The sequence below is a fragment of the Flavobacterium chryseum genome, from assembly GCF_004362015.1.
GTDB lineage: Bacteria > Bacteroidota > Bacteroidia > Flavobacteriales > Flavobacteriaceae > Flavobacterium.
On record NZ_SNWW01000007.1, the window covers coordinates 1 to 57,671 of the forward strand.

A 57,671-nucleotide genomic window follows, 5' to 3' on the forward strand; every position below is an offset into this window, starting at 1 on the left:
GACTTGGCTGCAGGAAGAGGAGTAATTTTAGATTTTAGATTTTAGATTTTAGATTTTAGATTTTAGATTTTAGATTTTAGATTTTAGATTTTAGAAAAATTCGCTTCGCTCATTTTGGAATTTAAAAATTGGAATTTAAATTGACTTTTCGGTAAAAACAATTAGATAGACAAATAAAAAAATAATATATGAACTTAGAAAGTCCAAAAGTTACTGTTCAGAAATCAGCTCAAGATTTATTTGATTTATTGAGTGATGTAAAGAATTTTGAAAAATTAATGCCGGATAACATCGCTAAATTTGAAGTAATAGGCGAAGATGCTTTTATTTTTGGATTGAAAGGCATGCCGGAAATCAAACTAAAAATGAAAGAAAAAGTAGCACCAAGCAAAATTGTTTTGGGAGCTGCAAGTGATAAACTTCCGTTTACACTAGTTTCGAACATCGAAAGTGTTTCTGACGCATCAAGTGATGTTCAGTTGTTATTTGAAGGAGAATTTAACGCGATGATGGCAATGATGATCAAAGGGCCAATCAGCAAATTCATTGAAACTTTGGCTAACAATATGACAAAACTTTAATTAATTATTAATGGTGAATTGTTAATTATTAATTCTCGAATTATATAAAATTATAAGGTCCGATTAAATCGGGCCTTTTTTATTTGATGCAGATTTTACAGATTTGAGTAGATTCTGTAGACTTATTACTAGCAAAGGCGTTAAGAAAATTAAACTTTGCTACTATGCGAGATTATTTTTAAAAACCTCAGAACCTTAGCAACTCAGTACCTCAGAACCTTACTCAATAAAGCATTTGAACTTCCTTAATATCAAATTCATTAACCGAATCATCTTCAAGCAAAATTTGTATTTTACCGATTGGTGAAACGCCTTGAATAATGCCCATAAAGTTTTGACCAGAACTTTGATTTTTGAATGGCATTGGAACTCCTTTTCGGAATAATGAATTAAAATATTCCTGCCAAAAAATAGCAGAATTGGTTTCCCATAATTCGATTTTCTGTTTGATTTTATCGATAATTAATACCGGTAAGATATTCTTATCAAAATCGCTTCCTGCAATTACTGCCAACGATGAGGCATTGGGTAAATGTTCAAAATTTGTTTGATTGACATTTAGTCCGATTCCAACTACTGACACGATTCTGCCATCACTTTTTAATGTATTTTCGATAAGTATGCCACCGACTTTTTTATTGTATGACATAATGTCGTTAGGCCATTTTATACATAAATTAGGAATATCTAATGTTTTTAATGTTTCAATAACGGCCAGAGAAGTTATTATACTTAAATTGAAAACCTCTTCATTACTAAAGAGAAAATCCTTTACCAAGGCACTCATAATTAAGTTTTTACCTGATTCAGACTCCCATTTAGCCCCCATTTGCCCCTTGCCTTTTGTCTGATTTTCAGCTGTTACCACAGTAAAATTATCAAGCTCGTCTTTACTCGCTAAAGCCTTGAGAAAGTCGTTTGTAGAATCTATGGCATCGAGTTTGATTAGTTTCATTCAAATAATTTATTATACTTAATTTAATATTTTGTTAAGGTTCAAAATTAATCACAAAAATTGGTAACTTTACAAAATCATATAAAATAATTCATGGCGAAAAAGACTATTAACAATGATGTTCTATTGGCGAACATAATAAAAGGAATTGAAGAAGTAAAGGGAAATGATATCGATATTCTTGATTTAAGAGATATAGACACGGCTGTTTGTGACTATTTCGTAATTTGCAACGGAAGTTCTAATACTCAGGTTAACGCCATTGTAAACTCAATTCAAAAAACAGTATCCAAAGATTTAAAAGATAAACCGTGGCATGTAGAAGGAACCGATAACGCGGAATGGGTTCTTATGGATTATGTGCACATTGTTGTACACGTTTTCCAGAAACATATTCGCGAATACTATAATATCGAAAGCCTTTGGGGTGACGCCAAAATAACTACAATCGAAAACAAATACTAAAGAAAATTTTTTCTAATGGCTAAAGATAATAATCCAAATCCGAGTAAATTTAAAATAAGTCCTTGGTTAATATATACAGCAATACTTTTAGTTTTTTTATTTATAAGTTTTGCAACCGGAGGATCAAACTTAAGCGAACCTGCTCAATTAACTTCTTCTAAATTCAACGTTTTATTAGAAAAAGGACAAATTGAAAAAGTTATCGTTTACAATAAAGCTGAAGCTGAAGTATATTTAACTGCTGCTGCTCTTAAAGATAAAGCAAATGAAAAAGTATCGAAAGATATTTTTAAAAATGAAAATAAAGGACCACACTATACTTTAGAAATTGGTAATGATCAGATTTTTCAAACTAAACTGGAAAAAGCAGTTGGTGAAGGAAAACTGAAAGATTTTAACTTTCTTCAAAAAAATAACTGGAGCGATATTTTAATTAGTCTGCTTCCAATCATCATCATTATCGGTGTATGGATTTTCATTATGCGTAAAATGTCAGGCGGCGCTGGTGGCGGTGGCGGACAAATTTTCAATATTGGAAAATCTAAAGCTAAACTGTTTGATGAAAAAACAGATATTAAAACTACGTTTAAAGATGTTGCCGGTTTAGAAGGTGCAAAAGAAGAAATACAAGAAATTGTAGAATTCCTTAAAAATCCTGAAAAATACACCAATCTGGGAGGTAAAATTCCTAAAGGAGCACTTCTCGTAGGACCTCCGGGAACTGGTAAAACATTGCTTGCAAAAGCTGTTGCCGGTGAAGCTCAGGTTCCGTTCTTTTCATTATCAGGTTCTGATTTTGTTGAGATGTTTGTAGGTGTTGGTGCTTCACGTGTACGTGATTTGTTTAAACAAGCCAAAGAAAAATCTCCTGCTATTATCTTCATCGATGAAATTGATGCTGTTGGTAGAGCAAGAGGAAAAAGCAATATGTCAGGCGGAAATGACGAAAGAGAAAATACTCTGAACCAATTATTGACAGAAATGGATGGTTTTGGTACAAACTCAAACGTAATTGTTCTAGCTGCAACCAATAGAGCTGATGTTCTTGATAAAGCTTTAATGCGTGCCGGTCGTTTTGACAGACAAATTTTTGTTGACTTACCAGACATTCGTGAAAGAGCAGAAATCTTTAAAGTACACTTAGCTCCTATTAAAAAAGTTGAAGGTCTTGATTTAGATTTCCTTGCAAAACAAACTCCAGGTTTCTCGGGTGCTGATATTGCTAATGTTTGTAACGAAGCTGCTTTAATTGCTGCACGTAACAATAAAACTGCTGTTGACAGACAGGATTTCCTTGACGCCGTTGACAGAATTATTGGTGGTCTGGAAAAGAAAAACAAAATTATTACTCCAGAAGAAAAAAGAGCAATTGCAATACACGAAGCAGGACACGCAACTGTAAGCTGGATGTTAGAGCATGCTGCACCACTTATTAAAGTAACAATTGTTCCTCGTGGGCAAAGTTTAGGAGCTGCATGGTATTTACCAGAAGAAAGACAAATCGTAAGAACAGATCAAATGTTAGACGAAATGTGTGCTACTATGGGTGGAAGAGCTGCTGAAAAAGTAACTTTTGACAGAATTTCTACAGGAGCATTAAGCGATTTAGAAAAAGTAACACGCCAGGCTCGTGCGATGGTAACGATTTATGGTTTGAATGATAAAATCGGAAATGTTACTTATTATGATTCAAGCGGACAAAGTGAATACAACTTTTCTAAACCATATTCTGACGAGACTGCAAAAGTTATTGATAAAGAAATTTCAGAATTAATTGAAGGTCAATACCAAAGAGCTATTCAAATTTTAGAAGAAAACAAAGATAAGCTGGATCAGCTTGCTAATATCCTAATTGAAAAAGAAGTTATTTTTAAAGATGACTTAGAAGCAATTTTCGGAAAACGTACTTTTGACAAAAATTTGGAAGAAGTGGTTTCGTAAATTATTCAATAAATACGTAATATTTTTTAAAATCTTAATTCAAAACAGGCTTTTGAATTAAGATTTTTTTATCTTTGAACGTTTTCAATTAACATGTAAAGTATTTCATATAAAAAATGAATTTTTTCAAAAAAATATTTGGTTCAAGCGATTCTGCTTCTGATGAAGAAAACGAAAGTGTATACGCCGGTACTTCAACTCAGGATAGTCATTTATCCATAGATGAACGATTCATTTTTAATTTTAAAAAAAATGGCGGTAAATTTTTGTATTGTGAAAACAAACAAGAAGTAGCTGAACAGTTTGAAAATATATTAGAAGAAAACGATTGGTTCGAAAATGAAGTTTTATGTTATGAACCAGGACTTTTTCACTTATTAGAGGAGAACAAATTAATTTATATTTCACCAAGAAACCCTAAATTTTTATTGGCTACTTGCGAAAATCTTATTGCAGATGAAGGATCTATTTTATTTTCATCAAAACAGATTCGACAAGATAAACCAAACGAGTTGCCTGCAAACATTGTTATAATTGCTACAACAAGCCAAATGCAGCCCATGAAAAGCGATGGCCTAAGTGCTATAAAACGCAAGTACGAAAGAGATATTCCTTCTAATATTACTACAATAAAATATTTCGAAAAAGCAAAAGAAGAAGATTTTACACAATACGGAAGTGTTGCAAAGAACTTATATTTATTGCTTTTAGAGGACCTTTAAGATGAACGAAACACTCAAGAGAACCATTTCTGGTGCTGTTTATATTGCTTTACTAATAACTTCGATTTTGTTTTCTACAGAAAGCTTCATTATTCTTTTTGGTATTTTTCTCCTTATAGCTACTTATGAATTCTGTAACCTAGTTGCTATCAATAAAGTTTTTGCAATTCTTTTTGTTTCTCTTTTTTATACAACAGTTTCTTTGATTAGTTTTTATCAAACTGAAACGGAAGCATTTATTAGTAGTCTTCTAAAAGAAAACATTTTAATTACAGTTGATACAGATAAATTATTCTCTGTATTACTAATAATCACTTTACTTGTCTCTGTAAAATGCATTGTCTTTTTATTTGATGATACACAAAGTATAAGCAAAGTATCCAAATACATCTATCTTATTGGATATGTAATGCTGCCTTTTCTTTTTATCACAAAAATTTCTTTTGGCATTGCAGCTTATAATCCTAAAATTATTATAGGATTATTTATTCTTATCTGGACCAATGATACTTTTGCTTATCTGGTTGGAAAATCAATAGGAAAACATAAATTATTCGAACGAATTTCACCTAAAAAAACCATAGAAGGTTTTCTTGGCGGAGTTGTATTTGCTGCTCTTGCAGGCTTTTTAATTTCTAAATTCTATATTCGTCCAAATCCTGAATTTAGTGAACAATCTATTTTAATATGGATGATAATCGCACTAATCGTTAGCATTTTTGGAACGATTGGAGACTTGATTGAATCTAAATTTAAAAGAGTTGCAGGCGTAAAAGACAGCGGCTCGATAATGCCCGGGCACGGAGGTGTTCTAGATCGATTAGATAGTGTTATATTTGTAGCACCAGTTATATATTTATTTTATCAAATTTTATATTATGTTTCATAAAGAGGGAGGCCCATCCATTTTATTAGGTACTGTTTTTGCTGTTGCTGTACTTTTAATTGCTGACAAATTCATTGATATCACTTGGCTAAGAATGCTTGTGCAAATTGCCGGTGTAGTGATTTTGATTATTATTTTGCAATTTTTCAGAAATCCGAAAAGAATCGCAATAAGAGAAAGCAACCACATTCTTGCTCCTGTAGATGGGAAAGTTGTGGTTATTGAAGAAGTATATGAAGGTGAATTTTTTAAAGATAAACGTTTACAGGTTTCTATCTTTATGTCACCAATAAACGTTCACGTAACACGTTATGCTATGGACGGTATTATAAAATTCAGTAAATATCATCCGGGGAAATTTTTGGTTGCATGGCATCCAAAAGCAAGTGAGGAAAATGAAAGAACTACGGTTGTTATTGAAAATGAAACTTTTGGACAAATCTTATACAGACAAATCGCTGGTGCTTTAGCACGTAGAATTGTAAATTATGCTCAGGAAGGTATGCAGGTTGTACAAGGAACTGATGCTGGTTTTATAAAATTTGGTTCAAGAGTAGATTTATTTTTACCTTTAGGCACGCCTATTAATGTAGAATTAAACCAAAAAGCAATTGGAGGTAAAACTATTATTGCTACAAAAGCTTAAATGACTGTAAAAGATTTAGATACTCGCTTTTTAGAAGCCGTAGAAACTGCTTTAAAAATGACTCAGGCTTCGCTGCCACAAGATGTGCAGTTAAGACTTTATGCGAATTACAAACAGGCAACTTTTGGAACCGCTGTATACAATCAATCTGAAAATTTTGATTTGCGTGATGCTTTTAAAACAAATGCATGGATGCAGATTAGTCATATTTCGGTTGATGAAGCAAAAGAAAATTACATTGCCATAATTAATTCTCTAACATTAAAATAATTTATATTATGAAGAAAAATATCTTTCGATTGACAATTTTGGCTTCATTCTTAGTTTTGTTTTCTTGTAATGATAATAATAAGCTAACTGAAGTTGTCGAGGTTCCTTTACCTACAAAAGAAGAAAAAATAACTATTGGTTCTCCTGATGATGTAAAAGCAGAGGCCGGATCATTTGGTATTACAAAATTGCCTTTTGCTTATGATGGCCTGGCACCCGAAATTCGTTCTCTTACTTTAGAAACGCATTATTCTAAACATTATGTATCGTATACTAATAACCTGAATAAAGAAATTGTATCTACTGAATATGAGAATATGCCTATTGAAGATATTTTAAAAAAAATGGATCTCAATAATGCTAAACTTCGTCAAAATGCAGGAGGATATTACAATCATACTTTATATTTCAATATTCTAACGCCAAAAAAAGAACAAACTCCTAAAGACACTTTAGCAGGTGCTATAGATAAAGAATTTGGTTCTTTTAGCAATCTTACCACTCAGTTTAAAGGTCAGGCTACAAAACAATTCGGTTCTGGCTGGGTTTGGCTTGTGGTGGATAAACTTGGAAAACTGCAAGTTACTACAACAGACAATCAAGATAATCCGTTAATGAAAAATGCTTTGATTCCCGGAACTCCAATTTTAGGAATTGATTTATGGGAACATGCCTATTATCTCGACTATCAAAACAGAAAAGGAAGTTATATTGATGCTTTTTATCAGCATATAAATTGGGATAAAGTAAACGAGAACTACGTCGAAGCATTAAAGAAAGTTAAAAAAGTATAAAAACAAAAAGCTGATACAAATTAAGTATCAGCTTTTTTGTTTTGAAATATAAATTGTTGCCGACTCCGTTCGACTGTGATTATTATTTAAGTTCGTAAATAAAAGATTCTGACGGCATTATTTTTACTTTTGCTATTCCTTGTCCGTTTTGTACATTTAATTGAACTGCGTTCTTCAAATAGAGTTGATCTGTTAATTGATAATTTCCATCTTTTAAATTCCATTTTGAAATAATGTCAGAAGGAATTTTCAAATCAAATTCACTTATTTTTTCAGAAGAAAAATTCGCAACAATTATCAGTTTTTGATTTTGCGACCATCGCACGTAAGAATAAATCGAGTCATCGTAACCAGCATTATTTTGACGATTCGCAGATTGAATTTCCTGAAAACTCCCCATTAAGGCTGAACTGTTAATTGAGAAATTCAATAAGCGTTTGTAAAAATCACGTAAACTTTTCTCTGATTCTGAAAGCTTTCCGCCGTCAAATTTTCCATCGTTCATCCAACGCTGATGATTTGGAACTCCAATATAATCAAAGATAGAAGTTCTGGATCGGGTTCCGAAACCTGCATTTTCATTTCCTGCCTCTCCTACTTCCTGGCCAAAATAAACCATTGTTGGCGATGTGCTTATTGTTGTTGAAACTACCATTAAAGGCTTACCTCGTTCAGGAGTTCCGGCAAATTCAGGGCTTGCCAAACGCTGTTCGTCATGATTGTCTAAAAAATGCAGCATATGATGTTCGATATCTGCCATTCCTTTTTGAATATCTGATAATCCATCCGGAGAAGATTTTCCACGGATAACATCTTTCAGTTTATCGTACGTTTCTACTTTATCATATAAATAATCCATTTTTCCTAAACGAATGTAATTTCGATATTCATTTGGATTATAAACTTCAGCCAATAAAAAAGCATTGGGATTTTTCATTTTAATTGCCGAATTCATATAACTCCAAAATTCATACGGAACCATTTCAGCCATATCATATCGGAAACCATCAACACCCTTCGCTGTCCAGTATAAAGCAATAGATTTAAATTTTTTCCAGGAATCAGGAACGTCTTTATCCTGCCAGAAAGCAAAATGTTCCTGATATGACTTTTGGTCAAAACTAGATGGAAGTTCCGGAAAATCTTTAGAACCGTCGGGACGAATTCCGTAATTAACTTTCACGGTTTCATACCAATCATTTTGATCCGGTTTAATTTTACGCGAGCCATTTCCTGTCCATTTTGCTGGGTTTTCATCAAAAAAACCATCAACAAGAGCATTTTTTTCTCCGTTTAACGGATGATCTCCATCAGGAATCTGAAAATGTTGATTTGGAATATAGTAGAAATTATTATTTCGGTCGTATTCTACATTTACATTGTCATCGGCTCCAAAATCTCTAATGCCTTCCGGATTGCTTTTTCCTTCATATTTACGGGCAATATGATTGGGTACAATGTCTATAATTAACTTTAATCCTGCTTTGTGAGTGCGGGCAATCAAAGCTTCAAATTCTTGTAATCTATTTGCAGGATTTACAGCCAGATCAGGATTTACATTATAATAATCTTTTACGGCATAAGGCGATCCTGCGCGTCCTTTTACCACTTCCGGATCATCATTTGAAATTCCGTATGCCGTGTAATCATGCACTAAAGCATGATGCGGAACGCCTGTGTACCAAATGTAGGTAACACCTAAATCTTTAATTTCATGAAGTGCTGTATCAGTAAAATCATTAAACTTCCCTACTCCATTTTCTTCAATTGTTCCCCAAGGTTTGTTGGTCGTATTTTTATTTCCAAATAAACGTGTAAAAACCTGATAAACTACAATTTTCTTATCAGTTGTAATCTCTTCTTTTGCTGTATTCATTTTTAAATCTTTGGTTTTGCATGCCGAAAACAGCATGGTTGCAGCCATTCCTGCAACGATCAATCTTTTATTTCCCATAATTCATTTTATAAGATGATTCTGTTTTTCAATTAAAGATTAAATCAAAAATTTAGAATCATTTTTTAAATTTAAACTAATTTTTAAAACTCAATTGAAACTAATCTCATTTTGTCCTGATTTCTCTAAATAAAATCAAACTACAACGAAAGAGTTCTGGATTTTGTTCATAACTTAGGAAAGGTCCATAGGTGCAAAGGTTCAAAGAGACAAAGGTTTTTTAATTTTAGATTATTCACCTTTGAGCCTTTGTCAGTCTGAACTTTTAAACCTTTATAAAAAAATATAAATTAATCCTAATATCAATAAAGGTTGTATCCTTTTTCATAAATTTGACAAAAATTTAATCAATTGAAGAAATCACTCTTTTTCATATCTTATTGTTTGCTTCTATTAAGTGTTTCAGGCATTTTTGCGCAAGCGCCAAAAAAAATCATTGTAGAAAATGCCGATTATTCTGATGTCAATCAGGAATTAATGCCAGATGCTCTTTTACTGACAGGAAACGTAAAAGTAAATCATGATGGTGTTGTATTAACTTGCAATAAGGCTTATTTTTTTCAAAAAGAGAATTATCTGAAAGCCTTTGGTAATGTACAGTTGGTTCAGGGTGATACTTTATATTTAAACAGTAAATATGCAGAATATAACGGAAATCTGAAAAAAGCATTTGCAACCGGAGATGCGGTAATGACTTCGCCTGATGCGACTTTGCAAACCGATACGATTAATTTTGACCGAAATGTTCAGCAGGTTTTTTACAACTCAAAAGGAACTATCGTAAATAAAGACAATACACTTGTAAGTAAATCAGGAAGATATTATGTTGCCGAAAAGAAGTTTCAGTTTTTGACTGAAGTGACGCTAACAAATCCTAAATACGTTGTAAAGTCAAATCATTTAGATTATTACAGTAATTCCGGGCATACTTATTTATTTGGTCCTTCGACGATTACAAGTAAAGCCAATTATATTTATACCGAAAAAGGTTTTTATGATACGAAGAAAAACCTGGCGCATTTTCTCAGGAGATCTTATATAAAATATGACGATCGACTCATAGAAGGTGATAGTTTATATTATAATCGAAATACAGAATTTGCATCGGCTACCCGAAATGTAAAAATTACCGATTCTATTAATCGCGGAGTTGTAAAAGGCCATTATGCGGAAGTTTATAAACTAAAAGATTCGATGTTTGTGACCAAAAGAGCGGTTGCTATCAATTTTGTAGAAAATGATTCGGTTTATATTCACGGAAAAAAATTAATGGTTACCGGAAAAGAAGGTGAACGAATTTTGAGAGCTTATAATAATGTTCGCTTTTTTAAAGTAGACATGAGCGGAAAATGTGATTCGATTCATTCGAATTCTAAAACGGCTTTGACCAAACTAATCGGAAATCCGATTCTTTGGAATGGCGAAAACCAAATTACCGGCGACGTTATGCATTTAATTGGCGACACTAAGACCCAGAAAATAGATTCTTTAAAAGTACTCAATAATACTTTTATGGTCTCGCGGGACACCCTCGGAACGGGATTTAATCAGGTAAAAGGGCTCAATTTATTTGGGAAATTTAGGGACGGGAAATTGCATGATGTTGATGTCATCAAAAATACCGAAGTAATTTATTATATGCGGAATGACACCAAAGAACTCATCGGAATTAATAAAAATGTAAGTAGTAAAATCCATCTTATTTTAGAAAATAATGCGGTTGAAACCATAACTTTTTTCAATAAAGTAGACGGTGATATTTTTCCTGAAGCTGATTTACCGGAGAATGCGCGTAAATTACGAGGTTTAGTCTGGCGTGGCGACGAACGAATAAAGTCGAAAGATGATATTTTTTCTGCCGAAGATAATGAGATGAATGACAAATTGATCAAGGAAGGGAAAGTTGAAGAAGCAAAAGAAAACGTTCCGATGAAAGTCAGGAAAGAAACCCGTGATTACGACAAAAAGAAACCGGCTGTAAAAACCAGTACAAAGACAAATACGAAAACTAAAAAGTAGTTATCGGTTTCAGTCTAGGTTTTCAATAACGTGAAACCAAAAACTCAGCCCCGAAACATCGGGATAGTACCTTTGTTACTTTGAACCTCAAAAAAAATGAATTCAGATTTTATAAAATATCAGGCACAAACTTCTCCCTATCCTTTGGGCATGGAAGTTTCTCATGCTATTGGCTCTTATATTTACGATACAAACGATAAAAAATATTTAGATTTTGTTGCCGGAGTTTCGGCTTGCACACTCGGACATCAACACCCGAGAGTTAATCAGGCCATTAAAGATCAGTTGGATAAATATTCGCACGTAATGGTTTACGGGGAATATTCACAAAGTCCTGCTGTTGAATATTGCAAATTATTGGCTTCACTCCTACCGGAATCTTTAAATAAAACGTATTTAGTCAATTCAGGTACAGAGGCTATAGAAGGTGCATTAAAATTAGCCAAAAGAACGACTGGCCGTAGCCAATTGATTTCTTGTCATAATGCCTATCATGGCAACACAATGGGATCTATGAGTGTTATGGGATTTGAAGAACGTAAACAGGCTTTTCGTCCTTTGTTGCCCGACGTAGATTTTATTACCTTTAACAACGAAGAAGATTTACAAAAAATAACAACCAGAACAGCAGCAATTTTATTAGAAACTATTCAGGGAGGTGCCGGATTTATTCAGCCTCAGGATAACTTTTTACAAAAAGTACGTAAAAGATGTGATGAAGTTGGCGCTATGATGATTGTAGATGAAATTCAGCCTGGCTTTGGCAGAACGGGAAAACTTTTTGGTTTTCAAAATTACGACGTTGTTCCGGATATTGTGGTGATGGGAAAAGGCATGGGTGGCGGAATGCCGGTTGGTGCTTTTACAGCTTCGGCAGAAAAAATGGATCTTTTAACCGAAAACCCTAAACTAGGTCATATAACGACTTTTGGAGGCCATCCTGTCATTGCGTCAGCTTGTTTGGCTACTTTGAAGGAATTAACTGAAACTAATTTAATGCAGGAAGCATTAGACAAGGAAAAACTCTTTAGATCGCTTTTGGTACATCCTTTGATAAAGGAAGTTAGAGGAAAAGGATTAATGCTTGCAGCCATGACAGAAACAGCAGAAATAACGAATGAAGTTATTTTGAATTGTCAGGATAAAGGGTTGATTTTGTTTTGGTTACTCTTTGAGGGATGCGCCATAAGAATAACACCACCGTTAACAATTTCTGAACAAGAAATAAAAGAAGGTTGTGCTATAATTCTCAACGTTATGGATGAAATCCTGAAAAAAGAAAAAAAAGTTTAAAATATTCAAATTAATCTTTTATATTTCAAGAGATTAAAGTTTAAAAACAGAATCGAAATTCTGTCCATATTGTTAATTAAATTGTTCAAAACAATTAATTTCCTTTCCGCTCATAAGAATATGGTTGCCTAAATTTATAACAGGCTAATTTCAAATATAGAAAGTATGCAATTAAGCAACGAAGAAGAAGATTATAACCTATCCCTATCCAAATTTGAGTCTATGTTAAAAACTAACAAAGTACTCTTTTTTGATTCTGAAGAATTTGAAGAAATTATTCTTCATTATTTAGATATAGGCAAGGCTAATTTAGCAAAAAAGGCCTTAAAACTTGCGTTAGATCAACATCCAAAATCTACAGGCTTAAAATTAGTACAAGTAGAAATGTTGGTTTACGATGACAAACTCGACATTGCTGAAAAGCTTTTGAATGAGTTGTATGCAATTGAACCTAACAACGAGGAAATTTATATCCAAAAAGCTAATATTTGTTCTAAAAGAGATCAACACGAAAAAGCAGTAGAATTACTTAAAATTGCCTTGCAATATACGGACGATTATGCTGACGTGTACAACTTGATTGGAATGGAGTATCTTTTTATGGATAACCTTGAGATGGCAAAAGACAGTTTTATAAAATGTCTTGAAGAAGATTTAGAAGATCAGTCGGCATTGTATAACGTGGTGTATTGTTTTGAATTTTTAGATCAAAACCAGGAAGCTATTTTATATCTTAATGATTACATCAATAAAAACCCATATAGCGAAATCGCCTGGCATCAGCTTGGTCGTTTGCATTATGGCGTAAAAGAATATGAAAATGCAATTCGCGCTTTTGATTATGCAACCCTAATTGACGATGAGTTTTTAGGTGCATTTATGGAAAAAGCAAAAGCATACGAGCGTCTTAAAAAATACAGTGAAGCCATTGAAAGCTACAACCGTACGATTGAGTTAGACGATGCAACTTCTTATGCGTTGTTGCGTATTGGAAAATGCTATGAAAAACTTGGCAATTCTGTAAAAGCTCTTCAGTATTATAATCAAACTGTTCATGAAGATCCGCTTCTGGATAAAGGCTGGATTGCGATTACCGATTTTCATGTTCGTCAAAAAAACTTTCAAAAAGCATTGTTTTTTGTCAATAAAGCATTGGCAATTGACAATCAAAATCGTTTGTACTGGAAACGTTATGCAACGATAAACAAACAAATGAACTTTTTTGAAGAAGCTGAATTTGGATACAGAAAAGCGGTAGAATTTGGTGATTATCAATTAGACACATGGTTGTTTTGGGTTGATATTCTTCAGTTTCTAGGAGAATTTGAAAGTGCAATTCAAACCTTATTACAAGCTACAGAATATTTTCCGGAAGAAAACGAAATCGAATATCGTCTGGCTGGATTGTATTTTATGATTCAGGACAATACAAAAGCTAAATTTCACCTAAGCAACGGATTACGTTTAAACTTTGATAATTATATTTTAATCGAAGATTTATTCCCGGTTGTATGGTCAAAAAAAACGGTTAGAAATTATATTGAAAAACATAGAAAAGAATAAATGGTTGATGTTTTAAGAAGGCGTTTTGGCTTATTAGGTCGTAATATTAGTTATTCTTTTTCGAAAGGATATTTTACTGAAAAATTCAATAATGAAGTTTTTTTAGGAAATACCTATGAAAACTTCGATATTGCTGAAATCAGTCATTTTGAAGGATTATTAAAAAACAATCCGGACTTAACCGGCTTAAATGTAACGATTCCTTACAAGGAACAAATCATTCCTTTCTTAGATAAACTTTCAAAAAAAGCGGCCTTAATTGGAGCCGTTAATACAATCAAATTTACCAAAAAAGGAAAATTAAAAGGTTATAACACGGATTATTATGGTTTCAAAAAATCATTAAAACCGTTGTTAGAACCACATCATAAAAAAGCGTTAATTTTAGGTACGGGCGGCGCATCAAAAGGTGTTGCTTTTGCTCTTGACGAACTTGGTATTCTATATACTTTTGTGTCAAGAGAAGCAAAGGAAAACATCATAGATTATGATTTAATAAATGCCACTACTTTTGATAATTTTCAAATTATAATCAATTGTACTCCTGTTGGTACGAGCCCAAATATTGAAGCTTGTCCTAATATTCCGTATGAGTTTTTTACGGATAAACACATTGCCTACGATTTAATCTATAATCCTGAAGAAACACAATTTCTAAAGAATGCTAAGGCAAACGGAGCAACAATAAAAAATGGTTACGATATGCTTATTTTTCAAGCCGAAAAAGCGTGGAAAATATGGAATAAGTAAAAAATAAATACCTGAAAATAAAATGTAAGGTAATTTTTGTAATTTAGACTACTCATTAATAGGTAGTTATGAAAAAATTACAACTATTTTATTTACTAAGCTCTTTGTCCATTTTTTCAATAAATGCTCAAGACACTATTAAACAGGCAAAAAATCCTTATACAGAAGCACGTTATCATTATTATTTAAAAACGATTTTGCTTTTTAATGAATATTTAGATACTGATTCCGGATCTTTTAATACCACTCAACTTCGTTTTCTGCATCCAATTGCTAACAAAGCATGGAATTTAAGAGTTGATCTTCCATTGGTTTCGACCAACACATCATCCATCAATAAAACAGGAATTGGAGATATTGGTGCAGGTATAAGTTACATCCCGTATTTAGATCATAGCAAAGGAATCGCTTTTCGAGTTAAAGTTATTTCAAATTCGGCCGTAGATCCTGCATTAGGAACAGGAAAATGGGTTTTCGCACCTGCAGTATTTTACGGCGCTTACTTCATTGAAAAAAAATTGCTTTGGATTGCTTCTTTAGAAAATCAACTCAGTTTTGCAGGATCTGAGAACCGAAGCGATGTTAATACAACCGCTTTGGAGAATTACTTTATGTATATCATTGGCAAAAACTGGATCGCTGCTGATGTGGCTTTTAGATATAATGCAACAAACAAAGGTTATCCTAATAATGCATTTCTGGAATTTGGCCGAAAAATAACCAAAAATGATATGGCATACATTCATCCCAGCATCGGTTTTGGAAGTCACAAATCTTATAATTATGGTATTGAAATTGGAATGCTGATTTTATTTTAAATTTGAATTTACCTCAAAAAAAACAGAAAAAAAATCATATCATAATCTTAAAACAGATTAAAAAATAAGAATTTGACCGTAAAAATGTTATAAACAAACGATTTATTTTGTATTTAGAAACACCTTTACTATCTTTCGCACTGTTTAAATAAAAACCTTACACATTTAAAATGTTAGAAGAAAAGAATGACAACCTGCAAGATGCAGACGGAAAATCAGAAATCGAAATTAGCGATTCTACACCAAATGATGCCATTGAAACATCAGATTCTGAACCAACTCAAGAGAATGAAATTTTGCTTACTGAAAGCGAAGTAGAAAATTCTGAAGAAGAAGTTACAGAAGCTAATCATCAGACAGCATTAGATGCCATCACAAATTCGAACGCTGAAGAAAGCGAAGATGAGACGTTAAAAGACCGTCATGATCTTCCTATGCAGGATTATGATACTTTTTCGTTAGACGCTCTTGTCGATGAATTAAAAAAATTGGTGAATACAGATAAAGCAATGTCTGTAAAAGATCACATTGAAGAAATTAAAAAGTCATTTTTATTACAATACAATCACCTTATAGAGGAGAAAAAAGAAGAATTTAACGCATCAAAACAAGATCCTAATGAAGAATTTGAATATCATTCTCCATTAAAATCGAAATTTGATGAATATTATAATATTTTCAGAGAGAAAAGAAATGCTCATTTCAAGCATTTGCAGACTAATTTAAAATCAAATTTAGAGAACCGACTTGCTATAGTTGAGGAACTAAAAGAACTTATAAATCCGCAGGAAAACATCAAGGATACGCTTAAACATTTTAATGATTTAAGAGAAAGATGGAAAAATGCCGGAGCGATTCCAAAAGATAAATACAATCACGTTTGGAATAATTATCATTTTCATGTAGAAAATTTCTATGATTATCTACACTTAGATCGTGAAGCTAGAGATCTGGATTTTAAATACAATTTAGAACAAAAGCAAAAAATCGTTGCCCGTGTTGAAGAATTAGTGAATGAAGCGGATGTCAGCAAAGCATTCCGTGAATTACAGGATTTACACAGAATCTGGAAAGAGGACATTGGACCAGTTTCTAAAGAACACCGTGATACAATCTGGAATAAATTTAGTGAATTGACTAAAAAAATTCATGATAAAAGAGAACTTTTATTTGAAGGTCAAAGAGCAAACGAGCAACAAAACCTTGAAGTTAAAAAAGAAATTATTGCTAAAATTGAAGTTTTAGGTACAGAGAAAGTAAATTCTCATTCACAATGGTTGTTACAAATACAAAAAGTTGAAGCACTTAGAAATGAGTTTTTTGCTGCAGGCAAAGTTCCGTCTGATGTAAATGAAGAAACCTGGGCTGCGTTTAAAACTGCCGTTAGAAACTTTAATTCTTTTAAAAATTCATTTTATAAAGACATTAAAAAAGATCAAAACGACAATTTAAATAAAAAAATGGCTCTTGTGGCGAAAGCCAAAGAATTACAGGAAAGTACAGATTTTGGTGCTACTACTCCGGTAATGAAACAAATTCAGGAAGAATGGAAACAAATTGGCCATGTTCCTAAAAAATATTCAGATAAAATCTGGAAAGAATTTAAGGATGCCTGCAACCATTATTTTGATAAATTAAAAGAACATAAATCTGAAGAAAACGGAGACGAAGTTGCTGCTTTTGATAATAAAAAAGCCTACTTAGATACGTTAAGAACTTACCAATTAACTGGTGATCATAAAACAGATTTAGATGCAATAAAACTTCATATTGAAACCTGGAAAGGTTTTGGAAAAGTGCCTTTTTCAAGACGTCATATCGAAGGAAAGTTCAATAAAATTCTGGATGCTCTTTTTGAAAAATTAAGTTTGAGTAAAAAAGAAACTGAAATGATGCGTTTTTCTAACAGAATTGATTCTTTATCTGACAGTAACGATACTCGTAAATTAGATAACGAAAAGATTTTCTTAATGCGTAAAATTGAAGAAGTTCAAAATGAAATCTTTCAATTAGAGAATAATATTCAATTTTTTACAAATACAAAAAATGCTAAAAAAGAGAATTCAATTGTTCTTGAAGTTCGCAAAAACATCGCTATTCACAAAGAAAGCCTTGAACTTTGGAAAGACAAATTAAAACAATTAAGAAACTTGAATCAACCGGAGTAATTGCCAGATTGAACTAAGTCGACAACTTTATATTAAGCTGCATTGAAGATATTCATTGCAGCTTTTTTTTAATCTTGAAGTTTTTACCGCAAAGCACGCAAAGTTTTTTCATATGTAAGACTTTTATAAAAACACAAAGTTCGCAAAGCTTTGTGTGCTTTGCGTTTGTCAACACAATATATTTTAAAAAGCTTTGCGTGCTTTGCGGTAAAATTTACACAATCGTTAATCTCATTTCAAACCTGAAAACTGAAACTTGAAACACTAAACTTAACATTCTAATTAAATTTCATAAAACAATTCTGTAAAATATTGATTATATTTGATAGTCACATTATTATTGATGACCTACTAAATGCTATTCAATATTAATCCTAATAACAACAAAAAATGAAATTTACTAGAAAAGCAAACTCAAACTGGCAAGGAACCGGTATGGAAGGAAAAGGAAGTATTAGTACTCAAAGTACAACTCTGGATAATGCACAACTTTCATTTAAAACAAGATTTGCAGATGGAGTTGGTACAAATCCGGAAGAACTGGTTGCTGCAGCACATTCAGGCTGTTTTACAATGCAGTTAAGTTTTTTATTAAACGAAGGAGGTTTTACAGCAGATGATTTATCTACAGAAGCTACTGTAACTTTTGAGGATGGAACAATAACTTTAATTCATTTGGATCTAAAGGGAAAAGTACCTTCTATTTCTGCAGAAGAATTTGAAAAAACTGCTGCAAAAGCAAAAGAAATCTGTCCGATCTCTAAACTTTTAAATACAACAATTACCTTATCAGCTACTTTGGTTAGCTAATAAATAATTTTAAAGCATAAAAAAAACATCAGCCGCGGCTGATGTTTTTTTTTTATGTAGAACAATGAATGAATTAGTTCATTGTAGCTTTTAATGCTTTTGCTTCAGCAGTCATTTCTAATGCTTTGTAAACACCTAATAATGTTTTAGAAACATCTTCGTTTTTAGGATCTAAATCATGTGCTTTTTTAAGATAAGGAATTACTCCTTTAAACACATTTTCTCTTTGAGCCTTTAATGCGTCATAGCGCTTCATATCTTTTGCAGAAGTACCTAATTTATTCATTTCATCAATGATTGGTTTTTCGGCTTCTAATTTTAACGCTGCAAGATTAAGGTAAGCATTTGTATAGTTCGGATTTATTTCAATTGCTTTTAGGTAATATTTTTCAGCGTCTGCAGGATTTTTAGCATTAGCGCTAATTACACCTAAATTAAAAATTAAATCGGCGTTGTTTGGTTCTTTTTGCAAAGCTTCTCCAACTAATTTTTTGTATGTATCAAAATCTTTAGTTTCAAGGTACAAGTTTGCTTCTGTAAGAATTAAAGATGCATCATCCGGATTTGTTTTTCTGGCGTCAGCGATAGCTTTTTTAGCATCTTCGATACGACCTTTCTGAACTAAAATTAGAGCTAAATTTTTGTAAATCTCACCTCTTTTAGATGGAATAGCTTCTGTTTTAGGCTTTTCGTGCGTTCCTAATTTAATTGCTAAATCTCTTTCGCTTGCTGTATTGAAACCATCTTCGCCACCTGAAGCTTTGTTTGTTGCTGTGTAACTTGTTCCTTTACCAGAATAATTAAGTTTCTTCAATTCTTCGTACATTGGTAAAGCTGTATCATAATCCTGAGCGTTTACCGCTGTTGAAGCAGCGTAGTATAAATTGATAGTATCTTTTCTGTCTAATAAATAAGCGTCATATAATTTTTTTGCTCCGTCAGAATGTTTATTAGCTTGTGTATCAGCAATAGCGGCATTAATCAATTTACCTTTAATTTCTGCAATTGATGCAGCAGCCTGAGTGGAGTATTTTTGTTTTCCAGACTCTTTTTCAAGATCAATTAATTTTTTATAGCTTTCAGCAGCAAGAGATAAATTTTTACCTGTTTCGATACTTTTGTTTGCTAAATCTAATAATGCATTACCTTTTACAAAGTAATATTGTGCTTGTTCAACATCTTTGGCATTTACAACAAGGTTCTCAGCATCTTTTAATATGGTAATTGCTCCTTGAGCATCTCCGCTTTTTAATGCTTTTTCTGCATTTTTGATTTGATCTTTTTGAGCAAAAGTAGCTACTGAAATCAATAATGCTGATGCAAGTATTACATATTTACTTTTCATAGTATTCTAATTTGTATTTAATTTAAATTTTCGTGGTTATATTTTTATTCTTCAGATTCTTCTTCCTCTGAATCGTCTTCATCTTCTACTTCGTCGTCAGAATCATCGTCGTCATCTTCTGCAGTTCCATCATCTTCAAGAACTTCTAAATCTGGTTTAACTCTTTCAATAGCAGATTCAATAACATTACCGTCTTCGTCAACAATAACTTCTGCAACGTCATCTTTCATAACTTTTGTTACCGCTGCAATAGAATCTTTACCTTTTAAGTTAATCAATCGAACACCTTGCGTTGCACGACCCATAACACGTAAATCTTCAATAGCCATTCTTATTGTTAATCCTGATTTGTTAATGATCATTAAATCATCAGCATCAGTTACAGCATTAATCGAAATTAATTTTCCTGTTTTTTCCGTAATATTAAGCGTTTTTACACCTTTTCCTCCACGGTTTGTAATTCTGTAAACATCTTCGCCATCATCGTCAACTAATTTAGTACGTTTACCGTATCCGTTTTCAGTTACAACTAAAATTTGCGAATCATTCACATTGTCTTTATCTACAGTAACCATACCAATTACTTCATCAGTATCGTCTTTTAATGTAATTCCACGAACTCCAGAAGCCGTTCTTCCCATCGGACGCGTTTTGGTTTCTTCAAAACGAACCAATTTACCAGACTTAACAGCTAGGATAATTTGGCTTTCTCCGTTAGTTAATTTTGCTTCTAATAATTCATCACATTCTTTAATTGTAATAGCGGCAACACCATTTACTCTTGGTTTAGAATATTTCTCTAAAGAAGTTTTCTTAACCTGACCTTTTTTGGTAACCATTACAAGATTATGACTGTTGATGTAATCTTTATCTTTTAAGTCTTGTGTACAAATGAAAGCTTTTACTTTATCATCGCTTTCAATATTTACAAGATTCTGGATTGCTCTACCTTTAGCCGTTTTACTTCCTTCCGGAATTTCGTAAACACGCATCCAGAAACATTTTCCTTTTTGCGTAAAGAACATCATATATTGGTGGTTGGTTGCAACGAACATATGTTCAAGGAAATCCTGATCTCTCGTTCCTGCGCTTTTTTGTCCAACTCCTCCTCTATTTTGCGTTTTGTATTCTGTTAAGTTGGTACGTTTGATGTAACCAGCGTGAGAAATTGTAATAACTACATTTTCATCAGCAATTAAATCTTCGATACTTACATCTCCACCAGAATATTCAATTAGAGAACGACGGGCATCTCCGTATTTTTCACGAATTTCTTCAAGTTCTTCTTTAATTAAAGCAGTTCTTAAATCAACATCTGCTAATAAAGCTTTTAAGTGCTCGATTAATTTCATCAATTCTTCGAACTCAGCTCTTAATTTATCTTGCTCCAGACCTGTTAACTGACGTAAACGCATCTCAACAATAGCACGAGCCTGAATATCAGATAATTTAAATCTTTCAATTAATTTCTCACGAGCTTCTTCTGTATTTTTAGAACCTCTGATGATAGCAATTACTTCGTCAATATTATCAGAAGCAATAATTAATCCTTCTAAAATATGCGCTCTTTCTTCGGCTTTACGCAATTCAAATTGCGTTCTGCGAACTACAACATCATGACGGTGCTCGATAAAATAGTGAATCATATCTTTTAGATTCAACATTTGCGGGCGGCCTTTTACAAGTGCAATATTATTTACACTGAAAGATGATTGTAACGAGGTAAACTTATATAAGGTATTTAAAACTACGTTTGGCGTAGCGTCACGTTTCAGGATGTACACGATACGCATACCGTTTCTGTCAGACTCGTCACGAATATTCGCAATACCGTCAATTTTTTTATCGTTAACTAAATCAGCCGTACGTTTGATCATTTCGGCTTTGTTAACCTGATATGGAATCTCGGTAACGATGATACATTCTCTTCCGTCAACTTCTTCAAAACCAACTTTTGCACGCATAACAATACGTCCTCTACCGGTTTTAAAAGCTTCACGAACGCCTTCATAACCATATATTACACCACCGGTTGGAAAATCCGGAGCTTTAATATGTGTTATTAATTCGTCTATTTCAATATCGTTATTATCAAGATACGCTAATGTACCATTGATAACTTCTGTTAAATTGTGTGGTGGCATGTTAGTAGCCATACCAACCGCAATACCTGTTGCTCCGTTTACTAATAAAGTAGGAACTCTTGTTGGCATTACTTTTGGCTCATATAAAGTATCGTCAAAGTTCAATTGAAAATCAACTGTTTCTTTTTCGATATCGGCCATAATATCTTCTGAGATTTTGCGCATTCTCGCCTCAGTATAACGCATTGCTGCAGGACTATCGCCATCAACAGAACCAAAGTTACCTTGCCCGTCAACTAATAAATAACGCATACTCCATTCCTGAGCCATACGTACCATTGCATCATAAACCGAAGTATCTCCGTGCGGGTGATACTTACCCAGAACCTCTCCTACGATTCTTGCAGATTTTTTGTGGGCAGATCTTGAAGTTACACCTAAATCATACATTCCGTAAAGAACTCTTCGATGCACTGGTTTCAAGCCATCTCTAACATCAGGAAGCGCTCTCGATACAATTACTGACATCGAATAATCGATGTAAGCTGATTTCATTTCATCTTCAATGTTAATAGGAATTAACTTTTCTCCTTCAGACATAAGTTGTTATGTTTTATTAATTACATTAGTTTCAAAGCGTGCCAAGATACGGTTTTTTGAAATTTTTTCAGCTATTTACTTACACTTATTTCAATGATTTATTAACAACTTTATTTCGTCTTTTAGTTAATAAATTAAGCGTTTTTTAACGCTTTTATTGTTATTTTTTTTGTCAATTAGCTGACAGGACATTTGGAAGGGTATGGTTTTTGTTTTTCCAACAGTAATTCATTAAATTTACAATACCAATTATATATTATGGATGATAATTTTTCACCAAGAGTAAAAGATGTTATTACATACAGTAAGGAAGAAGCCCTTCGTTTAGGACACGACTTTATTGGTACTGAACATCTAATGCTAGGCATTTTAAGAGATGGTAACGGAAAAGCTATTCATATACTTAATAACCTAGCGGTCGATTTAGATCATTTACGCAGGAAGGTAGAAATACTGAGTCCAGCCAACCAGAGCGTTGAAGTAAATGCAGAAAAGAAAAACCTTCACCTTACCCGACAGGCCGAGAGGGCACTGAAGACCACTTTTCTTGAAGCTAAAGTATTTCAAAGCTCATCGATTAGCACCGCTCACCTGCTTCTATGTATCTTACGAAACGAAAACGATCCAACAACCAAGTTATTGAATAAGCTAAAAATAGATTATGACATAGCTAAAGAACAATATTTAAACATGACGCCAAACGAAGAAGAATTCTTAGAAAACTTGCCAAGAAACGAATCGTACAACGACGATTCAGGACAAGATGACAGTCTTAAAGAAAGTAGTTTTAATAATCCAGCCAATAAGTCAAACAAAAAATCTAAGACTCCGGTATTAGATAATTTTGGGAGAGATTTAACAGAAATGGCCGAGGAAGGAAAACTAGATCCTGTTGTAGGACGCGAAAAAGAAATTGAACGTGTTTCACAAATTTTAAGCCGTAGAAAAAAGAACAACCCGCTGCTTATTGGAGAGCCTGGTGTTGGTAAGTCTGCTATTGCAGAAGGACTTGCATTACGTATCATTCAGAAAAAAGTATCTCGTATTCTTTTCAACAAACGTGTGGTTACACTTGATTTGGCAAGCTTAGTTGCCGGAACAAAATACCGAGGCCAGTTTGAAGAAAGAATGAAAGCCGTAATGAACGAACTTGAAAAAAATGATGATATCATTCTTTTCATTGATGAAATTCACACTATTGTAGGTGCTGGTGGAGCAACAGGTTCTCTTGATGCTTCAAACATGTTCAAACCTGCTTTAGCAAGAGGCGAAATTCAATGTATTGGCGCAACAACTCTTGATGAGTACAGACAATATATTGAGAAAGACGGTGCTTTAGAAAGACGTTTTCAAAAGGTAATTGTGGAGCCAACTTCTGTTGAAGAAACAATTGCAATTTTGAACAACATTAAAGACAAATACGAAGATCACCACAACGTAACTTATACCCAGGAAGCAATTGAAGCTTGTGTTAAATTGACAAACAGATATATGTCTGAGCGTTTTTTACCGGACAAAGCTATTGATGCTCTTGACGAAGCTGGTTCTCGTGTACACATTACTAACATCGATGTTCCTAAACAAATTTTGGATTTAGAACGTCAGTTAGAAGAAGTGCGTGAAAACAAAAATATGGTTGTTAAAAAACAAAAATATGAAGAAGCAGCCAAACTTCGTGATGATGAAAAACGCATTGAAAAAGATTTAGCTGTTGCGCAAGAACAATGGGAAGAAGATTCTAAAAACAACCGTATTGAAGTTACAGAAGATAATGTAGCCGATGTTGTTTCGATGATGACCGGAATTCCTGTAAACAGAATTGCTCAGACAGAAAGTAATAAACTGGCTAAATTACCTGAATTGATTCAGAACAAAGTAATTGGTCAAAACGAAGCTGTTCTTAAAATTGCACGTTCTATTCAACGTAACAGAGCCGGACTCAAAGATCCTAACAAACCAATTGGTTCATTTATTTTCTTAGGTCAGACCGGAGTTGGTAAAACGCAATTAGCGAAAGTTTTAGCAAAAGAATTATTCGATTCTGAAGATGCATTAGTTCGTATCGACATGAGTGAATACATGGAAAAATTTGCAATCTCTCGTTTAGTTGGAGCGCCTCCGGGATATGTAGGATACGAAGAAGGTGGTCAATTGACTGAAAAAGTACGTAGAAAACCTTACTGTGTTGTTCTTTTAGATGAGATCGAAAAAGCGCATCCGGATGTATTCAATATGATGCTTCAGGTTTTAGATGACGGATATTTGACAGATAGTTTAGGTCGCAAAATCGATTTTAAAAACACGATCATTATCATGACATCTAACGTTGGTGCACGTCAGTTAAAAGATTTTGGACAAGGTGTAGGATTCGGAACTGCTGCGAAAGTAGCTCAGGCCGATGAAAACTCAAAAAGCATTATCGAAAATGCATTGAAAAAAACCTTTGCTCCTGAATTCTTGAACAGAATTGATGACGTAATTGTATTTAACGCATTAGAAAAAGAAGATATCGATTTGATTATCGAAATCGAGCTTAAAAAATTATATTCTCGTATTGCTGAATTAGGATATACTTTAAGTTTGACTGACAAAGCAAAAGCATTTATTGCTGAAAAAGGTTTTGACAGACAATTTGGAGCAAGACCTCTAAAAAGAGCGATCCAGAAATATGTAGAAGATTTGTTGGCAGAAGAAATCATTACTTCAAAAATTCATTCAGGTGATGAAATTTTGATGGATTTAAAAGATGATTCTCAAGAACTTTCGGTAGAAATACACAAAGCAGAAGAACCTACAAATCTATAAAATTGTTAAAATTTATAACAAGAATAACAAACCCGTTACGTTTTTATAACATAACGGGTTTTTTCTTTGGTTAAAATGCTTAATTTTTAAAAAGTAAATGGTTATATTTGATATTAAAATTTTATAATTAAATACAACGTATGCTTCAAAACAAAGTCATTTTAGGTAGCGAAGAATGGTGCTCATTTCCTGAACTCGGAATTCCTACAATCAAGGCTCGTGTCGACTCCGGCGCAAAAACTTCAGCAATGCACGCTATAAACATAGCTCCCTTTATAAAAAATGACGCCAATTGGGTGAAATTTGATATTAATCCAATTCAGAATAATACAAAAACTATTATTCATTGTGAAGCTCCTTTAGTTGACAAAAGAATTGTAAAAAGTTCCAGTGGTTTTAGAGAACACCGTTATGTGATTCAAACCAATATTAAAATTGGCGAGGCAAAATGGCCAATCGAAATGACATTGACCAATCGTGATTCAATGGGTTTCCGTATGCTTTTAGGCCGTGAAGCCATGAGCGGACGTGTATTGGTTGATCCTGAAGAAAAATATTTACTTGGACAACCATCAACTGAAACATTAAAAGAGTTATATCAAAACTCTGAAAAAGCAACTTCAGGTTTGCGAATTGGTCTTTTAGCCAGTAATCCGGAATTGTACAGTAATAAAAGAATTATGGAAGCGGGCGAAATGCGCGGTCATGAAATGCATTTTTTGAATATCAAAGAATGTTACATGAAGCTGGACGCCAAAACTCCTGAAATTCACTATCGTGGCGGAAAAATATTAAATCAGTTTGATGCTATTATTCCGAGAATCCGACCAAGTATTACTTTTTATGGTTGTGCTCTAACACGTCAGTTTGAAGCTTTGAAGGTTTATTGTTTAAATTCTGCTACAGCCATAACACAATCGAGAGATAAATTATACTCGCTACAATTGCTTTTAAATAGCGGCATTGATATTCCGACAACAGGGTTTGCCAATTCTCCTCTAGATACCGACAATTTGATTAAAATGGTTGGAGGTTCGCCTTTAATTGTAAAATTACTTGAAGGAACACAAGGAAAAGGAGTTGTTTTAGCCGAAACCAAAAAAGCTGCAGAAAGTGTTATTAATGCTTTTAAAAGTTTAAATGCTAATATTCTTGTCCAGGAATTTATTAAAGAAGCTAACGGAAAAGATATTCGCTGTTTTGTTATTGACGGGAAAGTTGTTGCGGCAATTCAGCGTGAAGCAATGCCAGGCGAATTTAGAGCTAATATTCATCTTGGAGGAACCGCATCAATAATTAAAGTAACGCCTGAAGAAAAAAAGATCGCTATAAAAGCAGCAAAAGCAATGGATTTGAAAGTAGCCGGTGTTGATATTATTCGTTCTGCAAAAGGGCCATTGTTACTTGAAGTAAACTCATCTCCAGGACTTGAAGGAATTGAAGGTGCAACTAATAAAGATATTGCCGGAGAAATGATCAGAGCAATCGAAAAGAATTTTAAGCTTATATAAGTTCATTTAAACTTAATACCGAATAATTAATTTAGCAGCTTTGTTAAAGTGTAAAAACTTTGACAAAGCTTTTTTTAAATTTACAATAAAACAAAATGATGCTAATCCCCTATTTAGATATTATTGCCCGAAGCGCTGCGGTCTATTTTTTTATGACGATTGCATTACGCATCTTCGGGAAAAAAGAATTATCGCAATTAAATACAGCTGATATTATACTGATTTTATTGATCAGTAATTCAGTTCAAAATGCAATGGTTGGCCCGGACACAAGTCTTTGGGGAGGTTTGGTTGCAGCTTTGGTCTTATTTGTAATTAACTTTATAATCAAAAAACTAACGCATAAATATAAAGTCCTTAGCGATTTATTACTGGATAAACCTGAAATATTAATTCACGACGGAAAATTAGATTTTGATTCTTTAAGCAAATTAGACATTTCTAATGACGAATTAAAAGAAGCAATGCGTGAGCATGGTTTAGAACATTTTACCGATGTAAAGCTTTGTATGTTAGAAATAGACGGTACAATTAGTGTAATTTCAGAAGATAAAAAACAACTCAAGCAAACACACTATAAAAGAAAACACAATCATAAGAATTTTAGAAAATAACATTGTTAAAATTCCAATAATTTATCCCGAAGCGTCGGGACCAATTCCAAACTGAGATGATCAAATTTTAAAAATCCCAATTTTTTGAAATTCCAAATTCCAAACTGAGATGATAAATTTCAAACAAAAAATTCCAAACTCTAACTAACTAAACCAACCAATGAAGAAATTATTATTCCTGATTTTATTTACTTTTCTCTTTACAAGCGGGTTTTCCCAAAACTTAAATACCAAAAGATTAGACAGTTTATTTCAGCTTTTAGATAAGAATCATAAATACATGGGAAGTATTGCTATTTCAGAAAATGGAAAACTTATTTATTCAAATTCCATTGGTTATGATGATGTTGCGAATTCAAAAAAATCAGATATAAATACCAAATACAGAATTGGTTCAATTTCGAAAATATTCACCGCTTCGTTAATTTTTAAGGCTGTTGAAGACAAAAAAATCAATTTAAACCAAACAATCGATAACTACTTTCCATCGATAAAAAATGCGAACAAAATCACTGTTTCAAATTTATTAAATCATCGAAGCGGTATACATGATTTTACGAATGATGATATTTATTTTGACTGGAACACACAATATCAATCCAGAGATAAAATGATTGAGCGAATTGCTTCCGGTGAAATTGCTTTTTACCCGGACACAAAAGGAGAATACAGTAATTCTAATTATGTTTTACTAACTTTCATACTTGAAGATCTTTACAAAAAATCGTATGCAGAAATTTTAACTCACAAGATTATCAGACCTTTAAAACTAAAAAACACTTATTTTGGCGGAAAAATAAATGTAGATAACAAAGAATGCAATTCTTATTCCTATTCAGGAGAATGGCAAAAAAGCACCGAAACTGATATGTCGATTCCGCTAGGAGCCGGAGGAATTGTTTCTAATCCAACTGATTTGAACTTTTTTATTGAAAGTCTTTTTGCCGGTAAAATAATTTCACCCGAACATTTAAATGAAATGAAAACCATAAAAGACAAATTTGGTATGGGAATGTTCGAATTTCCTTATCAGGATAAAAAAATCTACGGTCATACTGGCGGAGTTGACAGATTTAAATCGGTATTAGCTTATTTGCCAAAAGAAAAACTGGCAATCGCATTTTGCTCAAACGGAAAGGATTATGACAACAACAACGTTTTAACCTGCGTTTTAAGTTCTTATTTTAATGATGCTTTTAAAATGCCACTGTTTTAAAAATTCCAAATAAAAAAATTCCAAATTCCAACGCTTTGTTTTCACATTTGCATTGGAATTTGGAATTTGGAATTTAAATATTGGAATTTTTTATTTTACTAAGAAATAAATAAGCTTAAAATAAAATAAACCAACCCTGCTAAAATAGCTGAAATAGGAATAGTCAATATCCAGGCCCAAATTAAACTTACAGTAACACCCCAACGAACAGCAGATACACGTTTTGTTAATCCAACACCGATAATAGATCCTGTAATAGTGTGTGTTGTACTTACTGGAATTTTTAAGTGCTCCGTAAAATAAAGCGTTAAAGCTCCAGCTGTTTCAGCAGCAACACCTTCGAATGAAGTTACTTTGGTGATTTTAGAACCCATTGTTTTTACAATTTTCCATCCTCCGCTCAAAGTTCCTGCAGCAATTGCAGAATAACAAGCTAACGGAATCCAGCCTGGCATTACGCCTTTTACACCTAAATCATCATTTGGCAAAACAACATCTAACCAGGAATCCATATGAACTCCGGGATTTGTATGAATAAAAACCGCTACAGCAGCAGCAATAATACCCATTACTTTTTGCGAATCGTTTCCTCCGTGTCCTAAACTAAAAGCCGCAGAAGATAATAATTGCATCTTTTTCAAAGCAGCATCTGCCTGATGAAGATTTAAACTACTGAATATTAAACAAAATGCACTTACTGTTAAGATGATAAAAGCAACCAATAACCATTTAATATTATGCGGATCGAAAGCTACACTCCAAAAATGCGAATCAAATCTAGGTTTTCCATGCTCAACAATCTCTTCATAAGGAACCATCAAGCGACTAACAACCCATACAGTAGCGATCATTAAAACAACTGTGAATATTTTAGGACCAATAACTTTACGAGAAGCATTTAGCAACCAGATCGAAATTAAATAAGAAGCCAATGCTCCCAATAATGGCGCTAAAACAATAAAGGCAATAATGATAAGAACTCCCGAAGGCATTCCGCCATCTTTTCCGGCCTTGTACCAGCTTACGATTTCGTACCAGTAATGTGTAGTTCCATCTTCGCCAACATAACCAGAAAAACCATGTACAGCTATAGCATGCGCAACTGCTGCACCGGCAAAACCACCTATTAATGTATGAGAAGAACTTGAAGGTATTCCTAACCACCAAGTCAATAAATTCCAACAAATAGCTGCAATAACCCCGGCAAGAATCACAACAAGGTTAATCTCCATCGTGTGCGCTGTTTTTGCAACAGTATCTGCAACACCAAATCCGAAAACCCAATATGCCAGAAAGTTAAAAAATGCTGCCCAAAGAACGGCCTGAAAAGGCGTTAAAACCTTTGTAGCAACAACGGTAGCTATAGCATTTGCCGCATCATGAAAACCATTGATGTAATCAAAAATTAAAGCTAATACTATAATAATTATAAGTAGCGTCATAAAATTATAACTTCAGAATGAAATAAATTGAATTAAGAATGTTTTACAGAAATAGATTCCAGTATGTTCGCAACACTCTTACATTTGTCTGTTGCTGATTCTAAAACAGATAAAACCTCTTTGTATTTAATGATGTTTTTAGCGTCTGTTTCGTTTTCAAAAATTTCAAAAACTGCTTTGTTATATACGTTATCAGATTTGTTTTCCAGTTTATTGATTCTGGCACACGCTTCTTTAATAATGTTCATGTTTTTCAAGTTGCTCAATTCTTTTACAGCACTGTCAATGTTTTGACAAGCCTCAAGATTGATTTCTGTCATTTTTCTGATAGACTTTGTAATCTTATCAACCTGATACAATCTCATTCTGCTTGCTGCACCGTGAAGGTAATCTGCAACGTTATCAATAGAAGTAATTAAGGTATGAATATCCTCTCTATCAAATGGAGTAATAAAGTTTCTGCTTAATTCAAGATTAGTCTGGCGTGTAATATCTTCTCCTCTTTGCTCTAACTCATCGATCTTTTGAAAAAGAACTTCTCTCTCTTTCAAAGGAAGGTTTACAGCTTCGTGTAGGTTAGAAGCTAATTCAATTAAATTGGTTGAAGCCTCTTCAAAAAGTGGAAAGAATTTCTTGTCTTTCGGCACTAAAAATTGGAAAATACTGTTTATTGACATCTTTATATTTTTGATAGTGCAAAATTACTTCAATATTAATTTACAATGTTAAGCCATTGTTAACAAATCGTTTTCTATTTGGAAACTATCCAGGAAAGAAACGGTTTTTTCAATGTCGTAATGTAAGATTCTGTCTTCCTTTACCAAAGGCACAACTTCTCTATAACTGCTCAAAAACATTTCGATGAAATCACTTGATTTTAAAGGTTCTCTGTAAGCAATTGCCTGAGAAGCATTCATTAATTCGATAGCCAGAATACGCTCTAAATTATCCATAACACGAAGTGCTTTTGTAGCTCCGTTCGCTCCCATGCTTACGTGATCTTCCTGACCATTGCTTGAAACAATACTATCAACACTTGAAGGAGTTGCCAATTGCTTATTTTGACTCGCAATACTTGCCGCAGTATATTGTGGAATCATAAAACCTGAGTTTAATCCCGGATTATCAACCAAAAATGCCGGAAGATTTCGTAATCCTGAAATTAACTGATAGGTTCTCCTTTCAGAAATACTTCCTAATTCAGCTAAAGCAATTGCCATAAAATCTAGCGCCAGTGCCAAAGGCTGACCGTGGAAATTTCCACCTGAAATAATCTGATCGCTCTCTATAAATATATTTGGATTATCCGTTACCGAATTAATTTCGGTTTTAAATACTTTTCGAACATAATCAATCGCGTCTTTTGAAGCGCCATGAACTTGCGGCATACAACGGAAAGAATACGGATCCTGAACGTGTTTTTTCTCTTGTTCAATAATTTCACTTCCTTCTAAGAATTCATTAACGCGTTGTGCCGTAATAATTTGCCCTTTGTGGGGACGTATAAAATGAATCAATTCATTGAATGGCTCAATTCTTCCATCAAAACCTTCTAAAGAAATGGTTCCGATTAAATCTGCCAAATACGAATATTTATAGGCTTTCAATAAAATATGAGCTCCGTACGCACTCATAAATTGAGTTCCGTTCAACAATGCTAATCCTTCTTTCGATTGCAAAACGATTGGCTCCCAGTTAAAATGTTTTAAAACTTCGGCAGAAGCCACTTTTTTACCTTCAAAATAAACTTCGCCTTCTCCTATTAATGGTAAAGATAAATGAGCCAAAGGTGCTAAATCACCTGAAGCACCAAGTGAACCCTGTGTATAAATAACAGGCAGAATATCATTATTATAAAAATCGACAAGACGATTTACTGTTTGCAGCTGAATTCCCGAATGCCCGTAGCTTAAAGACTGAATTTTAAGAAACAACATCAATTTTACAATTTCTGTCGGCACTTCTTCTCCGGTTCCGCAAGCATGAGATTTTACAAGGTTTTCCTGAAGTTTAGATAAATTTTCATTAGAGATTTTTACACTATAAAGTGATCCAAAACCAGTATTGATTCCGTAAATCGGTTCAGAGTGTGTCGCCATTTTTTTATCTAAATAATCACGGCATTTCTGAACATTAACTTTCGCTTCTTCTGACAATTCAAGAGTTTTTTGATTAACAATTATTTCTTGTAAAGCTTCTAAACTTAAGGTTTCAGTACTTATATAATGAACTTCTCTCATGTTGTTTGTATTTTAAGGCATCAAAATTCAGCAAATCAATATTAAAAAGCAACATTTATTCCTAATAATTAAAATTTAACTAAAACTAATTCTCTTCTTTTAATTATTCTACAAATAGAATTACGTTAATTGAGTCTTTATATATGAGTTAGAAAATAAAAAATAGAAAACCCTAGAATTCATATAGACTAAACTCGCTATATTTTTAAAATTTTAAATAAAATCAGAAAATCAACTTCTGAAATCAAAGAAAAAAACAAACCCAAATATACGAATCCATCAACTTAACAGTTTTAAATCTGGTAAAACCTCAATATTAAATTGATGAGATTTAAATTATTAAAATATTCGTAAAAAGGCAATTAGGATTTTTTAGCTTTTATAAAAATCTGTACTTTTGAAAAATCAAAAATGAAAAGTAACAGCGCAAAATATCAATCTACAATGACAACTCAAACAAGAGTTGCAATTGCTGCTACAACAACTACTACTACAACAACTACTACCCCTTAGGGGTATACATTTTTACATATAATCCTTGTTATCTATACTTTTTTCTAAAAAGAAGAAAGGCGTTGGATACATAAAAATATTTGCATAAAAAGAAAAAAAACATCAAAATGAAAGTATTAAAATTTGGCGGAACTTCGGTTGCCAATGCTCAAAATATAAAACTCGTTCTCGAAATTGTTAAACAAAATTCTAAACAAGACAAACTCGTAGTTGTTGTTTCTGCACTTAGCAAAGTGACCGATTTATTGCAATTGGCAGCGGCAAAAGCAGCAGCAAACGACGAAAGCTTTAGAGAAATTGTTGCTGAAATCGAGAAAAAACACCTTGACACATTAAAAGAACTAATTCCTGTAAGCGAACAAAGCAGCTTATTAAGCCACGTAAAAAGAATCATTAATCATTTAGAAACATTATTAGATGGTTGTTTTTTATTGGGCGAATTATCCCCAAGAACTGAAGATACTATTTTAAGTTTTGGAGAATTGCTTTCGTCGTACATTATTGCGCAGGCGTATCAGCAAATCGATAAAAATGTTGTTTATAAAGACAGTCGCGAATTAATAAAAACGAATAGTAATTTTGGAAAAGCGGTTGTAAATTTTGAAATTTCAAACCAATTGATTCAGGAATATTTTGCTGAAAATGAATCAAACATTAATATTTTACCTGGTTTTATCGCTTTAACGCTTGACGGAATCACAACTACTTTAGGCCGTGGCGGTTCTGATTATACTGCAGCTATTATTGCAGGCGCTCTTGATGCATCGCAATTAGAAATCTGGACTGACGTAAACGGAATGTTTACTGCCAACCCAAAAATTGTAAAGCAAGCTCAGCCAATTGCAAATATTTCGTATCAGGAAGCGATGGAATTGTCGCATTTTGGAGCCAAAGTTTTGTATCCGCCAACAATTCAGCCCGTTTTAAGAAAAAACATTCCCATTTTAATTAAAAATACTTTTGAACCAGAAGCCGAAGGAACCCTAATTACAGATCAGGTTTCATCAAAAGACACGGTTGTGAAAGGGATTAGCCATATCGATAATATTTCGCTGATAACACTTGAAGGTTCCGGAATGATTGGAGTTGCAGGTTCATCAAGACGTTTATTCGAAGTATTGTCTCAGGAAAAAATTAATGTTATTTTTATCACTCAGGCTTCATCTGAGCATTCTATTTGTATTGGAATTTTAAATTCAGATGCTGATAATGCCGAAGCTGCAATTAACAGAGCCTTTGAAGTTGAGATTCTTCAAAACAAAATCGATCCTTGTATTGTAGAAAAAGACCTTTGCATTATTGCTTTGGTGGGAGAAAACATGAAAAACCACCAGGGTTTAAGCGGAAGAATGTTTAGTACTTTAGGAAAAAACAATGTTAACATTCGAGCTATTGCGCAAGGTGCGTCTGAAAGAAATATTTCGACTGTAATAAACGAAAGAGACGTTAAAAAAGCGTTGAATACACTACACGAAAACTTCTTTGAAGAAAACACAAAACAGCTGAATTTATTTGTGATGGGCGTTGGAAATGTGGGTGAAAAATTCATCGAACAAATTCATAATCAAAGAAAATTTTTAAAAGAAAATCTAAAAATAAATGTTCGCGTTATTGCATTGTCAAACTCAAGAAAAATGCTTTTTGATGAAGACGGAATTTCTTTAAAAGAATGGCAAGCCGATTTAGATAAAGGTGAACCTGCAAACGCAGCAGCTTTTATAGAACGCGCAAAAGAACTGAATTTGCGTAATAGTATTTTTGTTGATATTACAGCAAATGCAAGTGTTTCTGAAACCTATGAAAACTTCTTAAAACAAAGTATTGCGGTTGTAACCTGTAACAAAATTGCGTGTTCATCTGCATACGACAATTACAAAAAATTAAAAAACTTATCGCGTCAATATAACGCTCCTTTTTTATTTGAAACCAATGTTGGTGCAGGATTACCAATTATAGATACCGTAAAAAACTTAATCGCTTCTGGCGATAAAGTGCATAAAATTCAGGCAGTTTTATCCGGAAGTTTAAACTTCATTTTCAATAATTTTGATAAGAATAATTCTTTTCACGATGTTGTAAAAGAAGCCGGAGTTCAGGGTTTCACAGAACCGGATCCAAAAATTGACTTAAGCGGTATCGACGTTGCGCGCAAAATCCTGATCCTGATTCGCGAAAGCGGTTACGAAATGGATATTGATGCCATAGAAAATGAATCATTCCTGCCTGCTGATTGTTTAGCGACAACAAATAATGAAGACTTTTTTGCATCCTTAACAAAACACGCTTCTCATTTTGAAAATATTTATGAAGAAGCTCTAGCCAAAGATTCAAGATTGAAATACGTAGCGCAATTCGAAAACGGAAAAGCAAGCGTTGGTCTTCAATTCATCCCAAAAGAGCATCCTTTTTACAATTTAGAAGGAAAAGACAATATCGTACTTTTCTACACAGATCGTTACGTAGATCAGCCCTTATTGATAAAAGGAGCCGGAGCCGGTGCAGCCGTTACCGCCTCAGGAATTTTTGCAGATGTAATTCGAATAGGAAATAATTAAAGATACTAAGGTTCTAAGTTGCTAAGGTTCTGAGTTTTTTTTCAAAAACTAATCTTAGCCCCTTAGAATCTCAGAACCTTAGAAACTTAAAAATTGAAGTTGCAAAGAAACCTTAGCGCCTTAGCAACTCAGAACCTCAGAACCTTTAAAAAAAAATGGAAATAAAACTATTTTGCCCGGCAACTATCGCAAACCTCTCATGCGGATTTGACGTCCTTGGACTTTGCTTAGATAATGCGGGCGATGAAATGATTGTTCGGAAAGTAGAACAAAAAGGAGTTCGTATTACTAAAATTGAGGGTGCCGATTTGCCTTTAGAAACCGAGAAAAATGTTGCGGGAGTTGCGGCTCTTGCAATGTTGGAAACCCTTGATGTTGATTTTGGATTTGAAATCGAAATCTACAAACATATCAAAGCCGGTAGTGGAATTGGAAGCAGTGCTGCAAGTTCTGCCGGAGCGGTTTTCGGAATTAATGAATTATTAGGAAGACCATATTCTCGCAAAGATTTAGTTCAATTTGCGATGCAGGGCGAAAAATTAGCCAGCGGAAACGCACACGCAGACAACGTTGCTCCTGCCCTTTTAGGCGGATTTACTTTGGTAAGAAGTTATGCCCCGCTGGATATCATAAGAATTGATAGTCCCGAAGAATTATTCGCAACGGTGGTTCATCCGCAAATTGAGTTAAAAACGTCTGATGCGCGTTCGGTTTTAAAACAAACCGTTTCCCTAAAAAGCGCCATTATGCAATGGGGAAATGTAGGCGGATTAATCGCTGGTTTATACACAAAAGATTATGATTTGATTGGAAGATCGCTTCATGACGAAATCGTGGAGCCGTTAAGAAGCGTTTTGATTCCGGGTTTTGATTTAATCAAACAAACGGCTCTTGAAAACGGCGCTTTAGGTTCCGGAATTTCAGGTTCAGGCCCGTCAATTTTCGCTTTAAGCAGAGGAAAAGAAACCGCAGATAAAATCGCCAAAGCCATGAGCGATGTTTACGAAAAAATGAATTTACCGTATGAAATTCACGTTTCTAAAATTAATCCGGATGGCGTTAGAATTATTTAAAATGAGTACTCAGTTCTTAGTAATTAGTCCTTAGTTGCAAAAGCTAAAGATTAAGACTAATGACTAGGCACTAATAACTAAGAACTTAACAACAATGAAATACTACAGTTTAAACCATAATGCCCCGGAAGTTTCTTTTAAAGAAGCCGTGATTCAAGGATTAGCGAGTGATAAAGGATTATATTTTCCTTCAACTATTACGCCATTAAATCCGGTGTTTTTTAATGTTATAGAAAATCTAACGCATGAGAATATTGCTTTTGATGTAATTCAGCAATTTGTTGGAGACGAAATTCCGGAAGATCATTTAAGAGAAATTATTGCCGATACTTTATGTTTTGGTTTTCCGGTTGTAGAAGTAGAAAACGGGATTTATTCTTTAGAATTATTCCACGGACCTACAATGGCTTTTAAAGATGTTGGAGCGCGATTTATGTCACGTTGTCTGGCATATTTTAATAAAGGAAAAAAAGGCAGCAAAAATACAGTTTTGGTTGCTACTTCCGGAGATACCGGCGGCGCCGTTGCCAGCGGATTTTTAGGTGTTGATGGTGTCGATGTTGTCATTTTATATCCGTCAGGAAAAGTGAGTGATATTCAGGAAAAACAATTAACCACTTTAGGGAAAAATATTAAAGCCCTTGAAGTTGACGGCGTTTTTGATGATTGTCAGGATATGGTTAAAAAAGCGTTTTTAGATAAAAGTTTAGCGCATAAAAACCTGACTTCCGCGAATTCTATAAATATTGCGCGCTGGTTACCGCAAATGTTTTATTTCTTCTTTGCATATAAAGCGTTGAAAAGCCAAAACAAACCTTTAGTTTTTTCTTGCCCAAGCGGAAATTTCGGAAATATCTGTGCCGGAATTATGGCAAAGAAATTAGGTTTGCCAATTGAACATTTTGTAGCGTCTACAAACGTAAACGATACCGTACCAAGATTTTTAGAAAACGGAAAATACGATCCAAAACCTTCTAAAGCGACAATCTCTAATGCTATGGATGTTGGAAACCCGAGTAACTTTATTAGAATTCAGGAATTATACAATAATGATTTAAAGGCTTTCGAAAAAGATTTCTCATCCTACAGTTTTACCGATGAAGAAACGTTAGAAGCTTTAAAACAAATTTACAATACAAACGGTTATATCGCAGAACCGCACGGCGCTGTTGGTTATTTAGGTTTGAAAAAACAATTACATAAACACGAGAATACGATTGGCGTTTTCTTAGAAACGGCACACCCGATTAAATTTCTTGATGTGGTTGAACCTGCTTTGGGAATTACGTTGCCGATTCCGGAACAAATTGAGAGTGTTTTGCATGAGGATAAAGTTAGCGTGAAGATTTCTAGTTATGAGGAATTGAAGAGTTTCTTAGAATAAGAACTCATCTTTATAAAAATATTTTAAAAACATAGATTATAATATATTTTAATCTATGTTTTTTTGTTTTTACAACCATTTTTTAAGAGTACAAATCTTATATTTACAAAGTTATATTGACTAAAATTAGAATTAGAAATGAGGCTTTTAAACATATTAGTTAACAAATTTAGGAAAACAACTGAAACAAATATATATCAGAATGATCATACACAAACACCTGAGATATTTATTCTTATAAGAGAACATAAAAATGAAGAGGCAAAAAAACATTTAAAACATAATCCATCTGAAATATTTCTAAAAGGATGGATGGATGACACACCATTGCATATTGCATCATTGAGTGGTAATTTCGAAATGGTTAAACATCTTTTGAATAAGGGTGCTAATGTAAATTCTGAGAGAAGTGGAATATATACAACTCCATTATGTTGGGCTGATAATTATGAAATAGCAAAGTATCTTCTTGAAAAGGGTGCGACAATGAATGATAGAGAACTTTTTTGTGCTACTCAGGAAAACAAGAGTGAAATAGTTGATTTATTATTGAATAATGGTGCAAAAATTAATAATTATGAACCTGAATATCTTCAATGTAAATCAATTGAATGTATTAAAATATACTTAAAACATAAAATTGAATTGAATGGCTGTGATGAAAATAAAAGCAATCTACTACATAAATTAGCTTGGCTGGATTTACCAGAAGTATTTGATTTTGCATACAAAAATGGTTCCCAATGGCAAAAAGACAGCAGTAATAGAACGCCATACTATCTAGCAAAACAGGGAAATTGTAAGAACATTTTAAATCATTTTGAAAAATATTATTCTGAAATAATTTCAAACAAAGTAACATCACTTTCAACAGAAAATTATCATTATAACAGAATATTTTTCTTAAAAGAAAATCCTATTAAGTTATCAACATTTATAGTTCTAACTAAAAATTCTAACTTAGTAAAGTATTCAAAATATGGGAATGAAATTATAGTCAATAAAATTATAAATATTGATTTACCTACAATTAGAAATTTTACTTTCGACTATAAAGGGAATATTGTAATTCCAACAGGAGACAATAAATTATTAATTATTGAGGAAGAATCTTTTAACCACACAAAAACGATAACATTACCAGAAAATCTAGTTCTAGATCAAATCACTTATATTCAATCTAGAAATTTATACATTGGAAGTTCTCAAAATTGGGAAATAATCCTACTCTCTGAGAATTTTGAAATAATTAGTAGAACTGAAGCTCAAGATGGCACTCTTAGTCCAAAAATAAATCATAATAACTTGATTGCTTTTAATAGCTATGACCAAGAGACCTATTTTAATTTATATCATCTCAAAGAAAATTTGAGTGTTCAATTTATTCATTGCTTCTTTAAAGAATGGAATAACACTTCTAGCGGATTTGCATTCAATGGTAATGAATTTGCTGTATCATTTCCAAATGAACTAGAATACTACTTATTTAAAGATGACACTATTACTAAAATTTGGGAAATGGATATTTCCAAATACAAATCAAGACATCAATTGAGTTATTTGGCTTTTAAAGATGAAAAGGTTATCCTTATTGGAATAGGAAAGACGATATTATTTATTGATAAACAAGAAAAGAAAATACTTCAAGAGATTCAATTAGGCTTAGTAAGCGAAATAAAAGATTTATATGTTGATGAGAGTAAAGAGAATTTAATAATTTATACAGATAACGAATTAAAATTAATTCAGCTATAAAGTTCTATTACCGATTTCCTACCCTCCTGCTGGCGCGAGAGTCCCGCTCGTGAACGTAAAAATTGGCTAATGTGAATACTGAAACGAGCACGAACAGGACTTTCGCGTTAACAATTTATGTGACTGAATATTATCTGTAATTTAATCAACTTTTTTTTAATGAAAAAATGTGCATATTGTGATATAAAAACCAAACTTACGAAGGAACATATTTGGCCTAAATGTTTAATTACAAGAATGCCAAACCTAACATTTAGATACATTGGTAGCCAAGATAAATTTGTTACATCGGAACTTGTAATTTCTGACGTTTGTTCAAAATGCAATAACGAAAAACTCTCAAAACTCGATTCTTATTTTTGCTCTCTTTATGATAAATATTTTAAAAAATTTCATGAAGAAAAGAAACAGTTTATTTTTGAATATGATTACGATTTACTTCTAAGAAGTTTATTAAAAATCATTTTTAATTCTTCGAGAACAATCAATAGTGAAGATAACTTTTTTGAAAATTTTAAGCATTTCATTCTTCATGGCAATGAAACTTGGGGAAATGTAATTATACTATTAGACATAATTACTCCCTGGATCACAAAAGGTATAAAAGTATATCCTACATCTATGAGATGTGGTATTGTAGACGTAGGAATTAAAAATGAAAATTTCATAATTAGAGTTCTTACTGTAAACTCCTTTTATTTTTATATTCTTATTTCGAAGGAAAAAACTTTATCTGAAACTTTGGTAGAGGAATTGAATAACATATATAATAGAATTCCGGGATCAATTATTCATCCATACAAAACACAAACATTAATTTCTGATTTTTCTAATCAAAATAGCTACGATGCTCATGTAGAATTTGTTATGAACACTTCTGAAGCCTTTTATAAATTATACAAAAAATAGCAATTAAACTCCGCCGCTATCGCGAGCGTCTCGCTCGTGAACACAAAGTAGATACAAGCAAGAGACTTGTGTTAGTATGTGAATAAAATTAAAATTCTATGAAAAGAATTAAACCAGAAGAATTAACAGAGCGTTTAAGTGATGAACAATTAGAAGTTTTAGCCGAAATGCTGGGTGAAACACCAACATCCACAGAATGGCGTGAGTGTTACAAGAAATTGACCGATTCACAATTATTTCAAGTTCATCAAAGACGAGGTGAATTAATCGATCGAAAAGAACAGGAACGATTAAATGCTATGACAAAAGAAGAAAGGGAACAAGAGGACGAAAAATGGAGAATATGGTACGAAAATTTAATTCCTCATGATTTTCATGGCAACATGGGAGAACCTGCCACGTTAGAAGAATTCAAAAGCCGGTATGGTGTTTATCCTTCTGGATACGATGAAAATGGAAATAAAATTTAACATTTACCCGCTAGCGCGAGCGTCCCGCTCGTGAACGCAAATACAAGCAAGTTTCAATTGGAACGAGCACGAGCGAGACGCTCGCGCTAGCAATCAAACCAACTATTTATAATAATTGAATTTTCAATAGCCTCCCGCTTTAGCTGGAGGTTAATAAATAAAAGCTCAAATAGGCTTTAGCAAAATTTATTAATTTTGGCTAAAGCCAACCTCAAATATCATAATTTTGTACCTCCAGCTAAAGCAGGAGGCACTTCAAATTAAAAATAAAATTCGAGCATCGCATACCATGATTACAAAAGCAACCCTACAAGACATTCCCGCATTAACAACCTTAATAAACTCAGCATACCGAGGTGAAACTTCTAAAAAAGGCTGGACTACAGAAGCGCATTTATTAGAAGGAAAAAGAACAACAGAAGAAGAATTAACTGAAATTATTTTAGATCCTAAAAATACATTCCTGAAATTTACAGCCAATGACAAGATTATTGGTTCAGTTTTGTTGGTTGAGAAAGAACATCAATTGTATTTGGGAATGTTAACCGTTTCTCCGGAATTGCAAAATGGCGGTATCGGAAAAAAGCTATTGGCTGAAGCTGAAAATTATGCTAAAGCTTTAGGTTTGTCTAGTATTATTATGACGGTTGTTTCGGTTCGTGCAGAACTTATTGCGTGGTACAAACGTCACGGTTATGTTGAAACCGGCGAAAGAGAACCTTTTCCTGCAAGCGATATTCATATTAATATCTCAGAGGAACCTTTGGAGTTTATATATTTAGAGAAGAAGATTTAAGTTTTTTTTGCCACGAAGGCACAAAGGCACAAAGTTTTTTTTCTTTTTTACCATATAAATGATATAAGTTCATTTAAAAGAAGATTAAATATGGATCTTAGATACTTGAAATCTTATAAAATATTCAATAAATAAACATAAGTCTTGTACCTAAAAAAGATACTATAGCCTCTATTTGGAGTGGTGGATTGACATATGAATATATGATATATCCGAGAACAGCGAGCTATCCCGATAGAAATTTTGTATTCAGAATTAGCAGTGCTACAATAGAGGAAATTCCTTCAGAGTTTACCAAATTTAAGGGCTATTTCCGATACTTGGTTATGCCTGATAACTCCTTGCATATTGAGGTAAACAAAGAAAAAAAAATATATAAGAAATATGAAATCATGGAATTTAATTCGGATGATGAAGTAACTTCTTATACAAAAGGTATTGATTTTAATTGGATGGTTTCTGAAAAAATACGTCATCACAAATTAAAAATAACGAAGAGTAATGAGAATTATAATGCTGAAATAATAATTATATTTTCTCTAGATACAACAGTTATTAAAATTAATGAGAAGCCGTACGATCTAAAACCTTATGATTTATTAGTCATTGAAAATCTAAAAAAGGAAAATATAATGCTTCATTTTTCTAATGAATGTCTCACAGGAATATTGGATTTTTAATCCTAAATATTTTGCCACAAAGGCGCAAAGACACGAAGTTTTTTATATTCGAGTGAAATTTACTGGCAAAGTCGCGAAGAACCAAAGTTTTATTTTCTTTGCGTCTTCGCGACTTTGCGAGATTTTTTAAATATGAAATGTTAGACGCACTGCTGTGCGCCTCTACAGAAAACCTTTGTCGCTTTGAACCTCTGAACCTTTGAACCTCCTTAAACCATTCTCTTAATCTTTGACAAAAATTCGTGCGAAACGCCTAAATACGACGATAAATTCTTGTTGTTGATCGTTTGCATTTTCTCCGGGTAACGCTCTTTAAAATCGAGATAGCGTTCTTTTGAAGTTTTGTTTAAAACATCTAAAAGTCGTTGCTGGTGGGCTCCTGGCTGTAAAGAAAGAATGCCAAGAGTTCGTTTTGGAAAAGTACATTTAATCAATAACTATTTTAATAGTACAGTAAGTAATAAATGTATTGCCGCTGGTTTTGAAGCTAATATTTTAGTAGAAAGAAACTCTTTTGATGGTGTAAAAACTCCGATCGATTTAATGACTGGTTATACGGCTGTTACTGCTGTTGATAATTTATTTGTTAATACATCCGGAAATCAATTGGGAAGTAAAACTGCTTTCACTCCACCTTATACCATCGTTAAACTTGCTGCTTCTGCAGTAAAAGCAGATGTTACTGCCGGAGCTGGTGCAACATTTACAGGAAACACTTGCGGTTCATTTTAATGAATAAAAATTAGTAGTATAATTTCAATTTACCTGTTTTTTGAAACTATAGTATTAAAGTGAGTTAGTTAGTTAGTTAGTTAGTTTAGTTTTAAACCACGATTACAGTAATGTAGTTCGTGGTTTTATTTTGAATTTTAATCGCTAAGTACGCAAAGGCTCACGCAAGGTTCGCTAAGTTTTTGTTTCACGCAGATTTAGCAGATTTAGCAGATTTTTTATAAAACTAAATAGTAGACGCACTGCTGTCAGTCTCTACAAAAAACCTTTGAACCTTTGTTGCTCTGAACCTCTAAACCTCTCTAAAGAACTAATTCTTCAAACAACCTTTGAATCGTTTTTTCTAAATCTTCACATAAACCCGGATGTGGTCTTGAGGTTTGAATGGCTGAGCTACGAATTGCTGTAAGCCAACGAAAACGAGACGGAATATCCATTTCGCCAATTGGTCCGCCATCTTTATCTCCGCTTGCAATTTTTTTAAGCGCTGTTACATTGCAATGCAATTGCTCGATATCAAAATCGTTAGAAAGTGCTTCGACTTTAGCATCGTCAATGTGAGACAATACTTTTATAAATTTGGCCTTTTTACAAAATAAAATGATTCCGATATTCAGGAATTCTTCGCGCTCCACTCTTGGTACCACACGAATTACTGCATACTCATATAAGTGACTATCTTGCATTTTGAGCTTGATTTACAAAGATTTCGGAATTATTTAATCGGGTTTGCAAAAACTGTAAATATACGTTTCGCAAAGCTTCTGGCGTTTCATCAGTATCTTCCCATTCTAGCCATTCTTGTGGAATTGTGTTTACAATTTCTTCGAGAATTTCGTTGGTTAAAAGTGCTTTAAATTCGGAATCAACTTCTTTTAAAAGTGATGCCTGAGGCAATAAAACGTGATCTTTTATCAATGCAAACGGACTTTTGGCATGTTGCTCCCAATTGTTCCAGGAATGATGAAAATACAAACATGCGCCATGATCAATCAGCCATAATTCTTTATGCCAGATCAACATATTGGTGTTTTTGAATGTTCGGTCTACATTGGTGATATAAGCGTCTAACCAGACAATTTGCGAAGCTAATTTAGCATCAACGGTTGTTACGACAGGATCAAACGTAATGGCGCCTGACAAAAAATGAAGTGCCAGATTTAATCCCTGGCTTCCTTGCAGTAAATCCTGAATTTCTTCGTCGGCTTCGGTTCTTCCAAAAGCTTCGTCTAAATTGGCGAAAACCAATTCCGGAAGCTGCAATTTTAAAGCTTTAGCTATTTGTCCGCCAACTAATTCGGCAATCAGCGCTTTTACACCATGACCGGCTCCTTTAAATTTTAAGACGTATTTAAAATCGTCATCGGCTTCTGCCAAAGCGGGTAAAGAACCGCCTTCACGTAAAGGCGTGATATAACGCGTAACATTTACCGTTCTGAGATCGAAATTGTTTTCCATATATACAAACTTACTAATTTAGATTGTTAGATTTTTAGACTTCTTAGATTATTGGATTTTAAAAAATTTAGATTTTAATTATAATCTAAGAAGTCTAATATTCTAAGCTGTCTAAAGACAAAAATGCTTTTCCCAAATTCTCAATAATATCCGAAGCAATAAAAGATTGATAACCTGTTTCCGGCAAAGCAATATCCGCTGTTAAACCGTGAAGGAAAACACCGAGTTTTGCGGCATAAATAGGTTCGTAGCTTTGAGCCAGCAAACTTGTTATGATTCCGGTTAAAACGTCTCCACTTCCTGCTGTGGCTAAGGCGGCATTTCCAGTTGTGTTTTCGTAGATTTTGCTTCTATGAATGACGTATGTTGGCGCACCTTTCATGACGATAATTACTTTGTATTTTTCAGAGAAGGCGATTGTTTTTTGAAACTTCTCAGATTCTGAATTCCATTTGCTAATTAAGCGTTCGAGTTCTTTTGGATGCGGTGTCAGAATGGTGTTTTCAGGAACTAACTCCAACCAGGATTTGTTTTCGGCTAAAATATTCAGCGCATCGGCATCTAGAACTAATGGTATTGTATTGATTCTTAAAAACTCAAACAAGGCTTTTTGGGTACCTAACTCCTGCCCTATTCCCGGACCAATTCCGATTGCTTGCGGAATTATTGGAAGATGAATATTGGTAATAAAATTAGCATTTTCATCGGTGACAACCATAACTTCTGGAATGGAGATTTGAAGTATTTGGTAACCACATTTTGGTGTAAAAGTAGTTACAAGTCCGCAGCCTGATTTTAAGCAGGATTTTGATGCCAAAACTGCTGCTCCAATTTTACCGTAACTTCCGGCAATAATTACCGCGTGTCCCTGAAGTCCTTTATGTGTAGAAGGATTTACGGGTTTATAGAATTTTAGAATATCTTCTTTAGTGATTAGAAATGGGTCTTTCATTTGGCTAATTTTGTATTATCTTATTTTAATTTTTAATCACTTTTGGAGTCAGGTTGATGTTATTTAGAACGCTGATTAAACGGATTTACTGCGTAAAAACTCGGATAAAAACAGATTTTTAATTCGCTGAAACCTGCTCGTTTTATTTTTATTTTAGCAACATAAAAAATTAGATTATTAAAGTTACATAAAAAACTGAAGAAGAAAGTGTTTCTTTTTATCGTAAATTCCTAGCCCTGATAGCAGCGGTATCCTTTTTGTTTTTTCTTTAAAAACAAAAAGATATAGCGGATAGCAGGAAATTGCTCCTGATTATTGCGAATTTTATAATTTATACTATTAATTTTCGATATTTTTTGAATAAATTTGCGACACAATTTATAAATCAATACAATGAAAAATACAGCGCTTACGCACATACATGAGAGTTTGGGAGCAAAAATGCTTCCGTTTGCCGGTTATAATATGCCTATTACTTATGAGGGCGTGAATGCTGAACACGAAACGGTTCGTAACAGTATGGGCGTTTTTGACGTTTCGCATATGGGTGAATTTTTACTTACCGGACCAAATGCTTTGGCTTTGATTCAGAAAGTGACTTCGAATGATGCTTCGACTTTGACAATTGGAAGAGCGCAATATTCTTGTTTACCGAATAATGAGGGCGGAATTGTAGATGATTTGATTATTTATAAAATAAAAGAGGAACAATATTTACTGGTTGTAAATGCTTCGAATATTGAAAAAGACTGGAACTGGATTTCTTCGCACAATGATTTGGGTGTTGAAATGAAAAATCTTTCTGATGATTATTCGTTATTGGCAATTCAGGGTCCAAAAGCGGTTGAGGCTATGCAGGCTTTGTCTTCTATCGATTTATCTGCAATACCTTATTATCATTTTGAAGTTGCTGATTTTGCAGGAATTGAGCATGTAATTATTTCTGCTACAGGCTACACAGGTTCTGGAGGTTTTGAAATTTATTGTAAAAACAGTGAAGCAGAACAGGTTTGGAACAAGGTTTTTGAAGCTGGAGCAGCTTTTGGTATTAAACCAATTGGACTTGCGGCTCGCGATACTTTACGTTTAGAAATGGGATTTTGTTTGTACGGAAATGATATTAATGATACCACTTCTCCGCTTGAAGCAGGTTTGGGCTGGATCACAAAATTCAATAAAGATTTTACTAATTCTGAAAGTTTGAAAAAACAGAAAGAAGCCGGTGTTACAAAAAAATTAGTGGCTTTTGAAATGCAGGAACGTGCAGTACCAAGACATGATTATGAAATTGTTGATGCTGAAGGTGCTGTAATTGGTATTGTAACTTCTGGAACAATGTCGCCTTCTATGAATAAAGGTATTGGTTTAGGATATGTTACTGTGAACAATAGTGCTGTTGACAGTGATATTTTTATTAGAATTAGAAAAAATGATGTTCCTGCTAAAGTGGTAAAATTGCCATTTTACAAGAAATAATTTTTAGAACATATATACATTTACAAAAAGCATCACTTAAAAGTGATGCTTTTTTTTGCTTAAGAGTGAAAGAATTCAAGTCATCTTTATTGCTTTTGTTTGGTTAAATAAAACCGATTTGATGTAAGAAATTTTAGAAAAAATGTAACTTTTTATCAAAAAATAAAACGTAATTTTAGTCTAAATGAATTGTTTCGATTTTATGAAAAAAATAGTATTAGTATTGATGTTAACTTCCAGCGTTCTATTTAGTCAAAATAGTGACCCAACATGCGAAATACTAAACAAAATAAATGTACTTATACAAACGGAACATATTCGCCCGAAACCAGTAGATGATAGCTTATCTGTTTTTGTTTTTGATAATTTAATTAATGAATTGGATCCTTCGAGAAATATATTTTTTCAGACTGAATACGACGAATTAGCTAAGAAATACCGCTTAAATTTAGATGATTTAATTCTGAAAAACGATTGTAGTTTTTTGGGAGATATCACCAGCAAATATAAAACCGGACTTGATAGAACTAAAACAGTTTTAGAGAAAATACAAGCAGGAAATATCGATTATTCTACAAAAGATACAATTCGTTTTTATAAAAAATCTTTTGCTTTTTATCTTAAAAAAGAAAACATTGAAAAAGTCTGGATTAAAAAATTACGCTATCAGATTTTAGATGATATTGCTGAATCTAGCGATAATCTGGATTCGTTGAAAACCAATTTTAAATCATTAGAAATTGCATCTAAAAAGATAATTTTATCTAATGAAATTTGCAGAATTAGTACGCTTCTCGAAACCAATATTAAACAGGAAGAAAAACTTTATAATTTCTTCTGTACTTATTTTGATCCGCATACAGCTTATTTTAGCGATGATTCTAAATCTAGTTTTGTTGCTTCATTGTCTAAAGAGCATTTGTCTTTAGGAATGACGGTAAATTTGAATGAGAAAAACGAAATAATAATCGATGAAATAGATCCTAATGGTCCGGCTTATCAAACGGGACAAATAAAAAAAGGCGATCAGATTCTTTCTGTATCCAATAAAAAAGAAACACTTCAGGTTTCTTGTTCCTCTTTAGAATCGATTTCAACCATGATTTTATCAGAATCTAATAAAAGTATTATCCTGACATTGAAACGAAATTCAGGTAAAAACTTTGAAGTCTACATCGAAAAACAAGTTATGAAAGATGAAGACAATTCGGTTTTCAGTTTTATAATTGGTAAGGATAGTAAAATTGGGTACATCAAAATTCCGAGTTTTTATGCTGATTTAGACGGAAATAGTCGAAAAGGTTGTGCTGATGATGTCGCACGAGAAGTAATAAAATTGGAAAGAGATCATATAAAAGGCTTGGTTATCGATTTGATTGATAACGGTGGAGGTTCTATGGAAGAAGCGATTAAATTAGCCGGAATGTTTGTTGATTATGGTCCGATATCTATTGTTATTGATAGCAAACATGAGGAATCAGTTATTAATGATCCGTATAGAGGAGTTATTTATAAAGGCCCCATTGTAATTTTAATAAACAGTAATACAGCTTCTGCAAGCGAGTTTTTTTCTTCGATATTGCAGGATTATAATCGTGCCTTATTATTAGGAAGCAATACGCTTGGTAAAGCAACAATGCAAACGATTGTTTCACTCGACGAGACAAAAAATACAGATTTTCTAAAAATAACGATTAATAAATTTTACAGAGTTACAGGAAAAAGCCATCAATATATTGGGGTCAAGCCCGATGTTGTGCTTCCGGAATTCTATGAAGATATTTATCAGAAAGAAAGTGATTTTCCTACTGCCATAAAAAACGACAGTATCGCACCATTTCTCAAATATAAAACTTACGTAAAACGTAATCTGATTGATAAAATCGCCAGAAACAGTACATTGCGATTGGCTGATAATTATTATTTTAATGATCTCAAAAAAATTAATGCAAAAATTGATCAGATGGTAAATGTTCCAAAGGCCGAGATTCCAATGACTCTTGATGCTGTTTTTGATCAAAAAAAGACTGTAAATTCTATTTGGACAGAAATAAATACTTTTAATGATGATAATAATCCATTGGATGTGTATAATTCTACCGTAAATCAATTTTTGTTGGGTGTTTATCCAACAGAGAAAACGATAAATCAGTATCAAATTGATAATCTGAAAACCAATCCGTACTTAAACGAAGCGGTCAATATTATTACTGAATTTAATGCTTCGAAGTAGATTTTAGATTTTAGATTTTAGATTTTAGATTTTAGATTTTAGATTTTAGATTTTAGATTTTAGATTTTAGATTTTAGATTTTAGATTTTAGATTTTTCAAAGTCAAAGACTTTGAAAAATCGTAATAACTTTGTGAATTCTGCGGTTAAATTAGACACGAAAACATAATTTAAAAAAGAATACAATTGAGTTTGTAAAAATAAGGAATAACCGTATTTTTGCATCTCAAAATAAAAAACTAGTAATGGGAAGAGCGTTCGAATTTAGAAAAGGAAGAAAAATGAAACGTTGGTCAGCAATGGCTAAAACATTTACCAGAATTGGTAAAGACATTGTTATGGCTGTTAAAGAAGGTGGCCCTAACCCAGATGCCAATTCTAGATTAAGAGCTGTAATACAAAATGCTAAAGCGGCCAACATGCCTAAGGACAATGTGGAGCGCGCTATCAAAAATGCAAGTAATAAAGATACTGCCAACTATAAAGAGATTTTGTTTGAAGGATATGCTCCTCACGGAATTGCCATTTTAATTGAAACAGCATCTGACAATAATAACAGAACCGTAGCTAATATTCGTAGTTATTTTAATAAATGCAACGGAACTATGGGAACTCAGGGTTCTGTAGAATTCATGTTTGACCATACTTGTAATTTTAGAATTGCAAAAGGAAATCTTGATCCGGAAGAATTAGAATTAGAATTAATTGATTTTGGTGCTGAAGAGGTTTTTGAAGACGAAGACGGAATCTTAATCTACGCTCCTTTTGGAAGTTTTGGAGCTTTGCAAAAAGAATTAGAAAACAGAGGCTTAGAAATTTTATCTTCTGGTTTTGAGCGTATTCCACAAATCACAAAAGAACTTACCGAAGCTCAAATTGCTGACGTTGAAAAACTAATTGAAAAAATTGAAGAAGATGATGATGTAATGAACGTTTATCATACTATGAAAGAAGAGTAATCTTTCTTTAAAATTTAAATGTAAAAAGCCTTCCGAAATTAATTTTTCGGAAGGCTTTTTACATTTAGAAATTTCATGTTTTTCATTGTTTATATATACTCTAAATAGCCCTGCAGACCTTGTAAATTCGTTTTATGCTTTATATTTGTAAATTCCAAAGAAAAAAATAAAAACTAATTTATGAAAACATCCAAATACACAAAAGTAGCCGTAATCATTATGGTAATCTTATTTGTGGTCGTTAGCGCTATAAGCTGTAGTACACATGTTCACAGTAGCGGTGGTAGTGGTAAAGTTCCACCAGGACAAGCCAAAAAAATGTCTGGAAGCAAAAGTGCAAAAGCCTATGCTCCAGGACAGCAGAAAAAACACTAATCCAAGAAAGCCTTCTGAATTCAGAAGGCTTTTTTTTTTACAAAAAACTTAATTAATTATTATCCTCAATAAGTAGTACCTACTGTCAATCGTCTCTACGTAATTAAAAAATATCAACTTCAGAGAAATCTGGAGTTTTTTTTGTTATAATGTGGAATCCCGTAAAAAATAAATGTTTGGAATGTCTATGTTTGTCCAAATTAATCATTTTAACATTTAATGACACAACTGTAAATTATATAAAATTTAAAAGGAAAGATATAATTTTATTTTATAAACAATTCTTTTCCTGTTAAAAATTATATAATATATTTGGCTCATTAAGTCGTTAAAAATTTAAATGATTTAATTAAAATATTACCAAATACCACACCAAAACCTACAAAGACATTGAAAAAAACTACTCTTAGATTACGCTCTTTCGTATACATTTTAGTTTTATTTACGATCAGTTCAAACTGTTTTTCAAATACTTACACAGATACAATAAGTAATTCGAAAAAACTTTCATTAGCTAAAAACAACAATACAAAACCTAATTTTCTTCCTGAGAATAATTCGTTCAATTTTATTCAAAATTCTGAAAGTGAATTTACGAATGAATACCTAAGCAAGAATTTTCCTATTGCAGGCGAAACCAGCGATGATTTAAAAACCGCAATGGCGACTTGTCTTAAAATTGACGAAAGCGGAAACCTGACAGATGTACTGGAACCAAAAAAATTGTCGATGCTGCCTCTTGGTATCAAAAAGACAATTGGTGGTATACAATATATGTTAGGAATTAGTAATGCAAAATTCACTCCTGAATATACCGAACTTACAGCTTTCGTTAGAATTATTATACCACAACACGGTGCTGACGGAAAAGCAAAGGAATTATTTTTTGGAGCAAACAATATTAGACTATCTCATAAAGGAGGTTTAGTTGGCGATACTAACCTGGTTTTATTAGGTGATGTTCCTATCAAAATTAACGGCGAGAATTTATTATTGATTCTGAAAGGCGGAATGAATATGAAGACCGGAGTAGTTGAGAATCAAACTTATGTAACTATTGATTGTAATGGATTTAAGGAACTTGGAATAACTGCTGATGTGCAGTTTTCAAGAAATCTTTTAGAGCCAGTAAACAATGAATATGTTGCGCTTCCTTCTCCTGCTCTTGTTACCGGGACTTTTAAAACTATTGTTTCTAACTGGAACGATATTCTAATTGAGATATCACTACCAAAATTTCAACTAGCTTCTAAAAAAGGTTTTTGTTTTGAATTAAACAAAGCAGTAATTGACTTTAGCGATTTACGAAATTCTCAAAGTGTAACATGGCCAAAAGACTATGCTACTAAATATTTAGTACCCGGAAATGAAAATCTTTGGCGAGGTCTTTATGTACAATCTCTTAAAATAGTTTTACCGGAAGAGTTTAAGAAAAAAGAAAGCAAGGAAAGAATTCGCTTTGAAGCAACCAATTTATTAATAGATCGTATGGGTGTTTCCGGAACTTTTTCCGGAAGTAACTTAATTGGTATCGATGAAGGAGATGCATCAGGATGGCAAATGTCTCTTGATACGGTTAGTATAACATTAGTCGCAAATTCATTGACTGCCGCAAGTTTTGGTGGAGATATTCTTTTACCTCTTTCTGAAAAATCAGCAAGTTGTAATGGAGGCGTACGCTCAGAGTTAGCTTATAAAGCATTAATTGATCCTGTAAACAATGAATATCTTTTAAATGCGCAGGTAACAAACGGTATATGTTTTCAAGCCTTTAAGGCGAATGCCATTATTGAAAAGAACTCTTACATAGAGTTAAAGGTAAAAGATGGTAAATTTTTACCAAAGGCAGTTTTATATGGGACTTTATCTCTAAAAGCCAGTAATAAACCCGTTACCGCTGCAGAAGCCCAATCGGGAACAAATGCAGATACTAAGGAAACAGTTGATTTTAAAGGAATTATATTCGAAAATTTAATTCTACAAACAGTAACTCCATATTTCCGTGCTGATTATTTTGGATATAAAAATATTCAGGGCAAAGACCAAAGTGTTAGTAATTTCCCGGTAACCATTAATGAAATTGCTTTAATTGCCACTGACGAAAGCGCCAGCCTGAAGGTTGATCTTGCCATTAATATGATGGAAAATCAATTTACCGGCCAGACTAAATTTTATGTCATTGGAAAATTTGATAGAGATAAAGGAATTCAGAAATGGAAATACGACCATCTTAAATTTGAACAGATTTCTATTGGTGCCGATTTAGGTGGAATGAAATTAAAAGGAAGCATTACCATTATGGATAATGATCCTGTTTACGGCAAAGGATTTAAGGGAATGTTAAGCTGCGATTTTACAGGAGGTATTAAAGTAGAAGCCAATGCTATTTTTGGATCTATAGATTTTAGATACTGGTATGTTGATGCCATGGTTGATGGTTTAAACATTCCGGCAGGAGCTATTACGTTTAAAGGTTTTGGTGGTGGTGCTTATTACCACATGAAAAAAGATGGTTTCAGCAATCGATTTGCCGCTTCAGGATCTAATTATGTTCCGGATATCGATTCAGGTCTTGGTGTAAAAGCCATGATTAAATTTGCAGGAACTGCAACGGCCGATGCTTTTTGGGGTGGTGCAGGTTTTGAAATTGCTTTTAACAGCAAAGGAGGAATTAACCGAATTAGTATTTATGGTGAAGGCCACGTTATGCAGACTTTTGAAATTCCTGGTGCAAGTGAATTAACTGATGCCTTAAAAGCGGTGACAGAAAATGAATCTTTAATGGGTAAGATAGCTGTTGAAGCTTTGAAAACATCTGATTTATCAAAAGCAGCTCAAGAATTATATCCTAATGATGTAGAAGCTTCTATGGGTATTAATGCGTTTGCTGCAATAGAATATGACTTTAGAGCCAAGACATTACACGGTTCATTCGATTTATATATATCTACTCCTGGGGGGTTCATACAAGGGCGTGCGTCAGGAAACAGAGCCGGATGGGCTGTGCTACATTTTGGTCCGGATAAATGGTATGTCCGCGCGGGTACTCCTACTGATCGATTAGGAATAAAACTAGCAATTGGATCTTTTGAAGTGGAAGCTGGTGGTTATTTTATGATGGGAGATGATATTCCTGCAAGTCCGCCTCCGCCTGCTATTGTTGCTACATTATTAGGTGTTGATGTTGCTACACTCGATTATATGCGAGATGAAAATAGTATTGCATCTGGTAAAGGATTCGCTTTTGGATCAGATTTTAGTCTAAAAACAGGAAATATGACATTTCTTGCGTTCTATGCTAATTTTCAATGTGGATTTGGATTTGATATCATGGTGAAAGATTATGGTGAGGCACAATGTAAAGGATCAGGGCAAATTGGTATTGATGGCTGGTATGCTAACGGACAGTCATATGCTTATATGCAGGGAGAAATGGGGATTAATATTAAATTATTTTTTGTTAGAAAGAAAATTTCAATCATGAAAGGTGGGGGTGCAGTTTTATTACAGGCAAAACTACCAAATCCGGTATGGATTCGAGGTTATATGGCAGGTTATTTTGATATCTTGGGAGGAGCAATTAAAGGTAGTTTCAGATTTAAACTGGAATTTGGAAAACAATGCGAATTTGTAAATGATGCACCTTTAGGCGGATTAAAATCTATCGCTGATATAACTCCTTCTGAAGCGGCAAAAGATGTTGATGTATTTACAATTCCTCAAGTTGGATTTAATGTACCTATTGAGAAAAATTTTAATCTTGAAGAAGATAGCGGTGTAAGGACTTATAAATTAAAACTGGAAGAATATACTATTAAAAAAGATGGTGTTGCTATCCCTGGAGAAATGGTCTGGAATCAAACCAAGGACTTACTAAGCTTTACATCTACGGATGTATTACCACCAAACTCTAATTTAGTGTTAACCGTAAAAGTAAGCTTTCAGGAATATGTAAATGGAACATGGAAAACTGTTATGGATAACGGACAGATTGCTACAGAAACTGAAACAAGAAATTTCGTGACCGGCACGGCACCAAATAATATTCCTGTAAATAATATTTCTTATTCTTATCCTGTTTTTGATCAAAAATATGTTTATCAGAATGAATCTAAAAAGGCTTACATCGTATTAAAACAGGGACAGCCTTATTTGTTTGAGCTAAAACCAGGTCAGTCACAACAGGCATTTTATAAAACAGGAGATAATACTGCTACGGGTTTAATAAGTTATAATAACGCTGATAAAAAGGTTAGCATCGATCTGCCAGTTTTACAGACATCAAAATCATATAACATGACTTTGATGACTTTGGAAACAAAAACGGATGCTAATGCAAATTTATCTCAAAATTACGAATCTCAAAATCTTGGAGAAAATGTAAATGTGGAGATGAAGAGTAATACTTTAAATGCAACTGTAACAAGCGGTGAAGGTGTAGAATTATTACAATATAAGTTTAATACCAGCCAGTATAATACGTTTAAAGAAAAATTAGCAGCCAAAAAACCAAAACAAACATTGGTAGAAATCATTTATTCTGATGTACATGCTTTACAGTCGTTAAATAATTCAACAGAACCTTTTGACGAAATCGAAATTATTGGAAATATCAAAACACTTAATATTCCATTAGTAGATGTAGAAGCAATATTGGATGACAATTATTATAAAAATGAAATATTTCCTTTAATATATGCAGGATATCCTTTAGAAGCAGATTTAACACTAGACAGAGCAGATGTGAAACTTGGAATTCCTCCGATAAGAGGAGTCGAAGTGTTAGCATGGTATCAGGATTACATTTTAAACAATCCAAATAGTTTTATGTTAAAAGAATATTTGCCTTACCGATATAATCTTCCATTTTATTACAAAGCTGATTTTGTTAATTTAAGATATAAGGTTGTAAATAAATATCTGAATACTCTAAATCAGTCGATGATAACAAAATACAATTACATTATAAACGGACAATTTCCTTATATCAAACAAGGTAATTATAACATTAAATTGAACTATGTACTACCAGGTGGCCAATTAGGTACAAGCTCAACTTTTACATTCAACAAATTAAACTAGCATGAAATTCAAATTTTTAATTATACTTGTTTTTATATTCACAACTAACGGCTTTTCTCAAAATAAGGGAGAAACGATTACTGGTGTAGAAAAAAAACCGGAAATACAAGTTATTGCAAGAGTACAAAAAGATAAAATTTTATTGCGTTGGGCTGTTACAAATCCATTGGCCTGGAAAAAATTAAATAAATATGGATATTCTGTGGAAAGGTACACGGTTACCAGAGATAATAAAACCCTAACTAATCCTGAAAAAGTTGTTTTATCTAAAGTTTTAAAACCGGAGCCTTTGGAAACTTGGGAAAAGCTAATTGAAACCAATGACAATGCAGCAATTGTTGCACAAGGAATTTATGGCGAAGAATTTACTGTAACAGGAAAAGATAATTTAGAATCGATTGTCAACCTTTCTGAAGAAATGGAACAACGCTTTACTTTTGCCTTATATAGTGCTGATAAAGATTTTGAAATTGCAAAAAAAGCAGGTTTGGGATTTGAAGATACAACTGCTAAAATAAATGAGAAGTATGCATACAGAATTTCATCAAATGTGCCTGAAACAGAATTAAGCATTGATTATGGTGGAATATTTGTAGGGTTAAAAGAATATGAGCCGTTGCCAAAACCAATGGATTTTACAGCACATTTTACAGATAACAGCACTATGCTAAGCTGGAATTTTAAAATATTAGCTCACGCTTACGGAAGTTATTATATAGAACGCTCGACAGATAAAGTGAAATTTGAAAGGATTACTGATAAGCCCTATACTAGTTTGAATCAAAAAAATGCAAATAATAATCGTATTTTTTATGTAGATTCAATCGCAAACAATACTTCATACAGTTATAGAATTCAGGGGATTTCTCCTTTTGGAGAACTTAGTCCTTATTCTGACATTGTTACTGGAAAAAGCAAGGCTTTATTAAAATATGTACCTCATCTTACTGTAAAAGAATTTAAAGATGATACAACTGTAAATTTAATTTGGGAATTCCCTGAAGAAGGTAATAATGAAATTTCAGGTTTTGAGCTTAAGCGTTCTGAACAGGATGACGATAAATACTCAACGGTAATAAAAAACATCCCTGCTAAATCGCGAAATGTGGTCTTCGATAAATTACTACCTACCAATTATTTTACTATTACCGCGATTGGTAAGAATGGAAACAGCAGAACCTCTTTTCCAATGTTAGTACAACCTGTAGACTCAATTCAACCAGCCAAACCAATTGGTTTAAAAGGAGTTATTGACAGTTTAGGAGTTGTAAAACTTACATGGACACATAATAAAGAAAAAGATCTTTTAGGATATCGTATTTATAGAGGAAATGTTGCCGAAGAAGAATTTAGTCAGGTAACCATTAGTCCAAGTGAACCAAACACTTTTGAGGATAAAGTATTAATTAAAAACTTAAATCCTAAAGTATATTATAAAATTATTGCTGTTGATTATCGTTACAATATGTCCGAGTTTTCAGAAACGTTAGTCCTGAAAAAACCAGATGTAATTCCTCCTGCTTCACCTGTTTTTATGAATTATGAAATAAAAGAAGGTGCAATTTTTCTGGAATGGGCGAATAGTCAAAGCGAGGATGTAGCAGTACATCAATTGTACCGTAAAGAAGATGATCAAAAAGAATGGAAATTAGTTCTAGAAACAAAAGATAAAGAAGAAAAATTTCAGGATAAAACTGCTCTTGAAGGGCATACTTATACGTACGCTATTTTTGCAAAAGATGAAAGTAAATTAGTATCTAATCCTTCACCTGAAATAC

The 57,671-nt window shown here is 33.1% G+C and carries 43 protein-coding genes and 1 pseudogene (1 of these 44 running past the window's edge); 34 read left to right on the top strand and 10 right to left on the bottom strand.

Annotated features, from left to right (window positions below):
• The first annotated feature begins 188 nt into the window (after positions 1-188).
• A complete protein-coding gene (locus tag EV143_RS13890; protein ID WP_133508546.1) occupies positions 189-581 on the top strand; it encodes an SRPBCC family protein in 393 nt (130 codons plus the stop codon).
• Between the two features lie 223 nt (positions 582-804).
• Here the strand turns inward: EV143_RS13890 and EV143_RS13895 are convergent, their stop codons facing one another.
• A complete protein-coding gene (locus EV143_RS13895; protein WP_133508547.1) occupies positions 805-1,536 on the bottom strand; it encodes a biotin--[acetyl-CoA-carboxylase] ligase in 732 nt (243 codons plus the stop codon).
• A gap of 93 nt (positions 1,537-1,629) precedes the next feature.
• Here EV143_RS13895 and rsfS point away from each other — a divergent pair, with 93 nt between their 5' ends.
• The 7 genes from rsfS to EV143_RS13930 all read left to right on the top strand — a co-directional run bounded on the left by rsfS (position 1,630) and on the right by EV143_RS13930 (position 7,260).
• Positions 1,630-2,001: a ribosome silencing factor gene (gene rsfS / locus EV143_RS13900; RefSeq protein ID WP_012024667.1), complete on the top strand. Its 372-nt coding sequence runs from the start codon at positions 1,630-1,632 to the stop codon at positions 1,999-2,001.
• 15 nt (positions 2,002-2,016) lie between these two features.
• The gene (gene ftsH, locus EV143_RS13905; RefSeq protein ID WP_133508548.1) at positions 2,017-3,942 is read left to right on the top strand and encodes an ATP-dependent zinc metalloprotease FtsH; all 1,926 of its coding nucleotides are present in this window, start codon (positions 2,017-2,019) and stop codon (positions 3,940-3,942) included.
• Positions 3,943-4,058: 116 nt separating this feature from the next.
• A complete protein-coding gene (locus tag EV143_RS13910) occupies positions 4,059-4,664 on the top strand; it encodes a lactate utilization protein B/C (RefSeq protein ID WP_133508549.1) in 606 nt (201 codons plus the stop codon).
• A 1-nt stretch (position 4,665) separates the two neighbouring features.
• Positions 4,666-5,553, top strand: a complete 888-nt coding sequence (locus tag EV143_RS13915) for a phosphatidate cytidylyltransferase (protein WP_133508550.1) — start codon at positions 4,666-4,668, stop codon at positions 5,551-5,553.
• A complete protein-coding gene (locus tag EV143_RS13920; RefSeq protein ID WP_133508551.1) occupies positions 5,543-6,196 on the top strand; it encodes a phosphatidylserine decarboxylase family protein in 654 nt (217 codons plus the stop codon). Before EV143_RS13915 ends, EV143_RS13920 begins: the two co-directional genes overlap by 11 nt.
• Positions 6,197-6,466: an acyl-CoA-binding protein gene (locus tag EV143_RS13925; RefSeq protein WP_133508552.1), complete on the top strand. Its 270-nt coding sequence runs from the start codon at positions 6,197-6,199 to the stop codon at positions 6,464-6,466.
• An 8-nt stretch (positions 6,467-6,474) separates the two neighbouring features.
• Complete coding sequence (locus EV143_RS13930) at positions 6,475-7,260, top strand: superoxide dismutase (protein WP_133508553.1); 786 nt, start codon at positions 6,475-6,477, stop codon at positions 7,258-7,260.
• An 82-nt stretch (positions 7,261-7,342) separates the two neighbouring features.
• Here the strand turns inward: EV143_RS13930 and EV143_RS13935 are convergent, their stop codons facing one another.
• Positions 7,343-9,214: an alpha-amylase family glycosyl hydrolase gene (locus tag EV143_RS13935; RefSeq protein ID WP_133508554.1), complete on the bottom strand. Its 1,872-nt coding sequence runs from the start codon at positions 9,212-9,214 to the stop codon at positions 7,343-7,345.
• A gap of 351 nt (positions 9,215-9,565) precedes the next feature.
• Here EV143_RS13935 and EV143_RS13940 point away from each other — a divergent pair, with 351 nt between their 5' ends.
• From EV143_RS13940 to EV143_RS13970, 7 genes are all read left to right on the top strand, one after another.
• Entirely contained in the window at positions 9,566-11,233 is a 1,668-nt protein-coding gene (locus EV143_RS13940; protein WP_133508555.1) for an OstA-like protein, read from the top strand.
• Between the two features lie 96 nt (positions 11,234-11,329).
• On the top strand, positions 11,330-12,526 hold the full coding sequence (locus EV143_RS13945) for an aspartate aminotransferase family protein (protein WP_133508556.1): 1,197 nt from the start codon (positions 11,330-11,332) through the stop codon (positions 12,524-12,526).
• 165 nt (positions 12,527-12,691) lie between these two features.
• On the top strand, positions 12,692-14,089 hold the full coding sequence (locus EV143_RS13950) for a tetratricopeptide repeat protein (protein ID WP_133508557.1): 1,398 nt from the start codon (positions 12,692-12,694) through the stop codon (positions 14,087-14,089).
• Positions 14,090-14,839 (top strand): shikimate dehydrogenase family protein, encoded by a 750-nt coding sequence (locus EV143_RS13955; RefSeq protein WP_133508558.1) that lies wholly within the window; start codon positions 14,090-14,092, stop codon positions 14,837-14,839.
• 68 nt (positions 14,840-14,907) lie between these two features.
• Positions 14,908-15,657 carry a lipid A phosphoethanolamine transferase gene (locus EV143_RS13960; protein WP_133508559.1) on the top strand — a complete coding sequence of 250 codons (750 nt, stop codon included), beginning with the start codon at positions 14,908-14,910 and terminating at the stop codon, positions 15,655-15,657.
• 170 nt (positions 15,658-15,827) lie between these two features.
• Positions 15,828-17,825 carry a DUF349 domain-containing protein gene (locus EV143_RS13965; protein WP_133508560.1) on the top strand — a complete coding sequence of 666 codons (1,998 nt, stop codon included), beginning with the start codon at positions 15,828-15,830 and terminating at the stop codon, positions 17,823-17,825.
• A 390-nt stretch (positions 17,826-18,215) separates the two neighbouring features.
• Positions 18,216-18,635 carry an OsmC family protein gene (locus tag EV143_RS13970; protein WP_133508561.1) on the top strand — a complete coding sequence of 140 codons (420 nt, stop codon included), beginning with the start codon at positions 18,216-18,218 and terminating at the stop codon, positions 18,633-18,635.
• 73 nt (positions 18,636-18,708) lie between these two features.
• Here the strand turns inward: EV143_RS13970 and EV143_RS13975 are convergent, their stop codons facing one another.
• On the bottom strand, positions 18,709-19,980 hold the full coding sequence (locus EV143_RS13975) for a tetratricopeptide repeat protein (protein WP_133508562.1): 1,272 nt from the start codon (positions 19,978-19,980) through the stop codon (positions 18,709-18,711).
• A 44-nt stretch (positions 19,981-20,024) separates the two neighbouring features.
• Positions 20,025-22,664 carry a DNA gyrase subunit A gene (gene gyrA / locus EV143_RS13980; protein ID WP_133508563.1) on the bottom strand — a complete coding sequence of 880 codons (2,640 nt, stop codon included), beginning with the start codon at positions 22,662-22,664 and terminating at the stop codon, positions 20,025-20,027.
• Between the two features lie 258 nt (positions 22,665-22,922).
• Between gyrA and EV143_RS13985 the strand changes: the two genes are divergently transcribed.
• From EV143_RS13985 to EV143_RS14000, 4 genes are all read left to right on the top strand, one after another.
• Positions 22,923-25,469, top strand: a complete 2,547-nt coding sequence (locus EV143_RS13985) for an ATP-dependent Clp protease ATP-binding subunit (protein WP_133508564.1) — start codon at positions 22,923-22,925, stop codon at positions 25,467-25,469.
• A 140-nt stretch (positions 25,470-25,609) separates the two neighbouring features.
• Entirely contained in the window at positions 25,610-26,980 is a 1,371-nt protein-coding gene (gene rimK, locus EV143_RS13990) for a 30S ribosomal protein S6--L-glutamate ligase (protein WP_133508565.1), read from the top strand.
• Between the two features lie 98 nt (positions 26,981-27,078).
• Positions 27,079-27,594, top strand: coding sequence for a DUF421 domain-containing protein (locus EV143_RS13995; protein WP_166638166.1), 516 nt, complete (start codon positions 27,079-27,081; stop codon positions 27,592-27,594).
• A gap of 160 nt (positions 27,595-27,754) precedes the next feature.
• Positions 27,755-28,810 carry a serine hydrolase domain-containing protein gene (locus tag EV143_RS14000; protein WP_133508567.1) on the top strand — a complete coding sequence of 352 codons (1,056 nt, stop codon included), beginning with the start codon at positions 27,755-27,757 and terminating at the stop codon, positions 28,808-28,810.
• A gap of 98 nt (positions 28,811-28,908) precedes the next feature.
• On the opposite strand, the gene EV143_RS14005 is transcribed toward EV143_RS14000, so the two are convergent.
• Genes EV143_RS14005 through hutH form a run of 3 tightly spaced genes read right to left on the bottom strand, consistent with a single transcriptional unit; the run spans position 28,909 to position 32,492 of the window.
• Entirely contained in the window at positions 28,909-30,252 is a 1,344-nt protein-coding gene (locus EV143_RS14005; protein ID WP_133508568.1) for an inorganic phosphate transporter, read from the bottom strand.
• 32 nt (positions 30,253-30,284) lie between these two features.
• Positions 30,285-30,929 (bottom strand): DUF47 domain-containing protein, encoded by a 645-nt coding sequence (locus tag EV143_RS14010; RefSeq protein WP_133508569.1) that lies wholly within the window; start codon positions 30,927-30,929, stop codon positions 30,285-30,287.
• 48 nt (positions 30,930-30,977) lie between these two features.
• Positions 30,978-32,492: a histidine ammonia-lyase gene (gene hutH, locus EV143_RS14015; RefSeq protein ID WP_133508570.1), complete on the bottom strand. Its 1,515-nt coding sequence runs from the start codon at positions 32,490-32,492 to the stop codon at positions 30,978-30,980.
• A 620-nt stretch (positions 32,493-33,112) separates the two neighbouring features.
• Between hutH and thrA the strand changes: the two genes are divergently transcribed.
• The 9 genes and pseudogenes from thrA to EV143_RS14065 form a co-directional block, all read left to right on the top strand.
• The gene (gene thrA, locus EV143_RS14020) at positions 33,113-35,560 is read left to right on the top strand and encodes a bifunctional aspartate kinase/homoserine dehydrogenase I (protein WP_133508571.1); all 2,448 of its coding nucleotides are present in this window, start codon (positions 33,113-33,115) and stop codon (positions 35,558-35,560) included.
• A gap of 155 nt (positions 35,561-35,715) precedes the next feature.
• On the top strand, positions 35,716-36,633 hold the full coding sequence (locus EV143_RS14025; protein WP_133508572.1) for a homoserine kinase: 918 nt from the start codon (positions 35,716-35,718) through the stop codon (positions 36,631-36,633).
• Positions 36,634-36,727: 94 nt separating this feature from the next.
• Positions 36,728-38,017: a threonine synthase gene (thrC, locus tag EV143_RS14030; protein ID WP_133508573.1), complete on the top strand. Its 1,290-nt coding sequence runs from the start codon at positions 36,728-36,730 to the stop codon at positions 38,015-38,017.
• A 138-nt stretch (positions 38,018-38,155) separates the two neighbouring features.
• Positions 38,156-39,772 carry an ankyrin repeat domain-containing protein gene (locus EV143_RS14035; protein ID WP_133508574.1) on the top strand — a complete coding sequence of 539 codons (1,617 nt, stop codon included), beginning with the start codon at positions 38,156-38,158 and terminating at the stop codon, positions 39,770-39,772.
• Positions 39,773-40,009: 237 nt separating this feature from the next.
• Positions 40,010-40,681, top strand: coding sequence for a hypothetical protein (locus tag EV143_RS14040; RefSeq protein WP_133508575.1), 672 nt, complete (start codon positions 40,010-40,012; stop codon positions 40,679-40,681).
• Between the two features lie 98 nt (positions 40,682-40,779).
• Positions 40,780-41,151 (top strand): hypothetical protein, encoded by a 372-nt coding sequence (locus tag EV143_RS14045; RefSeq protein ID WP_133508576.1) that lies wholly within the window; start codon positions 40,780-40,782, stop codon positions 41,149-41,151.
• Between the two features lie 289 nt (positions 41,152-41,440).
• Complete coding sequence (locus EV143_RS14050; protein ID WP_133508577.1) at positions 41,441-41,947, top strand: GNAT family N-acetyltransferase; 507 nt, start codon at positions 41,441-41,443, stop codon at positions 41,945-41,947.
• A gap of 173 nt (positions 41,948-42,120) precedes the next feature.
• A complete protein-coding gene (locus EV143_RS14055; protein ID WP_262710981.1) occupies positions 42,121-42,627 on the top strand; it encodes a HutD family protein in 507 nt (168 codons plus the stop codon).
• Positions 42,628-42,987: 360 nt separating this feature from the next.
• Positions 42,988-43,359, top strand: a pseudogene (locus EV143_RS14065) (pectate lyase family protein); the annotation flags it as partial.
• Positions 43,360-43,661: 302 nt separating this feature from the next.
• Here the strand turns inward: EV143_RS14065 and EV143_RS14070 are convergent.
• The 3 genes from EV143_RS14070 to EV143_RS14080 form a co-directional block, all read right to left on the bottom strand.
• A complete protein-coding gene (locus tag EV143_RS14070; RefSeq protein ID WP_133508579.1) occupies positions 43,662-44,045 on the bottom strand; it encodes a DUF3037 domain-containing protein in 384 nt (127 codons plus the stop codon).
• On the bottom strand, positions 44,035-44,817 hold the full coding sequence (locus EV143_RS14075; RefSeq protein WP_133508580.1) for a HipA family kinase: 783 nt from the start codon (positions 44,815-44,817) through the stop codon (positions 44,035-44,037). The genes EV143_RS14070 and EV143_RS14075 overlap by 11 nt, the downstream gene beginning before the upstream one ends.
• A gap of 94 nt (positions 44,818-44,911) precedes the next feature.
• On the bottom strand, positions 44,912-45,769 hold the full coding sequence (locus EV143_RS14080) for an NAD(P)H-hydrate dehydratase (RefSeq protein ID WP_133508581.1): 858 nt from the start codon (positions 45,767-45,769) through the stop codon (positions 44,912-44,914).
• Between the two features lie 393 nt (positions 45,770-46,162).
• On the opposite strand from EV143_RS14080, the gene gcvT reads away from it, so the two are divergent.
• The 6 genes from gcvT to EV143_RS14110 all read left to right on the top strand — a co-directional run.
• Positions 46,163-47,245 (top strand): glycine cleavage system aminomethyltransferase GcvT, encoded by a 1,083-nt coding sequence (gcvT, locus tag EV143_RS14085; RefSeq protein ID WP_133508582.1) that lies wholly within the window; start codon positions 46,163-46,165, stop codon positions 47,243-47,245.
• 202 nt (positions 47,246-47,447) lie between these two features.
• On the top strand, positions 47,448-49,478 hold the full coding sequence (locus EV143_RS14090; RefSeq protein WP_133508583.1) for a S41 family peptidase: 2,031 nt from the start codon (positions 47,448-47,450) through the stop codon (positions 49,476-49,478).
• A gap of 244 nt (positions 49,479-49,722) precedes the next feature.
• On the top strand, positions 49,723-50,436 hold the full coding sequence (locus EV143_RS14095) for a YebC/PmpR family DNA-binding transcriptional regulator (RefSeq protein WP_007811539.1): 714 nt from the start codon (positions 49,723-49,725) through the stop codon (positions 50,434-50,436).
• Positions 50,437-50,616: 180 nt separating this feature from the next.
• Positions 50,617-50,811 carry a hypothetical protein gene (locus EV143_RS14100; protein ID WP_133508584.1) on the top strand — a complete coding sequence of 65 codons (195 nt, stop codon included), beginning with the start codon at positions 50,617-50,619 and terminating at the stop codon, positions 50,809-50,811.
• Positions 50,812-51,201: 390 nt separating this feature from the next.
• Positions 51,202-55,893 carry a hypothetical protein gene (locus EV143_RS14105; protein ID WP_133508585.1) on the top strand — a complete coding sequence of 1,564 codons (4,692 nt, stop codon included), beginning with the start codon at positions 51,202-51,204 and terminating at the stop codon, positions 55,891-55,893.
• A 1-nt stretch (position 55,894) separates the two neighbouring features.
• Positions 55,895-57,671 carry the 5' portion of a fibronectin type III domain-containing protein gene (locus tag EV143_RS14110; RefSeq protein WP_133508586.1) on the top strand. It continues 299 nt past the right edge of the window, so 1,777 of the gene's 2,076 nt are visible here — the first part of the coding sequence; its start codon is at positions 55,895-55,897; its stop codon lies off the right edge, out of view.

What these genes read in the sequence shown, in the direction of transcription:
- EV143_RS13890 (WP_133508546.1), top strand. Translation starts at nt 189, where the DNA reads ATGAACTTAGAAAGTCCAAAAGTTACTGTTCAGAAATCAGCTCAAGAT.
- EV143_RS13895 (WP_133508547.1), bottom strand. Translation starts at nt 1,536, where the DNA reads ATGAAACTAATCAAACTCGATGCCATAGATTCTACAAACGACTTTCTC.
- rsfS (WP_012024667.1), top strand. Translation starts at nt 1,630, where the DNA reads ATGGCGAAAAAGACTATTAACAATGATGTTCTATTGGCGAACATAATA.
- ftsH (WP_133508548.1), top strand. Translation starts at nt 2,017, where the DNA reads ATGGCTAAAGATAATAATCCAAATCCGAGTAAATTTAAAATAAGTCCT.
- EV143_RS13910 (WP_133508549.1), top strand. Translation starts at nt 4,059, where the DNA reads ATGAATTTTTTCAAAAAAATATTTGGTTCAAGCGATTCTGCTTCTGAT.
- EV143_RS13915 (WP_133508550.1), top strand. Translation starts at nt 4,666, where the DNA reads ATGAACGAAACACTCAAGAGAACCATTTCTGGTGCTGTTTATATTGCT.
- EV143_RS13920 (WP_133508551.1), top strand. Translation starts at nt 5,543, where the DNA reads ATGTTTCATAAAGAGGGAGGCCCATCCATTTTATTAGGTACTGTTTTT.
- EV143_RS13925 (WP_133508552.1), top strand. Translation starts at nt 6,197, where the DNA reads ATGACTGTAAAAGATTTAGATACTCGCTTTTTAGAAGCCGTAGAAACT.
- EV143_RS13930 (WP_133508553.1), top strand. Translation starts at nt 6,475, where the DNA reads ATGAAGAAAAATATCTTTCGATTGACAATTTTGGCTTCATTCTTAGTT.
- EV143_RS13935 (WP_133508554.1), bottom strand. Translation starts at nt 9,214, where the DNA reads ATGGGAAATAAAAGATTGATCGTTGCAGGAATGGCTGCAACCATGCTG.
- EV143_RS13945 (WP_133508556.1), top strand. Translation starts at nt 11,330, where the DNA reads ATGAATTCAGATTTTATAAAATATCAGGCACAAACTTCTCCCTATCCT.
- EV143_RS13950 (WP_133508557.1), top strand. Translation starts at nt 12,692, where the DNA reads ATGCAATTAAGCAACGAAGAAGAAGATTATAACCTATCCCTATCCAAA.
- EV143_RS13955 (WP_133508558.1), top strand. Translation starts at nt 14,090, where the DNA reads ATGGTTGATGTTTTAAGAAGGCGTTTTGGCTTATTAGGTCGTAATATT.
- EV143_RS13960 (WP_133508559.1), top strand. Translation starts at nt 14,908, where the DNA reads ATGAAAAAATTACAACTATTTTATTTACTAAGCTCTTTGTCCATTTTT.
- EV143_RS13965 (WP_133508560.1), top strand. Translation starts at nt 15,828, where the DNA reads ATGTTAGAAGAAAAGAATGACAACCTGCAAGATGCAGACGGAAAATCA.
- EV143_RS13970 (WP_133508561.1), top strand. Translation starts at nt 18,216, where the DNA reads ATGAAATTTACTAGAAAAGCAAACTCAAACTGGCAAGGAACCGGTATG.
- EV143_RS13975 (WP_133508562.1), bottom strand. Translation starts at nt 19,980, where the DNA reads ATGAAAAGTAAATATGTAATACTTGCATCAGCATTATTGATTTCAGTA.
- gyrA (WP_133508563.1), bottom strand. Translation starts at nt 22,664, where the DNA reads ATGTCTGAAGGAGAAAAGTTAATTCCTATTAACATTGAAGATGAAATG.
- EV143_RS13985 (WP_133508564.1), top strand. Translation starts at nt 22,923, where the DNA reads ATGGATGATAATTTTTCACCAAGAGTAAAAGATGTTATTACATACAGT.
- rimK (WP_133508565.1), top strand. Translation starts at nt 25,610, where the DNA reads ATGCTTCAAAACAAAGTCATTTTAGGTAGCGAAGAATGGTGCTCATTT.
- EV143_RS13995 (WP_166638166.1), top strand. Translation starts at nt 27,079, where the DNA reads ATGCTAATCCCCTATTTAGATATTATTGCCCGAAGCGCTGCGGTCTAT.
- EV143_RS14000 (WP_133508567.1), top strand. Translation starts at nt 27,755, where the DNA reads ATGAAGAAATTATTATTCCTGATTTTATTTACTTTTCTCTTTACAAGC.
- EV143_RS14005 (WP_133508568.1), bottom strand. Translation starts at nt 30,252, where the DNA reads ATGACGCTACTTATAATTATTATAGTATTAGCTTTAATTTTTGATTAC.
- EV143_RS14010 (WP_133508569.1), bottom strand. Translation starts at nt 30,929, where the DNA reads ATGTCAATAAACAGTATTTTCCAATTTTTAGTGCCGAAAGACAAGAAA.
- hutH (WP_133508570.1), bottom strand. Translation starts at nt 32,492, where the DNA reads ATGAGAGAAGTTCATTATATAAGTACTGAAACCTTAAGTTTAGAAGCT.
- thrA (WP_133508571.1), top strand. Translation starts at nt 33,113, where the DNA reads ATGAAAGTATTAAAATTTGGCGGAACTTCGGTTGCCAATGCTCAAAAT.
- EV143_RS14025 (WP_133508572.1), top strand. Translation starts at nt 35,716, where the DNA reads ATGGAAATAAAACTATTTTGCCCGGCAACTATCGCAAACCTCTCATGC.
- thrC (WP_133508573.1), top strand. Translation starts at nt 36,728, where the DNA reads ATGAAATACTACAGTTTAAACCATAATGCCCCGGAAGTTTCTTTTAAA.
- EV143_RS14035 (WP_133508574.1), top strand. Translation starts at nt 38,156, where the DNA reads ATGAGGCTTTTAAACATATTAGTTAACAAATTTAGGAAAACAACTGAA.
- EV143_RS14040 (WP_133508575.1), top strand. Translation starts at nt 40,010, where the DNA reads ATGCCAAACCTAACATTTAGATACATTGGTAGCCAAGATAAATTTGTT.
- EV143_RS14045 (WP_133508576.1), top strand. Translation starts at nt 40,780, where the DNA reads ATGAAAAGAATTAAACCAGAAGAATTAACAGAGCGTTTAAGTGATGAA.
- EV143_RS14050 (WP_133508577.1), top strand. Translation starts at nt 41,441, where the DNA reads ATGATTACAAAAGCAACCCTACAAGACATTCCCGCATTAACAACCTTA.
- EV143_RS14070 (WP_133508579.1), bottom strand. Translation starts at nt 44,045, where the DNA reads ATGCAAGATAGTCACTTATATGAGTATGCAGTAATTCGTGTGGTACCA.
- EV143_RS14075 (WP_133508580.1), bottom strand. Translation starts at nt 44,817, where the DNA reads ATGGAAAACAATTTCGATCTCAGAACGGTAAATGTTACGCGTTATATC.
- EV143_RS14080 (WP_133508581.1), bottom strand. Translation starts at nt 45,769, where the DNA reads ATGAAAGACCCATTTCTAATCACTAAAGAAGATATTCTAAAATTCTAT.
- gcvT (WP_133508582.1), top strand. Translation starts at nt 46,163, where the DNA reads ATGAAAAATACAGCGCTTACGCACATACATGAGAGTTTGGGAGCAAAA.
- EV143_RS14090 (WP_133508583.1), top strand. Translation starts at nt 47,448, where the DNA reads ATGAAAAAAATAGTATTAGTATTGATGTTAACTTCCAGCGTTCTATTT.
- EV143_RS14095 (WP_007811539.1), top strand. Translation starts at nt 49,723, where the DNA reads ATGGGAAGAGCGTTCGAATTTAGAAAAGGAAGAAAAATGAAACGTTGG.
- EV143_RS14100 (WP_133508584.1), top strand. Translation starts at nt 50,617, where the DNA reads ATGAAAACATCCAAATACACAAAAGTAGCCGTAATCATTATGGTAATC.